42 protein-coding genes and 2 pseudogenes are annotated in these 44,046 nt (G+C 42.8%); 25 read left to right on the top strand and 19 right to left on the bottom strand.

Going from position 1 to position 44,046, the window contains the following annotated elements:
* Positions 1–116: 116 nt before the first annotated feature.
* Positions 117–635, top strand: a pseudogene (locus ACS72_RS01500) (restriction endonuclease); the annotation flags it as partial.
* Here ACS72_RS01500 and ACS72_RS01495 read toward each other — a convergent pair.
* Positions 636–1,886, bottom strand: a complete 1,251-nt coding sequence (locus ACS72_RS01495; protein ID WP_048881004.1) for a diguanylate cyclase — start codon at positions 1,884–1,886, stop codon at positions 636–638.
* A gap of 198 nt (positions 1,887–2,084) precedes the next feature.
* Positions 2,085–3,389: a diguanylate cyclase gene (locus ACS72_RS01490; RefSeq protein WP_048881003.1), complete on the bottom strand. Its 1,305-nt coding sequence runs from the start codon at positions 3,387–3,389 to the stop codon at positions 2,085–2,087.
* Between the two features lie 490 nt (positions 3,390–3,879).
* Here ACS72_RS01490 and ACS72_RS01480 point away from each other — a divergent pair, with 490 nt between their 5' ends.
* The 3 genes from ACS72_RS01480 to ACS72_RS01470 all read left to right on the top strand — a co-directional run bounded on the left by ACS72_RS01480 (position 3,880) and on the right by ACS72_RS01470 (position 6,026).
* Complete coding sequence (locus tag ACS72_RS01480) at positions 3,880–4,827, top strand: pirin family protein (RefSeq protein WP_048881001.1); 948 nt, start codon at positions 3,880–3,882, stop codon at positions 4,825–4,827.
* A 30-nt stretch (positions 4,828–4,857) separates the two neighbouring features.
* Complete coding sequence (locus ACS72_RS01475; protein ID WP_005220317.1) at positions 4,858–5,256, top strand: OsmC family protein; 399 nt, start codon at positions 4,858–4,860, stop codon at positions 5,254–5,256.
* A 122-nt stretch (positions 5,257–5,378) separates the two neighbouring features.
* Positions 5,379–6,026, top strand: a complete 648-nt coding sequence (locus ACS72_RS01470) for a glutathione S-transferase (protein ID WP_004814206.1) — start codon at positions 5,379–5,381, stop codon at positions 6,024–6,026.
* 57 nt (positions 6,027–6,083) lie between these two features.
* On the opposite strand, the gene phoR is transcribed toward ACS72_RS01470, so the two are convergent.
* From phoR to ACS72_RS01455, 3 genes are all read right to left on the bottom strand, one after another.
* Positions 6,084–7,442 carry a phosphate regulon sensor histidine kinase PhoR gene (gene phoR, locus ACS72_RS01465; RefSeq protein WP_048881000.1) on the bottom strand — a complete coding sequence of 453 codons (1,359 nt, stop codon included), beginning with the start codon at positions 7,440–7,442 and terminating at the stop codon, positions 6,084–6,086.
* A 24-nt stretch (positions 7,443–7,466) separates the two neighbouring features.
* Positions 7,467–8,177, bottom strand: a complete 711-nt coding sequence (gene phoB, locus ACS72_RS01460; protein ID WP_005220310.1) for a phosphate regulon transcriptional regulator PhoB — start codon at positions 8,175–8,177, stop codon at positions 7,467–7,469.
* 212 nt (positions 8,178–8,389) lie between these two features.
* Positions 8,390–9,067 carry a TetR/AcrR family transcriptional regulator gene (locus tag ACS72_RS01455; protein WP_048880999.1) on the bottom strand — a complete coding sequence of 226 codons (678 nt, stop codon included), beginning with the start codon at positions 9,065–9,067 and terminating at the stop codon, positions 8,390–8,392.
* A 220-nt stretch (positions 9,068–9,287) separates the two neighbouring features.
* Between ACS72_RS01455 and ACS72_RS01450 the strand changes: the two genes are divergently transcribed.
* Positions 9,288–10,133: an SDR family oxidoreductase gene (locus ACS72_RS01450; RefSeq protein ID WP_048880998.1), complete on the top strand. Its 846-nt coding sequence runs from the start codon at positions 9,288–9,290 to the stop codon at positions 10,131–10,133.
* Positions 10,134–10,272: 139 nt separating this feature from the next.
* Here ACS72_RS01450 and ACS72_RS18580 read toward each other — a convergent pair.
* From ACS72_RS18580 to ACS72_RS01435, 3 genes and pseudogenes are all read right to left on the bottom strand, one after another.
* Positions 10,273–10,980, bottom strand: a pseudogene (locus ACS72_RS18580) (NtaA/DmoA family FMN-dependent monooxygenase).
* A 285-nt stretch (positions 10,981–11,265) separates the two neighbouring features.
* Complete coding sequence (locus tag ACS72_RS01440; RefSeq protein WP_048880996.1) at positions 11,266–12,630, bottom strand: MATE family efflux transporter; 1,365 nt, start codon at positions 12,628–12,630, stop codon at positions 11,266–11,268.
* 121 nt (positions 12,631–12,751) lie between these two features.
* A complete protein-coding gene (locus tag ACS72_RS01435; protein WP_048880995.1) occupies positions 12,752–13,906 on the bottom strand; it encodes a methionine aminotransferase in 1,155 nt (384 codons plus the stop codon).
* Positions 13,907–14,151: 245 nt separating this feature from the next.
* On the opposite strand from ACS72_RS01435, the gene ACS72_RS01430 reads away from it, so the two are divergent.
* The 3 genes from ACS72_RS01430 to ACS72_RS01420 are packed head-to-tail and all read left to right on the top strand — an operon-like array spanning position 14,152 to position 19,101.
* Entirely contained in the window at positions 14,152–17,013 is a 2,862-nt protein-coding gene (locus ACS72_RS01430; protein ID WP_048880994.1) for a type VI secretion system Vgr family protein, read from the top strand.
* Positions 17,013–18,611, top strand: coding sequence for a hypothetical protein (locus ACS72_RS18350; RefSeq protein ID WP_184104273.1), 1,599 nt, complete (start codon positions 17,013–17,015; stop codon positions 18,609–18,611). The genes ACS72_RS01430 and ACS72_RS18350 overlap by 1 nt, the downstream gene beginning before the upstream one ends.
* Positions 18,586–19,101 (top strand): hypothetical protein, encoded by a 516-nt coding sequence (locus ACS72_RS01420; RefSeq protein ID WP_048880993.1) that lies wholly within the window; start codon positions 18,586–18,588, stop codon positions 19,099–19,101. Before ACS72_RS18350 ends, ACS72_RS01420 begins: the two co-directional genes overlap by 26 nt.
* A gap of 44 nt (positions 19,102–19,145) precedes the next feature.
* Here ACS72_RS01420 and ACS72_RS01415 read toward each other — a convergent pair whose 3' ends face one another.
* Complete coding sequence (locus ACS72_RS01415; RefSeq protein WP_048880992.1) at positions 19,146–20,066, bottom strand: Dyp-type peroxidase; 921 nt, start codon at positions 20,064–20,066, stop codon at positions 19,146–19,148.
* Between the two features lie 158 nt (positions 20,067–20,224).
* Here ACS72_RS01415 and ACS72_RS01410 point away from each other — a divergent pair, with 158 nt between their 5' ends.
* Positions 20,225–20,848, top strand: coding sequence for a LysE family transporter (locus ACS72_RS01410; protein ID WP_048880991.1), 624 nt, complete (start codon positions 20,225–20,227; stop codon positions 20,846–20,848).
* 89 nt (positions 20,849–20,937) lie between these two features.
* Positions 20,938–21,258: a pyrimidine/purine nucleoside phosphorylase gene (locus ACS72_RS01405; protein ID WP_048880990.1), complete on the top strand. Its 321-nt coding sequence runs from the start codon at positions 20,938–20,940 to the stop codon at positions 21,256–21,258.
* Between the two features lie 10 nt (positions 21,259–21,268).
* Here the strand turns inward: ACS72_RS01405 and ACS72_RS01400 are convergent, their stop codons facing one another.
* Genes ACS72_RS01400 through ACS72_RS01385 form a run of 4 tightly spaced genes read right to left on the bottom strand, consistent with a single transcriptional unit; the run spans position 21,269 to position 23,835 of the window.
* The gene (locus ACS72_RS01400) at positions 21,269–21,751 is read right to left on the bottom strand and encodes a DUF523 domain-containing protein (protein ID WP_048880989.1); all 483 of its coding nucleotides are present in this window, start codon (positions 21,749–21,751) and stop codon (positions 21,269–21,271) included.
* An 18-nt stretch (positions 21,752–21,769) separates the two neighbouring features.
* A complete protein-coding gene (gene znuB, locus ACS72_RS01395) occupies positions 21,770–22,570 on the bottom strand; it encodes a zinc ABC transporter permease subunit ZnuB (protein WP_048880988.1) in 801 nt (266 codons plus the stop codon).
* 3 nt (positions 22,571–22,573) lie between these two features.
* Positions 22,574–23,356 (bottom strand): zinc ABC transporter ATP-binding protein ZnuC, encoded by a 783-nt coding sequence (gene znuC / locus ACS72_RS01390; RefSeq protein ID WP_048880987.1) that lies wholly within the window; start codon positions 23,354–23,356, stop codon positions 22,574–22,576.
* A complete protein-coding gene (locus ACS72_RS01385; protein ID WP_048880986.1) occupies positions 23,338–23,835 on the bottom strand; it encodes a transcriptional repressor in 498 nt (165 codons plus the stop codon). The genes znuC and ACS72_RS01385 overlap by 19 nt, the downstream gene beginning before the upstream one ends.
* Positions 23,836–23,973: 138 nt before the next feature.
* Between ACS72_RS01385 and ACS72_RS01380 the strand changes: the two genes are divergently transcribed.
* The 11 genes from ACS72_RS01380 to ACS72_RS01330 all read left to right on the top strand — a co-directional run bounded on the left by ACS72_RS01380 (position 23,974) and on the right by ACS72_RS01330 (position 33,877).
* Positions 23,974–24,810, top strand: coding sequence for a metal ABC transporter solute-binding protein, Zn/Mn family (locus ACS72_RS01380; protein ID WP_004814245.1), 837 nt, complete (start codon positions 23,974–23,976; stop codon positions 24,808–24,810).
* Positions 24,811–24,983: 173 nt separating this feature from the next.
* The gene (locus ACS72_RS01375; RefSeq protein WP_004814246.1) at positions 24,984–25,382 is read left to right on the top strand and encodes an ATP synthase subunit I; all 399 of its coding nucleotides are present in this window, start codon (positions 24,984–24,986) and stop codon (positions 25,380–25,382) included.
* 103 nt (positions 25,383–25,485) lie between these two features.
* Positions 25,486–26,361: a F0F1 ATP synthase subunit A gene (gene atpB, locus ACS72_RS01370; RefSeq protein ID WP_004814247.1), complete on the top strand. Its 876-nt coding sequence runs from the start codon at positions 25,486–25,488 to the stop codon at positions 26,359–26,361.
* Between the two features lie 83 nt (positions 26,362–26,444).
* Positions 26,445–26,690 (top strand): F0F1 ATP synthase subunit C, encoded by a 246-nt coding sequence (atpE, locus tag ACS72_RS01365; RefSeq protein WP_000424060.1) that lies wholly within the window; start codon positions 26,445–26,447, stop codon positions 26,688–26,690.
* Between the two features lie 39 nt (positions 26,691–26,729).
* Entirely contained in the window at positions 26,730–27,200 is a 471-nt protein-coding gene (locus tag ACS72_RS01360; RefSeq protein ID WP_004814248.1) for a F0F1 ATP synthase subunit B, read from the top strand.
* A 12-nt stretch (positions 27,201–27,212) separates the two neighbouring features.
* Positions 27,213–27,749, top strand: coding sequence for a F0F1 ATP synthase subunit delta (locus ACS72_RS01355; protein ID WP_004814249.1), 537 nt, complete (start codon positions 27,213–27,215; stop codon positions 27,747–27,749).
* A gap of 43 nt (positions 27,750–27,792) precedes the next feature.
* The gene (gene atpA, locus ACS72_RS01350) at positions 27,793–29,337 is read left to right on the top strand and encodes a F0F1 ATP synthase subunit alpha (RefSeq protein ID WP_004814250.1); all 1,545 of its coding nucleotides are present in this window, start codon (positions 27,793–27,795) and stop codon (positions 29,335–29,337) included.
* Positions 29,338–29,424: 87 nt separating this feature from the next.
* Positions 29,425–30,294 carry a F0F1 ATP synthase subunit gamma gene (atpG, locus tag ACS72_RS01345; protein ID WP_004814251.1) on the top strand — a complete coding sequence of 290 codons (870 nt, stop codon included), beginning with the start codon at positions 29,425–29,427 and terminating at the stop codon, positions 30,292–30,294.
* Positions 30,295–30,324: 30 nt separating this feature from the next.
* Complete coding sequence (gene atpD, locus ACS72_RS01340) at positions 30,325–31,719, top strand: F0F1 ATP synthase subunit beta (protein WP_004895294.1); 1,395 nt, start codon at positions 30,325–30,327, stop codon at positions 31,717–31,719.
* A gap of 26 nt (positions 31,720–31,745) precedes the next feature.
* Positions 31,746–32,165: a F0F1 ATP synthase subunit epsilon gene (locus tag ACS72_RS01335; protein WP_004814254.1), complete on the top strand. Its 420-nt coding sequence runs from the start codon at positions 31,746–31,748 to the stop codon at positions 32,163–32,165.
* A gap of 335 nt (positions 32,166–32,500) precedes the next feature.
* Complete coding sequence (locus ACS72_RS01330) at positions 32,501–33,877, top strand: NAD-dependent succinate-semialdehyde dehydrogenase (protein WP_048880985.1); 1,377 nt, start codon at positions 32,501–32,503, stop codon at positions 33,875–33,877.
* Between the two features lie 134 nt (positions 33,878–34,011).
* Here ACS72_RS01330 and ACS72_RS01325 read toward each other — a convergent pair whose 3' ends face one another.
* From ACS72_RS01325 to ACS72_RS01315, 3 genes are all read right to left on the bottom strand, one after another.
* A complete protein-coding gene (locus ACS72_RS01325) occupies positions 34,012–34,620 on the bottom strand; it encodes a hypothetical protein (protein WP_048881005.1) in 609 nt (202 codons plus the stop codon).
* Between the two features lie 160 nt (positions 34,621–34,780).
* Complete coding sequence (locus ACS72_RS01320; RefSeq protein WP_004814264.1) at positions 34,781–35,161, bottom strand: RcnB family protein; 381 nt, start codon at positions 35,159–35,161, stop codon at positions 34,781–34,783.
* 213 nt (positions 35,162–35,374) lie between these two features.
* Positions 35,375–35,920, bottom strand: a complete 546-nt coding sequence (locus tag ACS72_RS01315; protein ID WP_004814265.1) for a glutathione peroxidase — start codon at positions 35,918–35,920, stop codon at positions 35,375–35,377.
* 224 nt (positions 35,921–36,144) lie between these two features.
* On the opposite strand from ACS72_RS01315, the gene ACS72_RS01310 reads away from it, so the two are divergent.
* Positions 36,145–37,056 (top strand): DMT family transporter, encoded by a 912-nt coding sequence (locus ACS72_RS01310; protein WP_048880984.1) that lies wholly within the window; start codon positions 36,145–36,147, stop codon positions 37,054–37,056.
* A 395-nt stretch (positions 37,057–37,451) separates the two neighbouring features.
* On the opposite strand, the gene ACS72_RS01305 is transcribed toward ACS72_RS01310, so the two are convergent.
* From ACS72_RS01305 to ACS72_RS01295, 3 genes are all read right to left on the bottom strand, one after another.
* Complete coding sequence (locus tag ACS72_RS01305; RefSeq protein WP_048880983.1) at positions 37,452–38,027, bottom strand: L-threonylcarbamoyladenylate synthase; 576 nt, start codon at positions 38,025–38,027, stop codon at positions 37,452–37,454.
* Between the two features lie 40 nt (positions 38,028–38,067).
* The gene (gene dprA, locus ACS72_RS01300; protein ID WP_048880982.1) at positions 38,068–39,207 is read right to left on the bottom strand and encodes a DNA-processing protein DprA; all 1,140 of its coding nucleotides are present in this window, start codon (positions 39,205–39,207) and stop codon (positions 38,068–38,070) included.
* Between the two features lie 92 nt (positions 39,208–39,299).
* Positions 39,300–40,454 carry a LysM peptidoglycan-binding domain-containing protein gene (locus ACS72_RS01295; protein WP_008307283.1) on the bottom strand — a complete coding sequence of 385 codons (1,155 nt, stop codon included), beginning with the start codon at positions 40,452–40,454 and terminating at the stop codon, positions 39,300–39,302.
* 120 nt (positions 40,455–40,574) lie between these two features.
* Here ACS72_RS01295 and def point away from each other — a divergent pair, with 120 nt between their 5' ends.
* The 3 genes from def to ACS72_RS01280 all read left to right on the top strand — a co-directional run bounded on the left by def (position 40,575) and on the right by ACS72_RS01280 (position 43,704).
* Entirely contained in the window at positions 40,575–41,105 is a 531-nt protein-coding gene (def, locus tag ACS72_RS01290) for a peptide deformylase (protein ID WP_005220256.1), read from the top strand.
* 92 nt (positions 41,106–41,197) lie between these two features.
* Positions 41,198–41,617, top strand: a complete 420-nt coding sequence (locus tag ACS72_RS01285; RefSeq protein WP_048880981.1) for a DUF2946 family protein — start codon at positions 41,198–41,200, stop codon at positions 41,615–41,617.
* Between the two features lie 71 nt (positions 41,618–41,688).
* Positions 41,689–43,704 carry a TonB-dependent copper receptor gene (locus tag ACS72_RS01280; protein ID WP_048880980.1) on the top strand — a complete coding sequence of 672 codons (2,016 nt, stop codon included), beginning with the start codon at positions 41,689–41,691 and terminating at the stop codon, positions 43,702–43,704.
* Positions 43,705–44,046: the final 342 nt, after the last annotated feature.

Below are 44,046 nucleotides of genomic sequence, written 5' to 3'. Positions count from 1 at the left end.
TCCGAGCGATTGCAACCCGATTTGATAAGCTTGCACGAAATTACCAGTCTATGATTTACATTGCTTGCATGTTTATTTGGTGTAAAGCCAAATGAGGACACGCCCTAGAAGGTAAGCAGACTCCTGAAGAAACTATTCAAAATACAACAGAATTATTGAAGTCAAATATTAGAGCAGAACTTTTACAACTTATTAAAGAGAAAACACCAAAGTTCTTTGAGCAGCTTGTAGTCGATCTTCTTGTGGCAATGGGTTATGGTGGATCACATCAGGACGCGGCTCAAGCAATTGGCAAAACGAATGATGGGGGAGTAGATGGTATTATTAGTGAAGATAGATTAGGTCTAGATAAAATCTATATTCAAGCCAAGCGTTGGGAAAATACAGTTGGTCGTCCTGAGATTCAACAATTCAAAGGTGCTTTGGCAGATCAAGTTGCCAAGAAAGGTGTATTTATTACCACTTCTAATTTCAGTAAAGAAGCTATTGAGTCCGCAAAGAAATCAGGCATTGTTTTGATTGATGGAGACAAGCTCACATCCTTAATGATTGAATTTGGTTTAGGCATACAGATCGAACGGAGCTTTCATATTTATAAAATCGATCAAGACCGTTTCGATGAAGATATCTTTTAACTAGGTTCCTAAGATTTTAATTGCCCGATCCTTATTCCACGAGCCTTGTGACAGCAGTACGACATTAGGACTGGTTAAAGGGTCATACTGCTCTACTCGGTTCCGTCCGTTGGCCTTGGCCTGATACAGCGCAATATCCGCCTGTTTAATTACGGTATACAGGTCCGTTTCACAGGTTTCCAAGATCGCCGCACCCACTGAAATGGTGAATTTTAAGGATTGAACTTGATCAAGAAACACTTCGGTCTGTTCAATGCGCTGCCTTAAACAATCGGCAATTTTTAGAGCATCATCCAGATGCGTATCAGGAAGCAGGGCAATAAACTCTTCCCCGCCGTAGCGCGCCAGAATATCAGTATTTCGCATTTCACTTTGAGCTGTTTTCGCAATGATTTGCAGTACCTGGTCACCAATATCATGACCATAGTTATCATTAATCTTTTTAAAATGATCGACGTCAAACACGATTAATGAACTAGGACTCGGTGTTCCTTCTTCAAGCCTATGTGTTAGATGTTGCTGAGCCAAATATTCAAAAAAGCGGCGATTATTTAATCCTGTTAGGGAATCGGTATGCGCCATATACTCAAAAGCCTGACGGTTATATTCGTTCAAGGTATGTTGTAAAAATACAATCCGAGATTTAAGCGTTGAATTCCAGCTGATATAGATACTAAAACTTAGCACCGGCAAATAAATCAGAGAAAACAGAACCAGCTGTTGCAGATCACCTTTAACATTTAAATACACACCAATATAGATCATGAGGGTAATCAGGACCGAGATGGTCAGGGAAGGTCTGAAACGGATATGTACACTTAAATTTGCCAGAACGATAAAGACCAGAGAGGAATATTGATAGATCAGGTTATAAGCACTTTCTGACTGATTTAAATTAAAAAACCAGACCGCACTGGCACCAATAATCGAAGTGGGTAGCAATAGATCAAAGAGTGGTAAATTCCGGCTATGCTGGTACATCCAGACCGTGATCAGGGTCATGACTGAGGTAAAACCCAGTTTGGTTACAAGCAACAGGGTGTGGATGTCACGCAGTACATAAATATCTGCAAGGGTATAGGAAGCATAAGCAAACTGTGCAAACAGATTCACCTGAAGCAGATATCTCAGATGCAGCTTTTTCTGATGAGAATAATAGGCAGATTTTAATGGCTGAGGAATACACACCAGAGGATCTTTAAGCGCCTGCTGAATCAGAAGGCGTGACTCCTTATGATATTCCTGTGGCATTCAGCCTTCCCCATAAAAAATAAAATTTTTTATATATTAAGTTTTGTATAAATTTTATTCTATTCCTTAAAAATTCACTTTAAAAGTAGTCATCTAGAATAAATATTTTCGGTTACAAAAAAGGGAGAGTGAGTACAAAGCAACAAAGGAGATAGGCTGGATTGACTGTCTATACGTTTAAGTCACCTCTATGACTGTTCATAAGTTAATATATTTTTCAGTATAAAAATTCTGTAAATCAGATTGAAACGGTGAACTCATATCTGGACGATACACTTCAATCCGGTTACGTCCACTCTTCTTGGCAGCATAAAGCGCCACATCCGCTTTTTTAATCAGATCATCCAGGTCCTGAGTATGGGACTCTAACTCAGCAATACCAATCGAAACTGTAAATTTCAGTACCAGCTCAGGCCGGGCATAGAGATACTGCTGCTGAATCGAATTACGAATGCGCTCGGCAATTACCAAAGCATCCTGCAACTGTGTATCGGACAGCAAAATAATAAATTCCTCACCACCAAAGCGTGCCAGTACATCACTATGGCGCATTTCCTTACGCGCTGTATCTGCAATTAATTGTAGTACCCGATCCCCGACATCATGCCCATAACTATCATTGATCTGCTTGAAATGGTCCACATCAAACATCAGCAGACAGGTGCTTGAATATCTTGGCCAGTCATGAATACAGTTTTCTGCCAGATTAACAAAATGCCGGCGGTTATAGAGCTGAGTCAGTTCATCAGTATGGGCGAGATTACGCACCATATGGTAGTTCCATTCATCTAATAAAGTACGGATAAATGCACGACGGGTATGCAAGATATTATTCCAGTTAAAATACAGGCTAAACAGCAACACTGGGCTGAACACGACCATAAAGATAAAAGCTTCCGATAACGTCATTAGCTGCGTTATTGCTATCAGGACCAGCAGGCTGATTAGGATTGAACAATATAGTGCAGCCCTAAATTGAACCTTGATGCAGAGATTGGCAATCAGAATAAAAATGGATGCAGCATATAAGTAATTTTCTACATGTAGGCTGGTAGAAGAGAGCAGGAGCAGGATCCATACTCCAGTACAAAGCGTAGTCCCTATCGGCAGGATCAGATCGAGCAAGCGAATGTTCTGGCTGTATTGAAATAACAGTTCACAGACGATCCAGAAAGCTAAGACCAAAATCACCCGAGTAAACCCAGAAACCATCATCAGGTCGGGGATAATAAAGATATCGGCAAAGAAATATAGCAGGAACACCAACTGTGCCAGTAAGTGGATCTGGCGCAGACTATGGTAGTTATGCCGGTACAGATAGTCATAAAAATGGGGTAGAAATTGGACAGGAATACGGGCGTACCGATCCACAAGTGCATCTTCTAGCACTTGACGGTTCTTCAGGTCATTCTCGGAAGGTTGCAGTTGTTCCGAAGAATGCCGATTAAGACTCTGCAAGGAAGCCTGCATATTTGCATGCATCCTGCCATCGGCAATCGTCATTTTTCAATCCATTAAAAATTCGCACATATTATGAGCAAATTTTGGGGTCAGGAATCTATGGTCAAACGGATAGATTGCGACGCATGGAGAAGGAAAAAGTAACAAAACATTTTTTCTGTGAAAGGAGAAAGCCAAAACTTAGGTATTATTGAATTAATTATTTGATTTAATGTACAAAAAAATAAATATAAGCCTGTTTCACGTGAAACAATCCGAGATAATTGTTTGTTGCAGTATGTGTAAACCTCACCTTATTAAAATGAAAAATGCTAAAAAAGGTTTGGGTGATCTTTACCTAATTGCGACCTCGAATTTTAAGGATAGATTCAAGATTTGGAGTACCCATGAAAACAAGAAATCAGATCAAGTACAGATCAGACCGTTGAAGTTAAAGATTGTTGCAAATATGACAAGCACAATCCTGAAAGTAGCACTCTTTTTACCGATCTGAATTGCTATGATCTTTTGACCCAGCCGAGTGAGCCAGAACATGTCGAATAATAATGATATCGAACTTTTCAATTCAGATGATTGCACGAAATACGTCAATCAGTTTATTGCAGAATTTCCATTACGCCGTGCTGAAATTGGTCAGGGAACAGTGATCAAGCGTGCGTTACCAAGCCGGTATAAACGGATGATCGGGGCATGGTGTTTTCTGGATCATGCCGGACCTGCTCATTTCCCGCAGGGAGACGGCCTAGATGTAGGACCACATCCACATATTGGTCTGCAGACTTTTACCTGGATGATTGAAGGCACCATGATGCATCGTGACAGTCTAGGCAGTGCGCAGTTACTACGTCCGCGTCAGGTCAATCTGATGACGGCTGGTTATGGCATTTCCCATTCTGAAGTTGCACCTGAAACAGAAACCAAGATGCATGCCGCACAGCTCTGGATCGCTTTGCCAGATGATATGGTCAATATGGCACCCGCGTTTGATCATTATCCGGAATTACCTGTGGTTGAAGATCAAGGCATTGAGTTCACGGTACTGGTCGGGGAATATCTTAAGGCTATATCACCAGTAAAGGTACATAGTGAACTGCTCGGGGTGGATCTGTATGCGGCAGACAGTACCCAGGCAGTATTACCGCTTCATCCGAAATTTGAATATGGTTTTCTGGTACTGGAAGGGACGGCCAGTATCAACGGACATGAACTGACTGAAGATAATATGGTGATTCTGGAACCGGGGCTGGATCGGGTACATGTCGAGATTCATGCCGGAAGCCGTGTACTGTTGCTGGGGGGCGAACCTTTTGAAAGCCCGATTTTACTATGGTGGAACTTTGTTGGCCGCACGACTGAAGAATTGAAAATGGCACGTGAGCAATGGATTGCAGAGCATGAACGATTTGGCTCGATTCCTGCCTACGAGGGACCACGACTTGAAGCCCCTGCTTTCCCGGGCCATATGCGTCCTTCAAAATAAATGGATCATCAATAAAATAAGGAAGAAGAAATGGCCATGCTTGCAAGTGCTCGTGTACATAGTCTGGAAACACCATGGCAGGGACAGATCAGTCATGGCAATCACCAATATCTGACAGATAAGCCGGAAGCTTTTGGTGGTCAGGATCGTGGTCCCGCACCTTATGATTTTCTGCTGGCAGGCTTGATTTCCTGCACCATGATTAGCTTGCGTATGTATGCCAGCCATAAAGATCTGGAGCTGGGGGAGTTTCAGGTTGAAGCCGATTTCTTTGCCAATCGGGAAGGGCAGGAATGGATTGAACGACGTTTAAGTTTTCAAAATCCGTTAGATGAAACATTGCGGCTAAAAATTCTGGAAATTTGTCAAAAAACGCCAGTGACCAAAACTTTGCTACGGAGTCTGGAAATTCGAACTACCTTACTTTGATCTCGCTATATGTAAAGAAGGCTGATTGAAATGTAATATAATTCGTAAAGCATTTCACCGAAACCAGACACTTTTTGTTATGCTGAAGCGGCAATAACACGACAATAACAAAAGAGTCTAACATGCGTATCCTACACCATCTTGAGCAGTCCCGATCGTTCCGTATTTTATGGGCATTGGAAGAATTGGGGCTAGATTATGAAATCAAGTTCCATAAACGGCTGCCTAACTTTTCTGCCCCTTCAGAGTTGAAGATGATCCATCCATTGGGGAAGGCGCCAATCCTGATTGATGGTGATCAGGTGCTGGTAGAATCTGCGGTAATCTTACAATATTTGCAGGAAACTTATGATGTGGGTATGGAGTTTCAGCCGCTCAATTCTACTACCAAACAGCAGTACCGGTACTGGATGCATTATGCCGAAGGCTCACTGATGCCGTTGCTGGTTATGCATCTGGTCATGAATTCCGTTGAGAAGCACACACCATTTTTGCTGCGTCCTATGGCGCGACAGATTACCAGTGGAATTAAAAGTAAATTTGTACAGCCGCGTCTTAAAGATCATATTCAATATTTGGAAGACTACCTGAGCGAGCATGAATATTTTGCCGGTCGATTTAGTTTTGCTGATATTCAGATGAGTTTCCCATTAGATGCCATTCAGACCCGTACGGGTAAACGTTATCCGGCGATTGAAGCCTATCTGGAACGCTTATCTCATCGTCCTGCCTATTTCCGGGCCATGTCCAAAGAAGAAGTATTGAGTTAACAAGCCATTAAAAATAAAGGTGCCAAAAGGCACCTTTTTATTGAGATAAGGTTTCAATCAGTCCGGGAAGCTTAAGCGTTCCTTCGGGAAAATCACTTTAAAAGTAGAGCCCTGATTTTCACGAGAATCAATTTTTAGCTGTGCCTGATGCTGCATCAGTACATGTTTTACAATCGCGAGTCCAAGACCTGTACCGCCAGTACGTCGGCTACGGTCAGAATCGACGCGATAGAACCGTTCAGTCAGACGCGGCACGTGTTTCGGGTCAATCCCGATCCCGGTATCTTCCACCACAAAGTAAGCCGATTCACCATCATCATGCCAGCCCATGGTGACCGTACCGCCTTTTGGCGTGTATTTAATCGCATTGGTGATCAGGTTGCTGAAAGCACTGGCAATTTCCATATCGGAACCAATCAGATCACAATGACTGTCAATATCTAGGTTCAGCGTATGACCATAATCCACGTTATAGGCCTGAGCATCATCAAATAGTTGGTTCATCAGATTGGGCATGTCGATAATCTGGTTCTTGGCAATATTTTCGTCATTTTCCAGACGAGACAGTAGTAACAAGTCATTGACCAAGGCATTCATACGCCGGGTCTGGGATTGCATCTGGTCAAAGGCACGTTTCCAGCGTGGACTGATATCTTCCTGATCGGTAAAGGTTTCGATATAGCCGCTGAGCACCGTTAAAGGCGTGCGTAACTCATGCGAGATGTTATCGACAAAGTCTTTGCGCATCTGTTCTAGATTATGCATCCGGGTCACATCATAAGCGACCAAAAGATGGCTTTCACCCCCAAAGCGGGTCATCTTGACCTGTACATAATGGTCTTCAAAGATCGAAGATTGCATCTTGAGACCGTCAGGCGCATCATCAATATGATGATAATAATCAACGAAATTTGGCTGAGAGAGTAAACTCAGAATATTACGGCTTTTATCTTCAGCACTGATGCCGAGCAGACGTTCAGCTGCGGGATTCCACCATTCAATCTGCTGATTTTCATCGATCAGTACCACGGCTTCCTGTAGCGCGCCTAGAGAAGACTGGGCACGATCAATCAGCTCGACCATTTCCGCCTGTACAATGCGTTCCTGACGCTGGGCCTGATAGACATTAAAGAGCAGGGCACCCCAGATGCCATTGATCTTAGGTGGTACGTCATAAGGACGATTGGAAATCCAGTCATTGACCAAATATAGGGAACGGATTTGTGTGACAAAGAATGCTACAAAAGCCAGTACGATACAGACCCAGAAATACCCGATCCCGAAACCAATCAGGCTGCCGATCAACAGGAAGAAGGCCAGAAGGCGTAAATCCTGCTTGGCAAAGTCCCATAAGCTATTGGAGCTTGGCAGTTTATGCCCACGGGCCATTTCAGGAACAGGGTAGGGTCTATACATAAAGCAGGATTTACCTAAGTCAAATTAGCCGAGTGCAACATCAATACGGGTCGAAAAGCGATAGCCGGTTCCGCGTACAGTCTGTACAAAACGGTCGGCGCCATATGGCTCCAGCACTTTGCGCAGGCGTCGGATATGCACGTCAATGGTTCGGTCTTCAATATACACATTGCCACCCCACACCTGATCCAGGAGCTGGGCACGGGTATAGGCACGTTCTGGATGGGTCATGAAGAAGGCCAGCAGGCGGTATTCAGTCGGCCCCATATCCAGAATAGTATCATTAAAGCTGACACGCTGGCTTGCAGGATCGAGTAACAGGCCATTGGCTTCAATACTTTTTTCACCGTTCAGGCTATTGGTACGGCGCAGTACGGCTTTGATACGGGATACCAGTTCACGGGTAGAAAATGGCTTGGTCATGTAGTCATCTGCACCGGCATCCAGACCTTGAACCTTATGATCTTCTTCGCCTCGTGCAGTGAGCATAATGACTGGAATTTCTAACAGGGTTTCATCGCGTTTAAGGCGACGGCATAAGTCTACACCGCTCACTCCACCGGGCATCATCCAGTCCAACAGGATCAAGGCTGGACGCTGATCCACAATCATTTGATGAGCCTGTTTGGCATCTTCTGCTTCTAAACAATTGAAGCCAGCCATATCCAGTGCCGTATGGATCATTTCCCGAATTGGAAGCTCATCATCGACGATTAAAATGTAGTCATCTTTCACAGCGCATTTCCTATAAGTCAACGGTGGACCGTTTTATATTTATGACGAGCCTATTACAAAGATTAATTATGACAGTATCATTGCAGAAAGGGATATTTGCCCTGCTTTCGCAAAGATTTGTGACAATTTAAGTTACTTGATAGAGGAAAAATATCTGTAATAACAATTGATTGAAAAATAGAAAATAAATTAAGAAATAATTGCGCTAAACATTATTTCTTATCTGAAAAAGATTCAAAAAGTGCCAAAAATACAATACTGCACGAGGACAGGACCTCCTCCATGGACTGTTTAAAACCGCTCATGACCCAGCGAATGGCAATCTGGGTGACATAACCATTTAAGCCCGTGGATACCAGAGAAATTTCCTGTTCGGAACGGCTCAGGTTCGGCATCATCAGCATGACAAAGGCCTGAATCATGCGGTCAAAACGGCCCATGGTTTCGTGAATGGTGGCCTGATTATGCAGTTCCTGGACCAGCATGGCATCGATATAAATAATCCGGGCCATACGTGGATTATCACGCAATGTAGTGAGCAGGGCAGTCAGACCAGCTTCGATCATCTTTTTAGGATCAGAGGAAGCCTGCATCATGGCTTGCATGACATTTTGCTGCAATTCATCGATCAGTTTTAGAAAAATAGTTTGAAACAGATGCTCACTTTTCTTAAATGATTCATAGAAATAGCGTTCGGTCAGTTTGGCTTCAGTACAGATATCTTTGACGGTTACAGAAAAAAAGCCATGCGTGCCATACGCTTGAATACCCGCTTCAATCAGCTTTTCCCGGCGTGCCTGCTGGCGTTCAGCCATAGACAGTCCCTTAAACTGACGTTCCTTCGTCATCGTTTTTTGTTGTTTTTCCACAGGAATTGCCGAATTGATCATAGAATGATTAAGCTCATAAGCACCGAAATTTTGAATATCTTACCAATAAATTGCATTTAGACCTATGTTGTTGATCACCAACCTGGATTGTCCTGAACAGATAAGTCATCATGATTGACAATGGGTATTGTCAAAACTATATTGGAGAGAATTGCTGCATGAAGCACGACAGAACAAGAAATGCTGTCTGGGCAGGCAGTTTCATCAATAAGGGAAACTTATGAAAAATTTTAATAATAAAGTTGCAGCGATTACCGGTGCAGGTTCGGGCATTGGTCAGCAGTTAGCTGTACTTTTGGCGAAACAGGGCTGTCATCTGGCATTAAGTGATGTGAATGAACAAGGTTTACTTAAAACACTTGAACTGATTAAAGACATGGGCGTGCGTGCCACCCTCGACAAGGTCAACGTTGCCAATTTGGAAGAAGTCCGTGCATGGGCGGAAAAAGTCCAGCAGGATCATGGCAGTATCAACATGATCTTCAATAATGCTGGGGTCGCTTTGGGGTCAACAGTGGAAGGCGCATCTTATGACGAACTCGAGTGGATCGTGGGGATCAACTTCTGGGGCGTGGTGTATGGCACCAAAGAATTCTTGCCACGCATTAAAAAGACCGGCGATGGTCATGTGGTGAATATTTCGAGTTTATTTGGACTGACTGCGCAGCCAACCCAGTCTGCCTACAATGCCACCAAGTTTGCAGTGCGTGGTTTTACTGAGTCTTTACGTCAAGAACTGGATATTGAAAATTGTGGTGTAAGCGCACTCTGCGTGCATCCGGGGGGAATTCGTACCAATATTGCCAATGCCGCAAAAATGAATGACAGCCTCAGGGCTTTAGGGATGAGCCCTGAAAAGTCTGCGCGTAGCTTCAATAAATTATTGCGTTGTCCGCCTGAAGAAGCAGCGCGTCAGATTTTGGAGGCCGTTCAAAAAGACAAACGCCGTTTATTGATTGGTAATGATGCCAAAGCGATCGATTTAATCCAACGTATTTTACCAACGGGGTATCAGAAGGTCACAGCTTTTGCCACTAAGTTAGGTAAATCTAAGAAATCAGCTTAAATTATTAAAATTTATGAAATTAAAGTCCGCTTCTGCGGACTTTTTATATTTAAATTTAAGAAATGAAAGACTAGCAATAATTTTTCTTTGGCTTCCTGTTCGGTCTTGGCGACAAATACCGATACGTCTGGCATCACTTTTAAGTCACCGCATGACGACCATATTTAGCTAAGCGGCCTTTAACATCACGGTAAAAAGCCTGGGCATCCGTGAAACTTTGTTGGGCTGTGACAATCACTTCGACATATTTCGCTGCCAGTTCACGCCCATCTTCAGACTGACCTGCCTGCACAATCACCGGATAGCCTTGCGGTGGACGAGAGACATTTAGTGCGCCTTGGACATTAAAATATTTTCCTTGATGAAGCGGTTCATGCTGTTTAGCGGCCTCAAAAAAATGACCACTTTCTTTATCGTAGAGGAAGGCATCATCTTCCCAGGAATCTCAGAGTTTCTGCACGACTTCAATAAATTCATCCGCGCGTTCATAATGGACTTTGGCATCTGGATGTGTACTAAAACCAAAGTTACGCGCAGTTTCAGCAGAGATAGTCGTCACAACATTCCATGCAGCATGACCCCTACTAATATGGTCTAAAGAGGCATATTTACGTGCTAATAGATAGGGTTCTTCATAGGTGGTCGATGCAGTGGCAATAAAGCCAATATTTTTGGTGACTGCTGAAATAGCCGCAAATAAGGTCAAGGGTTCAAACCCAACAACTTTGTCACTATAACCTACATTTTTATTATGCTTAGAAGCGCCATGACTCCAATTAACAGCCAAACCATCGGCAAGAAAATAAGCATCAAACAGGCCACGTTCAGCAGTCTTTGCTAGTTCAATTGCATAATCAAGGCTTAAATGATCTTGGGGCCGGGACGCTTGATGCCGCCAACCAGCTGCATGTCGCGACGTCGTTGGAATGAAGGCACCCAGTTTAATTTGTCGTTGAGATATGCTGAAATCCTGTTGTTATCCTGTATTTCACCAGATTTATAACAAGGAATAATCGAGTTTAAAAATACGATAAAATTAAATCCTTATAATGAATATGGAATAGGCATAAGGACGAGATGTATTTACTTTAAAAATAGATAAGTTTTAAATTTATACATACTTAAGCTACTGTTAAATCAGCGCTTCAATGGTTTTCTTTTTCCAGACAAACTGGTAATACAAGCCTTGCATGATGCACAGGCAGACAAAAGCCAAGGCATAACCATACCAGATGCCTTGCAGCCCCCACCAATGGCTGAATAGATAGGCTGCCGGAACTTCAATTGCGATGATGGCGATAATATTGATAATCATCGGTACGGTCACTGTGCCGCTGGCTCGCATAATCGAAGCAAAAATCGCACTGGCACCAAAGAACAGAATTGACCAAAGTACAATAAATAATAGCTGCTGACCCAATACTACAACTTGCGGATCAGTAATAAACAGTGCCATCAGATATTTAGAGAATAGATAGGCCAACACCACCAGACTACCGGTAAACAGGATATTCATACTCAGGGCCGTACGTGTTACTTTATTGAGTAAGTCATTTTTACCCGCACCAATTGCTTGGGCACCAAAAACGGAAGCAGCAATCGCAATGGAAAGTGCAGGGAACTGGATATAATTCAGCACCTGATTTACTGCACCATAAGCTGCTGTAGCTTCCGCACCATAACGGTTGACCAGACCGACAATCACCAAACCTGCAGCTGAAGTAGTAATCATCTGAACACCGGTAGGAATGCCCAAGCGCAGAATAATTTTGCTTAAGCCGGGATGATGACGGATATGCTTTAGTAAAGCCCAATCTAGCTTAAGTGGATGTTGTTTATAATTTAAATATAGGGCTAAAAATAACAGGACTGCTATGTTACCAAGAATAGTTGCAATAGCAGGCGAGATAATCCCCATTTTCGGGAAACCGAAATAACCGGCAATCAGAACAGGTGTCACCACCAGACCGACTCCAATCGTCAGGGCTGAGGCAAATAAGGCCGTCGTGCTGTCACCCACACCACGCAGAATTGAAGTATAAATAATATAAATAAAAATCAGCGGGCTACCAGCAAGCATCCATTGCACATAAGGCAGAGACAGATGCATCACATCGGGATCGGTTCCAAGCAGCAGCAGGATCTTCTCTGCAAAAATCACCCCAAAAAATGCAATCAGGCTACCGCCAATTAGGGTCATAAACAGGGTAGAACCAATAACACAGCGGACTTTTTCCAGATTTTTTGCTCCCCAAGCCTGTCCTACTAAAACGGTTGAACCTGCGGACAAGCCAATTACAAAAGCCATCAAGCAGAACAGAATTGGGAAAAAAACCGCAACTGCAGCAATGGCATGTACGCCCAGCATTTGCCCCACAAAAATCGTATTAATCGTACCGGACAAACTTTGCAGGATATTGGTCACAACCAGCGGCAACAGGAAAATAAAAAATGTTTTCCATAGACTTTGCTGCTGAACCAATGCTTGCTGTGCCATAAGACATCCTGTTCTTGATTATTAGAAAGGGAGAAAAAATAATTATCGGAAATTTGCAGAAAAATAGCCTTAGCTTTTAGGTAACTAAGGCTGAAGCTATGTAAGTCTTTAAATATTTAAATCAAACTTTGGAAAGAATTTCGCCCGCTTGCAGCAAAGTTTGTTCTTTTTTGGCAAAACAGAAACGCAGCAAACGTAAATCTTTTGGCGGCTGTTTATAAAATACTGATACCGGAATCGCCACGATCCCATGTTGATGGGCCAAATACTGACACATAGCAACATCATCTAAATCTGGTCGAATTTTGCTGTAATCCAGATTCTGGAAGTAAGTCCCCTGTGATGGTCTCCACTGAAAACGTGAATTCTGAATGGATGAATTAAACAAATCCCGTTTGGCCTGATAGAAGGCTGAAAGCTGGGGAATATGCTCAGGATGCTGTTGTAAATATTCGGCCAGTGCCACTTGTACAGGTGTTACACCACAAAAGCTGGCAAATTGGTATACCTGACGGAACAATTTCATTAAGGCCGGGGTAGCTACACAGAAGCCGGTTTTCCAGCCGGTGACATGGAAGGTTTTGCCAAAGGAACCAATCACAAAACTGCGTTCACGTAATTCCGGGAAGGAAAGTGCTGAATAATGTTTTACATCATCAAAGACCAGATGTTCATAAACTTCATCAGAGAGCACCACAATATTGCGGTCACGGATCAGTTCAATCAGCTGTTGCCAATCCGCTTTAGACCAGACACTTCCAGTAGGATTATGCGGGGTATTTACAATAATCATGCGGGTGCGATCATTAATCGCATCCTTGACCTGGTTCCAGTTCACTGAAAAATCCGGATGCTGGAGTGCGAGATGAATTGGTTTAGCACCTAAAACCTGTACCGTCGGCGCATAACTGTCATAACTCGGGTCAAAAATAATGACTTCTTCACCTGCACGCACTACAGCCTGAATTGCGCAGAAGATTGCAATCGTTGCGCCCGGTGTAATGGTAATTTCCTGAGCAGGATCTAGTGATAATTGATCACGCTGTAAATATAAATCAGCGACCAAAGAGCGTAATAACGGTAAACCATCTCCAGGTGCATACTGATTAAAACCGGATGTGCTTGCTCGTCCTAAAGCTTCAATCAAATCGGGTGGTGCAGGGAAATCGGGAAAACCCTGTGAAAGATTCAGTGCCCCGAGTTGCTGAGCAAGGGCAGACATGGTACTGAAAATCGTCACGCCCAAGTCGGGCAGTTTGGACTGGAGATCAAGCATGTCACAACGCTCTTTTGATTGATATAAGCATAAAGTGTAGCAGTAACGATTCTGCTCTGTGAGCACAAATAACAGAAATCATTAGTCATTTTGTCAATAAAACATTAAAAGATTAAAACCTCAATAAAAGAGCTGATGAGTAATAAATTAATGGTTAAATCATGTGAAATAAGAAGCATGATGGACGTATAGGGGGCAATTTTCATAAAATCAGCTGCATAATACTCCTTAAAAATAACTATAAGATGCTAAACAATATTCATACCATCCTTGAGAGTCTGGGGCTTAATCTGCAAAAACGAGCCCTACATATCCAGTTTTCTAATCAGGTTTTAAATACACAGGTTTTTATTCAGCGCATTGAAGGTCATCATCAGATTAATGAGGGTTTACAGGCAGAACTGGTCTGCCTTTCAACCAATGCAAATCTCGCTTTAAAACAATTTATTGGCTGTCAGGTTGCAGTTGATCAGGTGACTGACTGTGGAGAATTATTTCGAACGACAGGTCTGATTACAGCGGCAAGCCAGGGACAAAGCGACGGAGCTTTGACGCTGTATAAACTGAACCTGCAGGATGCAACTTCCTTATGGCATAAACGCCGCAATAGCCGAGTGTTTATGAATAAAAGCGTTCGGGATATTAGTGAAATTTTATTTAAAGAATGGCAGGCTCGCAGCTCCTTATTTGCAGCACGATTGAGCCTGGATGTCTCTGCCTTGTCACGAGACTACGATGTTCGACCTTTTGTGATGCAGTCCAATGAAACGGATTATGAGTTTCTGACCCGCTTATGGCGTAGTGAAGGCATGAACTGGCTGATCGATGAAAAGGAAATCATAGTCCCCGTTTCAGCTCAGACCATTCAGCCACAAATTCTACGTTTGATTGATGACCAGCCGCATTTTCAGGCTTTAAAGCGCCGTAGTATCCGTTTTCATCGTAGCCATGCCACCGAACCGTTTGACACGATTACTGGTCTATTGGCAGAGCGCTCTTTAAATCCAACCCTAGTACAAACCCAGCGCTGGCAGGCGGATCAGCTGGCTCAGAGTGAAAGTCAGCTATTACTCAGTAGCCATCAGCATAGCGAAATACAGGATAATCAAAGCCTGAATCTTGAAGATGTCTGGACCATTAGCCCGGCCTGGATCAGCGACCTGAATGGAGAAGATCAAACGACTTCAGCCAGTTCTGCTCAACTGGATCAACTCAGCCAGCAGCTAAACCAGTCCCATGCCTTGCAGTCCAAATATTTTAAGGCCAGTAGTAGTGTGCGTGATGCACAAGTTGGGTACTGGTTTGAATTACATGATCATCCTGAAATAGATCAACATCCAGCTAATGAGCGTGAATTTTTAATTTTGGGCAAACACTTCTATAACCAGAATAATTTACCCAAAGATATTTTGCTGCAGCTGGATCATTTAATACAGTCCAGCCGCTGGAAAGTATTAGATGATGAAAGACAGAGTAATGAATTGTATTTGGTGCGTCGTCATATTCCTGTCGTACCTGAATATCATCCATTACAGCATCGGCCAATGGCCTATCCACAGCGGGCGAAAGTAGTTGGACCTGAGGGTGAAAGTATTTATGTGGATGAATGGGGGCGGGTCAAGGTTCGTTTCCTGTTTACCCGTAGTGATGACCATCAACATGATAGTGGCGCTGGTGCCAATGATAATGATAGCGACTCGGCTTGGGTAGATGTGTTGACACCGTGGGCAGGTGAAGGCTATGGGGCAAGATTCCATCCACGTATCGGGGAAATCGTCGTCATTGATTTCTTTGAGGGAGATGTCGACCGGCCATTTGTGGTGGGTCGTATTCATGAAGCTGAACGGCATCAGACGATGTTTGATGTCAAAGGCAAACTGCCATTAACCAAAAAACTGAGCGGTATCCGCTCTCAGGAGGTAAATGGTGAAGGTTTTAACCAGCTTCGTTTTGATGATACGACCGGACAGATTAGTGTACAGCTACAAAGTAGTCATGGGGCTAGCCAACTAAATTTAGGAAATTTAAGCCACCCTAAAGAAGATGAAGTGAGTGATGGGCGTGGTGAAGGATTTGAGCTTAGGACGGATCAGTGGGGAGCAGTGAGGGCGGGGGCTGGCCTGCTAATTTCAACGCATAAACAGGAAAATGCTAATGCCAACCACTTAAATAGTAGCCCGGCTAAAAGCCAGCTTGAATCAAGTTTTAATAATAGTAAGGCCTTAAGTGACGTTTCTAAAAACCAGCAAACTGATCCTTTAGAGGCACTTGATCATCTGACAAATTTTCTGAACCAAATTGAACAGCAGGATCAAAGTAAGGCTGAAACCTTTAAACAGGCGCTAATGGTACTTTGTGCACCAAATTCGATTGCACTTTCAACGAATGAAGATTTGCATTTATCGGCTGATAAACAGATTAACCACAGTGCCGCGGATAGCATCAATTTTTCAACCCAGAAATCTTTAATTGCCCATGCTCAGGACAAAATTAGCTTATTTGCAGCCCAACAAGGATTAAAAGCCATTGCGGCAAAGGGCAAAGTGGAGTTTCAGGCACAGGATGATGCAATTGAAGCTATTGCACGTAAGCAAGTGAAAATTATTTCGACTGAAGATCAGATTGAAATTATCAGTCCAGAAGAGATTGTGCTGACTGCTGGCGGATCTCAGCTAAAAATTAACGGACAGGGTATTTTTGGAACAACAGGTGGAAAGTTTGAGTGTAAAGCGGGGCAGCATTTATTTGCTAAAGGTCAAAATATTGTTGAACAGAAAATCAGTCTTCCAAAAATGGAAACTTTATTTAGTAATAAAATTAATTACCAATGGGATGACTATTCTGAGGGGGAAAAAGAAATTTTCATTGTTGATAAGAAAAATGGAACATTAATTAAAACTAAGAAATCTTTATTAAATGAAAAAAATCAATTGAGTACTATGAGATTTTATACTTCTCAACAAACAGATTTTTTAGCGTTGGGATTTAATTCTTCACAAACTTTCCTAATTCAAGAGTTAGATAATGAAGGTATTGATGAGTTAATTGATGATATAGAGGAAGGAGAAATCAAAGATGAGATTTATGTAAAAGAGGATATAGAGTAATGAGCAAGTTAGTTACTATTACATCAAAATTTTATGATGCCTCAGGAAAATCTTGTCCAGATTTGCCAGTAAAATCGCGCTATAAGGGTTCAGCTAGAGAAAATCCGCAAAAAACAGATAAAGATGGTTTTTTTATATTTCCTGCTTCTCCACATCGTACCTTGGAAATTTTAGCTAAGCCATTCAATACAAAAGATTATCAGGTTTTTAAAATAATAAATTCTTCTATTAAATCTTCACAAGATAATCCGATAAGAATTAAACTTCCTAAACCTGGTTTGGTCACTACACTTTTTAAAGTTGTAGATAGTCAAGGAAAAGAAATGACTAACTTTCCTGTCAAAACTCGACCTAAAGGAGGGAAAGACTTTGAGCGATTAACAGATGAACAGGGATTTATACAAGTACAATCCTCGCCATACAGAGATATTGAGTTTTTAGTTTTAACTTCTGCTGATAAGTTTATTCTAAAAAAATCTCTAAACTCAGGGAATGGTTCACAAGAAACTATTTTAGTTCAATTAGATGAACCATATAAGATGTTCATAAGTAAATCAAATATCCAAATCATAGATAGTGAAGAGAGTGATTATATTGTTGAAAATACAAAAGTCGAAATATTATATTTAGAAAGTGGTAAAAAAGAGATTTTAAATACCTCTAATGGAAAATTATTAATCCAAAGTATGGTTGGAGAAAAAATAAAAATAACAGTATTTAAGTCAGATGGTGAACCTTTAAAACCAGAAAATTACTCTGCAAGATATATAAATAATCATTCTATTAAATTAAAATTAGATGTTGACATAACATCAAGCTCTACAAAGCCTAATGAGCCTGAAATTGAAAAGAAATTAGATAAAAAAGAATGTGCTTGTAATCGAAGTTTAACTTTAAATGAGTTTTTAGAAATTTTAAAAGGAATGCGAAATTCAGAGAAAATATTAAAAGGTACAACTGCAATCTTAAATCGACAATGTTCAGTAGTTGGTGATAAAAGCCATCAAGCTTTATTAGATGTGCTAAATAGTACTATGAATAAATATAATATTAATACATGTATTCGTAAGATCCATTTTTTAGCTCAAATATATTGGGAATCTGATCGATTTAGGACTACAAGTGAATATGCAAGTGGAAATTATCTTAATCCAGGCAAACATACTGATGCTGAAAAAAATGAAAATACTCAGGTTGGAGACGGGCCTAGATATAAAGGTCGTGGATTTATGCAGTTAACTTGGAGAAAGAATTATAAAAGGTACTATAGTTTTATAATTAAGAATATTTCTGAATATAAAGATGTATTTCCAGAAAAAATAACTTTAAATGAATGTCTGGATCGAAATAAAAAATATCCTGACTTAGTTGCCTCTAATTTGTTTTTAGCTATGGATAGTGCTGGATGGTATTGGAATAATGGAGTTGTTTTACGTAGTGGAAAAACAGCAGATATTAATTTACAAGCAGATAAAGATGATATTAATAAAATAAGTTTATGGGTAAATGGTGGTGGAAATGGGAGAGCAGAAAGAATAGAGTATTGGAAAAAATTAAAAAAGGTAATGAAATATGATTTATGTCAGAATAAAAAATAAGTTAAAATCAAGCTGTTTATATGGTGTTATTTTAATTATTTCATCATGTTCAGTTTATGGAAAAAAAGCCTCTAATTGTATAAAACTAGAGAAAAATAATATTTGTTTAGCTGAGCATGAAAATGATTATGGTGAGACTGTATACTATTTATTATTAAATAGCAAAAAATATCCTGAGATATCCTACTATGAAAATGCTAAAATTAGAAAATTAAATAATATTGATTTTAATGTTATAACTAGTTTTTCTGAGCAAGGAAATACTACTATACAAACAAATCTGTATTTAAAAAATAATAATATTGTTGTTAAGGGAATAAATACCTCTACTACAGTTAATATTTATCCAAAAGGAGTTGTTGAAAATTGCTATGTTGAGTTAAATAAAGAGTTTTCAAAAGACCTAAAGTATTATGTAGATAATTATATATTTAATTTAAATGAAGTTGAAAAGAAAAAAATATGCAAACAAATCTCTAATAAAAAATAAATTTCGAACTATTAAAAAAGGCTGATGATATCAGCCTTTTTATTTTACCCTTCCAAAACATCTTCCAACAACTCTTCACTCGGTGCAAAGTAATAAGCACCATCCATTGGAGTTACGAAGTGTAGTAAGCGGTCATGGATACCATCACCAGACGTACCAAACATACGCTCTAACATAGCATCAATAATATTTAAATCTTTGGTATAGGCAATGAAGAATAAGCCTTGATCACCACGGCCGTCACCATAAGGCAGGGAGTGACGCAAGATTTCCATTTCTTCACCTTCCTCATCCTCAACCACGGTACGAGCAACGTGAGCATTGGCAGGCTTTACATCATCATCCAGTTCAATCGATTCAAGTTTAGTACGACCCATCACTTGCTCTTGAGCGTCGACCTTTAGCTTTTTCCATTTTTCCAGGTTATGCGCATAACGCTGTGCAAAAATAAATGAACCATCTTGGAAAATGTCCGCATCTTCACCGAGTAAAGCCACTTCAGCACGATCATCTGGGAATTGTGGGTTTTCAGTACCGTCAATGAACCCGGTAATATCACGGCCATCAAAATAACGGAAGCAAACACGCTCATCTAATACTTCAACTTGGTCACGGATTCCTTCAAAGAAAGACTGGCTCAAAGCAAAGCAGATATCGGCACGAGCACTGGCAATATGAATCAACACATCTGCAGGAACAACTGGCATTTCAAACGAACCTTGAATTGGTTCTAGCTGTTTAAAGCCCGCAGGAGCTTGATCATAAAGTTTCGCCCACAGTTCAGGACCAAAAGCCACGCCTGTTTTAATTTGCGCATTAGGATGTTGAGTAATCAGACGATCACGTGTCGTAAATAATTGCTCTAATTGTTCTTTAAAGTCTTCAATGCTGAGATCTCTGAGACGTAAAACAATAAAGCGAGCATGATCTGAAGGTAATGGCAAAATTACAGATTGGGCTGTCATTCATGGCTCCTGTAATAAAAATTCCTGTGTTCAATCGAACTATTGTGCCTGAAGCCATACAGGGTGAATAGTATTCAAATTGAATTTCAGCAAGATTTTGATCTGAATATACTGTAAAAGTCATATAATACGCTTCAAGTTTTCTATCGAGTAGATTCATGTCCTATCAAGTTTGGTTTGCCTACATGCTGGCCTGTTGGGTGATTAGCATTTCCCCGGGTGCGGGCGCCATTGCTTCGATGTCGAGTGGCCTGAATTACGGTTTTCGACATGGCTACTGGAATGCTTTAGGCTTGCAGCTGGCTTTACTGGTTCAAATCGCCATTGTCGCTGCCGGGGCAGGGGTACTGTTTGCGACATCACCTTGGGCATTTCTGCTGGTGAAATGGTTCGGTGTGGGCTATCTGCTCTATCTAGCATATTTACAGTGGACTGCGCCGATGCAGTCGATTAAGATTCAACATGAGTTAACCCGTAAGTCAGCGGGGAAATTGGTGCTGTATGGTTTTCTTGTGAATATGAGTAATCCAAAGGCAATTGTGTTCCTGCTTGCGGTATTGCCACAGTTTCTGGATCTGTCCAAACCTCAGTGGATTCAGTATGTGATTATGGCAGCAACCATGGTCACCATTGATCTGATTGTGATGGCGGGTTATACCGGATTGGCAGCGAAAGTTTTAAGATTATTGACATCAGCAAAGCAACAAAAAATATTAAATCGCAGCTTTGCCGTACTGTTTGCCTGCGCTGCAACCTTGCTCAGTTTGGTGCATCAGGCTTAAACATAAAGGCGCATCACGCAAAAATAAAAACAATGTGATGTCGCTAGCTTTTGAATACAAAACATAAAAATAATAAAAGAGGTATTCCTATGTCTGGTCAATTCGACTGCGTGTCTATTATTAAAAAACCAACCATCCACGAATATGGCTGTTGTATCAGTCATTGCATTCAGTTGCCGGATGGCACTCAAAAAACTTTAGGTGTGTTCCTGCCGACAGAACAGCCGATCGTGTTTGAAACTGCTGTGGCAGAACGTCTGGAAATTATTTCCGGTGAATGTCTGGTGCAGATCGGTGAGGATACGCATTATCAGCGTTATGTACCAGGACAATCTTTCTATGTACCTAAACATAGTCGGTTTAAACTGTTATGCCGGGAAGTTGTGGATTATGTTTGCCATTTTGAATAGGGGGGTGAGCTTACTCAGGTCGAACTTTTAGCTGTTTCAAAAAATCTTGTTCGGTCATCACAATGATGCCGTGTTGTTGCAACAGGGCATCAGTGACGCCTTGGCCTTGAATTTTTGTTCCAGTAAATGATCCATCATAAATCAAGTCACTGCCACAAGATGGGCTATTGCCTTTGAGGATGGCATGTGTCACTTGAAATCTTCGGGCAAGATCTAAAGCAGCATAGGCGCCTTGAATAAAAGTCTCTGAAATATCTGTACCATTTATATCGACAACATGAGCGTGGCGTAGCAGTATATCGTGACCATTCCCAGATTGAATCTCGGCAGGGGGGCGGGGGATGGCTAAGCCACCACTGACTTCAGGGCAGAGACTGACATATTGGTCAGGTAGCAGATGTTGCAACAGTTCCTTGAGCAGACAATCCTGTCCATTGTAACGGACTTTATGACCGAGCAAACAGGCACTAATCAAATAGCGTTTACTCTGCATGACTTAACTCAGCATGACTTAACTCAGTTTCTTAAACTTCTGTATACAGAAGATCAGGGCGAAAAGCACTGACATGGTCAGGACAATGGTTAGACCTGTCGAAGTGTTGAGGCCTGCACTTGACCAGAGACCAACCGTTACCCCAATCTGAGCAATCACGAAGGCCCAGATCACCATTTGTCTTGGTGAGTTTGCCAGTAAGCGAGCCGTTAGTGCCGGAATAACCAGTAGGGCTCCCATTAGAAGTGAACCTACTGCTCGAAGTGCCAATACGGTGAATAGGGCCAGTAACAACATAAAGATCAGGCGTTGTAATTTGGCATTCACACCTTCGCTGATCGCTATATCAGGATCAATGGCAATTTGGATCTGTGCCTGCCAGCTTTTATAAATCACAGCCAGTGCAACAATAATCACCACAGCAAAAGTGGGTAAATCATTCCAGGAAATCGTCAGCAAATCACCGAACAGATAACTCAGCAGTTCTGGTCTTAAACTCGGTAAATACTGAATGAACAATAAGCCTGAGCAGAGCAGGGTGGCTGAGCAGAGGGCAAGCAAAGCATCGTTCGGTAAGCGAGGATCATACAGCACCCATAAAATAGCCACCAGCAACAGGGCAATAAAGGTCACACCGATCCACAGCGGTAGACTCATGGCACCAGCAATGGCAACACCCAATAAAGTGCCATGTGCCATGGTATCAGCAAAGAAAGACATACGACGCCACAGCATCAGACAGCCCAGCGGAGCAGTCAGGAACACCAAGAGTGTTCCCATGATCCATGCAGGTAAAAGGAGTTGTAACCAGTCCATCATGGCTTAAGCTTCCGGCTCGGGGTGAATATGCGGTCGTGTATCGTGCTGACAGGGTGCTGCAGAGTCGCCATGGGCACAGTGATCATGATGATGCTGGTAGAACACCCGATTGGTGCCAAAGATCGCCTGATATTCTGGATGCTGCTGCACACTTTCCGGTAATCCGCTACAGCAAATATGTTTATTCAGACAAACCACACGATGCGTGCCTTGCATCACCCATTGCAGGTCATGCGAGACCATTAAAATGGCACAGCCATATTTTTCTGGCAGGCTACGCACATATTCATACAGCTCGGCTTCAGATTGGATATCCAGACCTTGCATGGGTTCATCTAGAACCAGGATATCCGGCTGGCGTAGTAAAGCGCGTGCTAATAATACACGTTGACGCTCACCCCCAGAAAGCTGTTGAACTTTGGAGTTTTCCAGCTTGGCAATACCGGTATCACGGATGATTTCAGCTTTAATAGCTGAAGGGCATTTCTCGAGAGCCAGCAGATCTTTGACACGTAGCGGCAGACTATGTGACGGATTGAATTTCTGTGGCACATAAGAGAATTTCAGCTTGCGCGCCGTTTTGATTTCACCGGATTTCGGTTTGACGATCCCAAGCATGACCTTTATTAAGGTCGACTTACCGGCACCATTTGGACCAATGAGTGTGACAATCTCTTTCTCCTGCAAAGAGAAATCAATGGCTTTTAAGATGTCCCGCTGATCGATATTGACCCAAATTTTAGAAAGTTGAATCAGCGGTACGGGAGTTAGGCTTTGTTGCGACACTGCTGACAGATTCCTGAAATTTCGATAATGCTGTGGTGTGCACTAAAATCGTCTGAAGCCGCCAAGGCATCCAGTTGTTCTAATAAACCTTGTGCAGATGCTTCTTTGACTGCTTTACATTCAGTACAAATCAAGAACGCTGCCTGATGGCCTTCACGCGGATGGCAGCAGGGAATATAGGCATTAATAGACGTCAGGCGGTGAATAAAGCCTTTTTCTAATAAAAAGTCGAGCGTGCGATATACTGTGGGTGGTGCCGCAGGACGATCACTATTATTTTTAATCTTGGCCAGCAGGTCATAGGCGCCCATGGGACCTGAAGCATTTAAAATCAGTTCGAGGACTTCCTTACGCAAAGGCGTAAGTCGCGCACCAGTTGCTGCACACAGGCTTTCCGCTTCAGCCAGGCGTTGTTCCACGTTCGGATGATCGTGTACGCCGTGCAATGCGTTGTGGTGTTCGTGCGAACAGGAACCCATAGTTCACCTCAAGTGCGAAACTGAAATTAAAAGAATTTTAAATCTTATCATGAAGCGTTGTCAGTTTCGATTAGGCATAGGTATTTTTGCAAATTTGTTATATTATAACACTTAGTGTTTTTACCGCGATTTTCTCCCATGTCCCGTTTCTTTGCGTTCTGTGCCCTGGCTTTATTGAGTACCTTAAGTTGGTCACAAAGTCTGGTGGTATCTACGCATCCGATTTACCTGATTGCCAAAAAAATTACCCAAGGGGTAGAACAGCCAACCTTATTATTGGCCAATCAGACTGGACATGATGTCAGCCTGACCCCGGCACACCGTAAAACCATTCAGGATGCGGGGCTGGTGATCTGGCTGGGACAGGCCCATGAAGCGCCTTTAGCAAAAGTACTCGAAGAAAGTAATAAAAGTATCGCAATTCTGGATTCCAGCATTATTAATCCTTTGCCAATGCGTAATCCGCGTGGTGAAGCCTTAAAAAATACGGTTGATACACATGTCTGGCTGGACCCAAATAATGCAGTTCGCATCGGTTTCTTTATTGCTGCGCTGCGTTCACAGCAAATGCCACAGTACCGTGAAACTTACTGGAAAAATGCACGTGCTTTTGCACAAAATATGCTAACGACAGCACAACGTTATAGTTCAACTTCTAAGCCACGCCCCTATTGGTCATATCATGATGCCTATCAATATCTAGAGCGTCCGCTAAACCTGAAGTTTATGGGTGCACTCACCGATGATCCGCATGTGTCACCAACGGTTGCACAGATCAAGTACCTGCAGGATACCCGCGCACAGACCAAAATGTGTCTGCTGGCTGAGGGACATGCCAATGCCAATCAGTACAGAAAACTGAACCCGGTAGTTTTCCAGCATGTAGACGAAAGCATGAATGGGGCAGGGGACTTTATCCAAGGCTGGCAACAATTAGCTGATCAAACGAACAAATGTGTGCTAAATTCTCGATAATGATTAAAAAGTGATCGAGTTTTGCTTAGTTTAGAAACGATTGAACCATCGAATTTTTCGAAGCTAAGCTCGGGAAAAGATTGCATGTTAAGGGGTGTAACTCTATAATGCCTGCGATTAAAAATAATCATCAGCTAAACTTGTCAAGCATGATTGCTGTGAGTGAATAAATAATGAGCCGAACTAGTCGCTTGATTGACCGACGATTAGCGAAAGCTTTGGTCATCTTGCAAGCAGTAATGATACCCGTTTCAGCGTTGTTAGGTTGGGTTCTGAAGGACACAACCGCAGCCTTGAGTGCAGCCTTGGGTGCATTCGTATGTTGGCTGGCGACCTGCTACTTTAGCTGGCAGTCGTTTCGTGCTGCGGGCGCGCGAGCTTCCAAACAAGTTCTATCGAACATGTATAGGGGCATGCTCGGTAAGTTTGCAATTGTGATTGTTGGATTCATTTTGATTTTAAGCAATGTCAAGCCGTTATCCCCGGTTGCATTGTTTTGTGGTTTTATACTCGTTCAAGCCATGTCGTGGGTCGCTCCGTTTTGGGTGTCACGTCTACAAAGACGAGTTTAAGCGCAGCAAAAATTGAAAAGTTTTTTCAGAAATAAGCGAGATATCAAGCAGCACGCGATATTCGTAAGTTTCATTAGTTTTTGACATTGACCAGGTGTGATTTATGGCTGCTGAAGAACATGCCCTTACTTCGACCGAGTACATCAAGCACCACTTGACCAACATGACCTATGGCAAAATGCCGGACGGTACATGGAAATTGGCCGAGAATGGTGCTGAAGCTCAACAGATGGGGTTCACTGCTATTCACTTGGATTCAATGGGTTGGTCAATCGGCCTTGGTATTCTTTTCTGTTTCATGTTCTGGATCGTAGCGAAAGCTGCAAACTCTGGTGTTCCTACCAAGTTCCAGTCTGCAATCGAAATGATTATCGAGTTTGTTGACTCAAGTGTACGCGATACTTTCCACGGAAAATCGCGTTTGATCGCTCCACTAGCGCTAACCATCTTCGTGTGGATTTTCCTCATGAACTTGATGGACTTGATCCCTGTTGACTGGATTCCTTATATCGCTCAACACGTGATTGGTAGCCTTCTTGGTATTGATCCGCACCACGTTTACTTCAAGATCGTTCCATCTACTGACCCTAACATTACCCTTGGTATGTCATTGTCTGTATTTGCGCTTATCTTGTTTTACAGTATTCGTGAGAAAGGCATTGGCGGTTTCGTTGGTGAGCTTGCACTTAACCCATTTAACCCAAGTAACCCAGTTGCAAAAGCGTTACTCATTCCAGTGAACTTGATTCTTGAATTGGTAACCTTCCTTGCACGTCCAGTTTCATTGGCTCTACGACTGTTCGGTAACATGTATGCGGGTGAGTTAATCTTCATTCTTATCGCGTTATTACCGTTCTGGATCCAGTGGGCGTTATCTGTGCCTTGGGCGATCTTCCACATTCTTGTTATTACGCTACAGGCATTCATTTTCATGATGCTGACTATCGTATACTTGAGCATGGCAAGCGAAAAGCATTAATGGTATTGCCTAACTGTCACAGGATGGTTGGGCACAATTTTTTAACTTAATTTGGTATAAAACCTAACCTCTGAGGAATTATCATGGAACTCACTTTAGGTCTAGTTGCAATTGCATCTGCTATCTTGATCGCTTTCGGTGCTTTAGGTACTGCGATTGGTTTTGGTCTTTTAGGCGGCCGTTTCCTTGAAGCTGTAGCTCGTCAACCAGAATTGGCTCCACAACTTCAAACTCGTATGTTCTTAATCGCGGGTCTTCTTGATGCTGTGCCTATGATCGGTGTTGGTATTGGCTTGTTCTTCATCTTCGCTAATCCATTTGTAGGTTAATCAGCTTAATTCCGAAATTCACTATTTGAGGAATTTGCAATGAATATCAACCTCACATTGTTTGGCCAAGCGATTGCATTTGCGATTTTTGTCGCATTCTGCATGAAGTTTGTATGGCCACCACTAATCAATGCGATTAGTGAACGTCAGCGTAAAATCGCTGATGGCTTAAATGCTGCTGAAAAAGCGAAGGCTGACCTTGCAGATGCGCAAGCACAAGTGAAAGCTGAACTGGACGCGGCAAAAGCACAAGCGGCTCAATTGATCGAACAAGCGAACCGTCGTGCAGCGCAATTGGTAGAAGAAGCTCGTACTCAAGCGTCAGCTGAAGGTGAGCGTATTCGTCAACAGGCTAAAGAAGCTGTTGATACTGAAATCAATTCTGCTCGCGAAGAATTACGTCAACAAGTGGCTGCTCTTGCAGTTGCTGGCGCTGAGAAAATTCTTAGCCAGCAAGTTGACGCAGAAGCTCACAATGCCATGCTGACTCAGCTGGCTGCTAAACTTTAAGAGAGGCGGATTATGGCTGAACTCTTGACGTTGGCACGCCCTTACGCTAAAGCAGCATTTGCTTACGCTTCTGAGCAAGGTACAGCTGACTCTTGGTCAACTGCACTTGAATTGCTCAGTGCTGCGGTGCAAGACGAAGCATTTTCAGCTTATCTAAATCGCCCTGAGTTGACACCTGCTGAGCAGGTGACACTTTTTGCTAAAGTTTTAGGCGAAGACCAAACGCCTGCAGTGTCAAACTTTTTGACAATGCTTGCTGAAAACGCACGTTTGGCTTTGCTTCCTGAAATTGCTGCAGAATATGAACAGCTCAAATCACAGAATAACAATACTGTGGATGTTGTGATTGAATCGGCATTCCCATTGACTTCTGTACAGGAACAACTCCTTACTCACGCATTAGAGAAAAAATTCGAAGCGGCGGTAAATGTTTCTGTAGAAGTTAAACCAGAGCTTATTGCTGGTGTGGTTATTCGTGCAGGCGACCAAGTGATAGATGATTCTGCGCTTAATAAGCTTGAAAAAATGCGTACTCGTCTTCTTGCTTAAGAAATAAGAAGACTGAACTTTAAAAAGATTGAGGTATAGCGCAATGCAACAACTGAATCCATCCGAGATCAGTGCGCTCATTAAACAGCGTATCGGCGATCTGGACACCAGCGCGACCGCTAAAAACGAAGGTACCATTGTTATGGTATCCGACGGTATTGTGCGTATTCACGGCCTTGCTGATGCAATGTACGGTGAAATGATCGAATTCGACGGCGGCTTATACGGTATGGCACTGAACCTAGAACAGGATTCAGTGGGCGTCGTTGTTTTAGGTAACTACTTAAACCTTCAAGAAGGTCAAAAAGCGCGTTGCACAGGTCGTGTATTAGAAGTTCCGGTTGGTCCAGAACTTTTAGGCCGTGTAGTAGATGCTTTGGGTAACCCGATTGATGGTAAAGGCCCTATTGATGCAAAATTGACTGATGCTGTTGAGAAAGTAGCACCAGGCGTAATTTGGCGTCAATCAGTGGATCAACCTGTACAAACTGGTTATAAATCAGTAGATACAATGATCCCAGTAGGCCGTGGTCAGCGTGAGTTGATCATTGGTGACCGTCAGACTGGTAAAACAGCTATGGCGATCGATGCGATCATCGCTCAGAAAAACTCTGGCATTAAATGTGTATACGTAGCAATTGGTCAAAAACAATCGACTATCGCTAACGTTGTGCGCAAGCTGGAAGAAACTGGCGCTATGGCGTATACAACTGTTGTAGCAGCAGCGGCAGCGGATCCAGCAGCAATGCTTTTCCTTGCTCCGTACTCAGGCTGTACAATGGGCGAATACTTCCGTGACCGCGGTGAAGATGCTCTGATCATCTATGATGACTTGTCTAAACAAGCTGTAGCATATCGTCAAATTTCATTGCTTCTTCGTCGTCCACCAGGTCGTGAAGCTTACCCAGGTGACGTGTTCTATCTACATTCACGTCTACTTGAACGTGCTTCTCGTGTATCTGCTGACTACGTTGAGAAATTCACTAACGGTGAAGTGAAAGGCCAAACTGGTTCATTAACTGCATTGCCGATTATTGAAACTCAAGCGGGTGACGTATCTGCATTCGTACCAACCAACGTAATTTCGATTACTGACGGTCAGATCTTCCTTGAAACATCATTGTTCAATGCGGGTATTCGTCCTGCTGTGAACGCGGGTATCTCTGTATCTCGTGTTGGTGGTTCTGCGCAGACTAAAGTCATCAAGAAATTGTCTGGTGGTATCCGTACTGCACTTGCACAGTACCGTGAATTGGCAGCGTTTGCTCAGTTCGCTTCTGACCTTGACGAAGCAACTCGTAAACAGCTTGAACACGGTCAACGCGTAACTGAGCTTATGAAGCAAAAACAATATGCTCCATACTCAATCGCTGACCAAGCTGTATCAGTTTATGCATCTAACGAAGGCTATATGGCTGACGTAGAAGTGAAGAAAATCGTAGACTTTGATGCTGCGTTAATTTCTTACTTCCGTTCAGAACATGCTGCAGTTATGCAAAAAGTTGACGAGACTGGTGCTTGGGACAAAGATATCGAAGCTGAATTCAAAGCTGGTATTGAAAAGTTCAAAGCGACTCAAACTTACTAATTTAGCAACTTGCTAATTAGTGTTGGTTTGGTTCACGGAATCAACCTTCGAGGGCTCGAAAGGGCCTTCGAATACTAGGTTAAGCGTATGGCAAATTTAAAAGAAATTCGCGCCAAAGTAGCTAGTATCAAAAGCACGCAGAAAATTACTCGCGCGATGCAGATGGTAGCAGCTTCTAAGATGCGTCGTGCGCAAGAGCGCATGGCTCAAGGCCGTCCGTATGCCGAAAATATGCACCGTGTAATTGCTCACTTGGTTCAAGCGAATCCTGAATACAAACACCGTTATATGGTTGAACGTCCTGTAAAGCGCGTTGGCTATATCATCGTGTCATCAGATCGCGGCCTTGCTGGTGGTTTGAACATTAACCTGTTCAAGAAAGTGGTAAAACACGTTCAACAGCAACAAGAGCAGTCAATTGAAGTTCAATTTGCTTTGATTGGTCAAAAAGCGGTTTCGTTTTTTAAAAACTACGGCGGTAAAGTACTTGGTGCGACCACTCAAGTGGGCGACACTCCAAGTCTTGAACAGTTATCTGGTTCTGTACAGGTGATGTTAGACGCTTACGATAAAGGCGAGTTAGATCGTATTTATCTAGTATCTAACGGCTTTGTCAACGCCATGACTCAAAACCAAAAGATCGAACAGCTTGTTCCTTTAGCAGCTGCTGAAGAAGACAAGACGCTTAACCGTCAATACGGTTGGGACTATATCTACGAGCCTGAAGCTGAAGAGCTTTTAAATGGCTTGTTGGTTCGTTACATCGAGTCTGTGGTGTATCAAGGTGTGATCGAAAACATCGCGTGTGAGCAGTCTGCTCGTATGGTTGCAATGAAAGCTGCAACAGATAACGCGGGTGATTTGATCAAGAACCTGCAACTTATTTATAACAAGCTGCGTCAAGCCGCGATTACTCAGGAAATTTCTGAGATCGTTGGTGGTGCCGCTGCCGTTTAACATATATTAGTTTGAATTGAGGAGACAGCAATGAGTAGCGGTCGTATCATTCAGATCATCGGCGCGGTTATCGACGTCGAGTTTGAACGTAACAGCGTTCCTAAGATCTATGACGCTCTCCAAGTTGACGGTACTGAAACTACATTAGAAGTTCAGCAACAACTTGGTGATGGCGTAGTTCGTACTATTGCAATGGGTTCTACTGAAGGCCTTAAGCGTGGTTTGAACGTAACTAACACTAACGCGCCAATCTCTGTACCAGTAGGTACAGCGACTTTAGGTCGTATCATGGACGTTCTTGGTCGCCCAATCGACGAAGCTGGTCCAGTTGCAACTGAAGAGCGTTTACCAATTCACCGTCAAGCGCCTTCTTATGCAGAACAAGCGGCTTCTACTGACCTTCTAGAAACTGGTATTAAAGTCATTGACTTACTATGCCCGTTCGCGAAAGGTGGTAAAGTTGGTCTGTTCGGTGGTGCCGGTGTTGGTAAAACTGTAAACATGATGGAGTTGATCAACAACATCGCGAAAGCGCACTCAGGTTTATCTGTGTTCGCTGGTGTTGGTGAGCGTACTCGTGAAGGTAACGACTTCTATCACGAGATGAAAGACTCTAACGTTCTAGACAAAGTAGCAATGGTCTACGGTCAGATGAACGAGCCACCAGGTAACCGTCTACGTGTAGCGTTGACTGGTCTGACTATGGCTGAGTACTTCCGTGATCAAAAAGACGAAAACGGTAAAGGCCGTGACGTACTATTGTTCGTTGACAACATCTACCGTTATACACTAGCAGGTACTGAAGTATCAGCACTTCTAGGTCGTATGCCATCTGCAGTAGGTTACCAGCCTACACTTGCAGAAGAGATGGGTGTTCTTCAAGAACGTATTACATCTACTAAGTCTGGTTCTATTACGTCAATTCAAGCGGTATACGTACCTGCCGATGACTTAACAGATCCATCGCCTGCAACTACGTTCGCTCACTTGGACGCAACTGTTGTATTGAGCCGTGACATCGCTTCTCAAGGTATTTACCCTGCGATCGATCCACTTGACTCTACTTCACGTCAGTTAGATCCACTTGTAGTTGGCCAAGAACACTACGAAATCGCTCGTTCAGTTCAAAACGTTCTTCAACGTTATAAAGAATTGAAAGACATTATCGCAATTCTTGGTATGGACGAATTGTCAGAAGAAGACAAACTTATCGTGTATCGCGCACGTAAGATCCAACGTTTCTTCTCTCAACCGTTCCACGTAGCTGAAGTGTTTACTGGTGCTCCTGGTAAACTTGTACCGCTTAAAGAAACGATTCGTGGCTTTAAAGGTCTTCTAGCTGGTGAATACGATCACATCCCAGAACAAGCGTTCTATATGGTTGGTGGTATTGACGAAGTGATTGCTAAAGCTGAGAAACTTTAATTAGTTCCCTAATTTAGGAGATTCTCATGGCGACTATGCAATGTGACGTTGTAAGTGTTCAAGAGTCTTTGTACTCAGGCACTGTAACTATGCTAATTGCTAAAGGTGCTGGCGGCGAGTTAGGTATTATGCCTGGTCACGCTCCGCTGGTAACTTTGCTCCAACCTGGCGCGATCCGCGTTATTTTGGAAAACGGTACAGAAGAATTAATCTATGTATCTGGTGGTGTTCTAGAAGTTCAACCGCATGTTGTTACGGTTCTTGCTGATACAGCAGTCCGTGCAGAAAACTTGGATGAAGCGGCAATTATTGAAGCGCGTAAACACGCTGAACAATTGCTAGCAAATCAAAAGGGCGATTTGGACGCTGCTGCTGCTTTGGCTGCTCTTGCAGAGACTGCTGCTCAGCTGGAAACGATCCGCAAAATCAAAAACCGCGCAATGTAATTGCCGGTTTGAGATTGAAGAAACCACCCGAAAGGGTGGTTTTTTTATTGTAAAAATTCAGTTTGAATCTACTTATCTTATAAGTCTAGTAAAAAAAGTAGCCGCTTGTTAGATCTGTTAAATAGCTTTTTAACCAACCCGTATAATTATATTTTGTACCACACGATATAATTTTTACCCTTTCTCAGTAATGTTTTGAACCAATCTGTAAATATTCCCTGAATATAAAAAAATCAATGCTAAGTTAAGTGACTACCCCAGATGCAAGCTTGTTTAAGTTGAATTGACGAGTTCAAAAACAAGCAAAACTTATAATTTAAAGAAAAGGGAAAGTCATGGCATATCAATCTATTAACCCATTTACCAATCAAAAATTGAAAGACTATCCGCCACATACAGATGAGCATATACAAAATGCGCTGGATCAGGCAGAACAGATACTCAAGTCAGACTGGCCACAACAGATTGATCAACGTATTAAAGTGCTGAGAAATGTCGCGCAAAAATTACGTGAACAAAAAACCGAACTGGCGAAGCTCATGACGCTGGATATGGGTAAACTGATTAAACAGAGTGAAGGTGAAATTGAATCTTGCGCCAAAATTGCCGAATACTTTGCTGATCAAGCCAAAGAGTTTCTAGCTCCGGTGTCTTATGAAACGGAACTCGGCGAAGCATGGGTAGAGCATCATCCTCTGGGTATTGTGATGGCCGTTGAACCATGGAACTTCCCATTCTATCAATTGATGCGTGTCTTTGCCCCAAACTGCGCAATTGGCAATCCGGTCCTGGCCAAACATGCTGGTATTGTGCCGCAATGTGCCGAAGCCTTTGAAAAGCTGGTGCTGGAAGCAGGTGCACCAAGAGGTGTCTGGATTAACCTGTTTATCAGTTCTGATCAGGTTCAAGAGATTATTGCTGATCCGCGTGTACAGGGTGTAGCCTTGACGGGTTCAGAAGGTGCCGGAAGTGCCGTAGCAGAACAGGCCGGTAAATACATTAAAAAATCCACCTTGGAACTTGGTGGTAATGATGTTTTTATTGTGCTAGATGATGCTGATCTGGAAAAAGCCATTAAAATTGGCTGTCAGGCCCGGGTAAATAACTCAGGCCAAGTCTGTACTGCGGCCAAACGTTTTATTTTGCATGAAAAAATCGCTGATGAATTTAAAGCAGGTATGCTGAAAGCTTTTCAGGAACTGAAAATTGGTGACCCACTCGACCCTGAAACGACACTGGCACCCTTATCATCAGCTGACGCTCTGGAAAAACTGACCAAACAGGTCGATAAGGCGGTAGCGCATGGTGCTACTGTGCTGACAGGTGGTAAGCCTATCGAGCATGCAGGTAACTTTTATGAGCCGACAATTCTGGAAAATATCAGCCGTGATAATCCGGCCTGGTATGAAGAATTCTTTGGGCCGGTTGCCCAGATTTATGTCGCGAAGGATGAAGATGAAATCGTTTCGATTGCCAACGATTCGCATTATGGTTTGGGCGGTGTGATTCATTCTCAAGATATCGAGCGTGCCAAAAAACTGGCTTCACGAGTTGAAACCGGCATGATCTGGATTAATTGGTTTACCGATACCGCACCAGAGCTGCCATTTGGCGGTATTAAAAATTCTGGTTATGGGCATGAATTATCGATCGACGGTTTCAGAGAATTCACCCAAAAACGTTTAGTCGTCGTGAAAAGTCCTAAAGAATAATGACTTTTCTGCCTTATCCTTCCAGTAAAGAAGCGGCTTTCTAGACCGCTTCTTCTATTAATCTATATTTAATAGTAATAAACCAGTCTGGTGACTGGTTTATCAGGGAGCCTAGGTCATCTATAAAACTGAGATCAACTTTCCTGTTCTGCTGCCTGGGATTGTTTCTCAGGAATCATCATTGCGGCCAGCTTGATCATTTCAGACTGGATATTTCCCATCTGTTTTTCCAGCTTCTGGAAATCCACCTGACTGAAATCCATCTGGCCATTCAGGAAAGGAGATGCCAATGCTTGCTGGTTGGCATTCATCAGGTTGCTACGTACCTGATCAACTTCCTGACTTTTCAAGTTTAAGCCACTTAGAGTCTGGTTAAAGCTTTTTAATTGCTGTTGCAATTGCATTGCGGTGATTTGCAATTGAGAAGTATCTTTTTCACTGACCGCAGTTTCCAGTTCAGTCTGGGTTTGCTTCAGCTGAGTCACGTAATCACCAGCCTTTAACTGTAAATCGGCCACATCACGTACGATGTAGAACATATTGCCACTTTTAAGGTCTGCAGAAGATTGCTGCACTTCAGTATTTTCTGATACTACTGTCTGTTCTTCTGCTACATCCTGTTGCTCCGGTTTTTCAGTATATGAAGCAGGGGCAGAAACCTGATCACAGCCCAGCAAACTCAATGCACCTGCAAAAAGGGCAAAAGGTAGTACGCTATTTTGGAGAATTTGCTTAAATTTCATTGGGGTGCTCATCATTTACTGCTTACAGGCATTAATATAGGGATGAAATTTGTAGAAAATGCGGAGAGTTGCAAATGAATAACAAAAAAGGCCTCGCTATAGATATTCAAGCATAAAAAAGAGCGTCAAAGCGCTCTTTTTTCACCGAGGAGAGCAGGGTTTAAGCTGCGATAATTTTAATGACCTTATCGTTAACGACATTCATCAGAATATAGTCGCCATTCACTTTAATCCATTGCTGATTTCTACCAGGCTTGTTGAGTCGTTTATATTTGCTGTGATCCACTTTATAGATTTTACTTTGGTATTGGTTTGGGACTTTTTGACCTACTCGCCAATCACGTGATGGATCAACTTTTTTATAACCCTGTTTATGCTGTTGAGCTGGGTGTTTGTTTAGCTGATGGTGCTGAGGAGCATGATGCTGTTGTTGAGCATGCGACTTGCTATATTGATGATGATCCTGAGGCGCAGCCATGGCTGGAATAGCAACCAGTGCAGTTGAGATCGATAAAACAATTGCTTTCACCAGCGTTTTCATACTTCACCTTTCATTATGGCGGTTTGTTTGTGTATGAGCTCATCATAGGCTGGCAGAGGTGTTTGAAATTGAAGAGAGTGTAGTGTAAATATTAAAATCTGGAAGGAAAATAGAAGAAGTAAATTGAATGATTTTATTAATATACATATCTTTTTTTAATTAAAAAATATAAGCATCTCTAACCATGAGAGATGCTTATATTACTATTGCAAATTATTTAGCCAATTCGGCATTAATTGCATCGATGATACGTGGATCATCTGCAGTAATATCCGGTGCAAAGCGAGCCACTACTTCACCATTTTTATTGACCAGGAATTTTTCAAAATTCCATAGCACTTCAGGTGGCTGGTTTGGAGTCAGGCCGTAATCAACTAGATCTTTCCACCATGGGCCTTCACCGGTACGTTCAGGAATCGCTTGGGTTAAAGCAGCATATAAAGGATGTTTTGCTTCTCCAACGACCGGGATCTTGGCAAATAGCGGGAAATCGACCTGATAATTTACTGAACAGAATTCCTGGATTTCCTTCTCGCTGCCTGGCTCCTGTGCCAGGAAATCATTTGATGGGAAACCTAGAATCTCCAGACCTTCGGCTTTTTTCTCGTTATACAGCTTTTGCAAGCCTTCATATTGTGGAGTCAGGCCACATTTAGATGCCACATTGACGATGAGCAAAACTTTGCCCTGATACTGATTGAGAGTGAATTCTGCACCCTGAATGCTTAATACTGGAATGTCGTAGACTGAAGTGCTCATATGAAGTCCTGTTTTTGATGTGTTTATCCTGTCGAATGTTGTAACGGGTATTCCGGCTGAGTACAAGTAAAAACATGTAGGGCAGTCGGGTAAATTTAAGACCATGCATTAATTTTGCGTGAAAAATCAATTATGCTTGTGCTACACAACAACGGCGTTGAATTGAAACTTGCTAGGCTCTAACTTGCAGACAATGCTGAACCCGATACTTTATGGATGAATATATGACACAGCAACACAAGGCAGTGTGGTGGGCATTTTTACTGCCATTGGCAGCGGTACTGATCTGGTCACTGAATATTGTCGTGACCCGCTATGTGACCGACTTTATCTCGCCGGTGAGCATCAGTTTTTATCGCTGGTTTTTTGCCTTTCTGATTCTAACCCCGTTTATTTTGCCGCGGGTGATTCGTGAGCGTGCCCTGATTGTGCCGCATCTGAAACAGCTGGCAGTGCTGAGTGCCTTTGGTCTGGTGCTGTATCAGGGACTGGCTTATACCGCTGCACATTACACCACCGCCACCAATATGGGCATTATTAATGCCTTTATTCCGATTTTTACCATTTTTGTGTCGATGCTGATTCTGCGCGATATTCCGAATCGCTACGCCATTATTGGCAGTCTGTTGTCCTTTGCCGGGCTGATCTATGTGATGGGGCAGGGCAATCCTTGGGGCCTGCTGCATGCCGGCGGCCAATGGGGCGATCTGCTGATGATTATCGCCGTGTTTTTCTATGCCTTTTATGGGGTTTTTCTGAAAAAATGGCAGCTGCAGATTCCGTTAATGCTGAGCCTGTATGTGCAGATTCTGTTTGCGCTGCTGTATCACCTGCCGTTTGTGGCCTGGTTGGGTCTTGATGCCATCAATATGACCAATGCCGGCAGCGTTATCTACGCCAGTATTTTCCCTTCATTAATTGCCCCTTTGGTGTGGATGATGGCGATTCAGCGTCTGGGACCGACCCGCACCAGTATCTTTATGAACCTGATGCCGGTGTTTACCGCTTTAATTGCCTTTGTCTGGTTAAAAGAGGCCTGGACCATTTATCACAGTATTGGTGGGGCGATTATTCTGTTCGGAATTGTGCTGGCCCAGAAAAAAACTGTGGCGCCAGTGCTCCTGAAAGCCAAATAGTTGCCCAAAAAACGAACAAACAAACTTAATTTTTTGCTTGAATGATCTCGTGAATAAAGGCAAATAGACTTTAGTCGAGAAGAGTAGCTTTTAGCTTCTTTAAAAAGCACTTTAAAAAGAGCAAGATAATTTGAATTTTTTTCAAATAATGATTGATTAATCATAGGTTTAAGCTGTTTTTTAAGAGCTAAAATATATTTGTTTTTTTTAAACTGTTCGCCCATAATACGCTCCATCGCAGATCAGCGACTGTTGCTGAAATGCCCAGAGATTTCGATACCCTCTGGATGTGATAATACACATCCTTTTTTATGCTCAACCATCCCTATATGGTTGAGCTTTTTTTTGTCTTAAAACTTTAGTCGGCTTGAAAAGAAAAATGACTGAGCAAAGGCTCAGTCACGAATAATTTCACCTGTTACAGCATCAATAATTTTGCTGGGTTCCTGACTCAGTCCTAAATCGCCATTTAAGTAGTTCAGGCTCTCAGATTCTTTAAAGTACTGTTTTGCATCCTGAAGTGAAAGTGCGGGATTTAGACCTGCTGGATTGGCACTGGTCGAAACGATATAGCCTCCAAAAGCCTGACATAAAGCCATACATAAAGGGTGGGTGGTAACACGTACCGCAACTTTAGGATGATTGCCTTTAATCCAGGCCGGAATATCTTCACTGGCAGGTAATAGCCAGGTGGTGGCACGTTCGGATACGCTGCGGTTGGTCCATGAAGCAATAATACGTTCGCGGATTTCTGGTGTCAGTGCTTCTAGTAAATGTTCTACTTGGGAAATATGTCCAGCAAGAAGAATCACACCTTTTTCAATTGGACGCTGTTTCAGTTGCAGAATCTGGTGAAATGCCTGTTCGTTGTGAGGGTCACAGCCCAAACCCCAGACAGCCTCTGTAGGGTATGCCAAGACTTGTCCTTGTTTCAGGAATGTCGCTGCTTCGGCAACAGAGGTGGTGATCATGTATATACCTTTTAAAAACAACAAAGGGCTATTGTGAACCTTATTTGCCTGTACGACAACGTAGAAACATACCGGCTTGTTGTGTACTGAAACCGAGTAATTCAAGTTCCATCAACTGTGCTGTGATTGTGGAAACATCCTGGCTGAGTTGAATGCTGATCTGATCTAGGCCTTGTCCGATCCAGTCGAGCTGGTTGTAGAGCGGAATCAGGTGTGCTGGAATCTCGATCAATTCGGGTTCACTATTTTCTGCTTTGTAAATTTGTTCAGCTGCCTGCCATTGGGTGGCTAATGCCAGATCTTCAACCACCTGGTGTGGATGATCAATCAGAATTGCACCTTCGCGGATGAGCTGGTGACAGCCTTTGTGATTTTCACTGTAGATATGTCCGGGAATCGCAAACACGGTTTTTCCTTGTTCGGCAGCCAGTTTGGCAGTGATGAGTGAGCCACTTTTAAGGGCAGCTTCAGCCACAATAACACCCAGACTCAGTCCACTTACAATACGGTTACGCCGTGGAAAATGATGTTGCAGAGGCGGAGTACCGGGCAAAAATTCTGTAATCACCGTGCCGCCTTGGGCAATGATCTGTTCTTTTAATGGCTGACTTGTCGCCGGATAGGTTTGATCCAGACCCGTGCCCATCACTGCAATCGTACGATGCTGCTGCAGCGCTGCCCGATGTGCCGCTTCATCAATGCCTTGCGCCAGTCCACTATTGATATAAAAACCTTGTTCACTTAAGTAGTAAGCAAAATCATAAGCCATCTGACGACCGTGATTGCTCGGTTTGCGGCTGCCCACAATTGCCACCTGTGCCTGTAATAAACTGTCGGCTTTACCCTGACCAAATACAATCGGCGGTTTATCGGCGTAATGACTCAGTTGCTGAGGATAATCCGCTTCAGTATGTAATAAAATAAAGTCGCAAGTTTTCTGGATCTGCTCCAGACAATGCTGAAACTCGCGCTGGGCATCTTTGCAATTGAAATCCTGAAGCCGCTGGAGATGATTTTTATGAACGCCTAGTTTTAGCCAGGTCTCAACTTGATCCGGCTGAACAGCATCAGCAAGATTTTCATAATATTCAGATAAGCGATAGAAACTGGTGAGGGAATGCTGGACTACATACCATAAGCGAATGTTGTCCAGTTGAGTCGTAGATAACGAATTCAACATATTGAGACCTATCTTGCGTCTTCTTATTTTTATAATGAGTAATGAGGTTAAGATGATGCTGAATCACAGCATCATCTTAAAGTTCTTGTAAATTATTCGTCCAGCAGCGGTGGCTGAATGGTAGCGCCCACTTTGATCGGCAATTCACTGTCTAGGACATAGGCATAGCTGAACTGATCAAACGTTTTGAAGACCATGACATTACCAATACGTTCGCCCGGAAGCTGCACACGCTCTTTGGTTTTTGGATCAGTCACGACTTCACCTTGCTGATTCACACTAAACACATGACCAGACTGAACGCCATGTGCTATGCCACGGTCAATGGTGACAACACTATGACGTGCAGCTGTACCAATTGAACCCAATACACGAATGATCTGACCACCTGAAATGTTGTTTTCCGCATTTACTGGATAGAACAGGGTAGGCAGCATTGGATCATATTCTGGTAGTACCCGGTCACCACGGCGGACTTCAGCATTATAGCTGTCGGTCAGTTCCAGTGTGGTGATATCACCTTCACCACGGATTGCAATACCAGAAGCGACCTGCTGTAGTTCTATAGCAGCAGTGTATTTTTTACCATTAGCATCAGTCAGTATATAAGGTTCAGCTTCGCGGTATACTGCATAGCGTTGACCCACTTCCAGGCCATTGCCACGTGCATAAACTTTCTGGCCTTTACCAGCCAGTACACGTTGATCAGCTGTACCCAGAATATAAGGAGTGCCTTCAATAGAGTCTGCTGCCATAATTGTATAGCGCTCTAGCCATTGCTGGATATGGGCTAAAGGAATAACAGGAATAGTATTGTTGAGCGATTCGATACGCACCTGAGGCTGTAACTTATTCGTGCCAAGGTAGCGGTTGATGATACCGGTACAGCCATCACCTTCATCTTTACCAATGATTGGGCGGCCCTGGTAATCACACATCAGCAGACGGTCACCCGGGAAAATCCAGTGTGGATTTTTCACATGCTTATTACCTGCCCAGATTTCTGGCCAGCGTACCGGATTTTTAAGAAAACGCTTGGAAATATCCCATAATGTGTCACCTTTTTTTACCACATAGACATTCGGTGCTGATGCTTTCAGGCTTGGTGGATTGACATTACGAGCTGGTGCTGCATGTGTAGTTGAAATTGTCCCCATCCCAACACCGACACAAACTGCAAGTGCGAGCATTTGATTTTTAATCCCCAAGGCACTAAAAGATGGCATGCCCTTCAAAACCTTTTTCATTATCATAATTCCTAAAATTATGTATGTAAGTTGCGTTATAATAACGATCTTACACACAATTTTTTAATGAAGCATTCCTTCATTTGGTTTTTTGATCAATGGCATAATTGAGGACGCAGTATGGCCTTATTACCTATTTTAAGTTTCCCGGATCCCCGTCTTCGTACCATTGCACAACCAGTCGAAGAGGTTACTGATGAAATTCGTCAGCTCGCTGCAGATATGTTTGAAACCATGTATGAAGCGCCCGGCATCGGTTTAGCCGCGACACAAGTCGATCGTCATATTCAGCTGATTGTGATGGACCTGTCTGAAGATAAAGATCAACCCATGGTGTTCATTAACCCCAAAATTACACCATTGACTGAAGAAACACAGCCATACGAAGAGGGCTGTCTATCAGTACCTCAAATATACGATAAAGTTGAGCGTCCGTCACGTGTAAAAATTCAAGCAATTAATCTTGAAGGTCAAGCATTTGAGGTTGAGGCGGATGGCCTGTTGGCTGTGTGTATCCAGCATGAAATGGACCACTTAAATGGTAAACTTTTCGTGGATTATTTATCACCTTTGAAGCGCCAGCGTGCCCGTGAAAAAATTGAAAAAGCAGCACGTCAGCGTGATAAAGCCAAAGTTGCAGTGAAACGCTAAGTATTTTGTCGTATTGATGCATTGATTATTGCCCAGTTTTTACTGGGCTTTGTTATAATTAACGGTGACAAATTTTTATTTGCCCTTCTCCTATGGTGACACGTGGCGGGTTGCTACTTTCTCTGGCAGCCGTATTTTTACAGATCGCTGTATTCCTGCAGCCTTTGCTACCGAAGCAATATCAGGTTGCTCCGGTCTGTGAAACCATCACGCGTGCACTTTTGTTGCCTTTATCACATGAGCATCACGCTGCTCATTCTCATCATGCTGACCACAGTATTCAGACTGCGTCTGTAGAAGTTGTCCATGACCATCATGATGCCAATCATCAATGTCAATACTGTACTGTCTACGGCAATCTGGTTCTGCCACCTGAACTGGATCTAAAAGAAGTACTGGATCGAATCCAGGTTCGACTGATTGCATTTAAACAAGCATTCAGTCATGTCTGGTTTGTTCTGCAACAACTCTTTCTGCTACCCCAGGGCAGGGCACCACCACTGTTTGCATAAATCCACGTTGTTTTTGTCTGGGTCTTAATTGACTTAGGCCGTGTTCAATTTATGTATTCAGTGAGATAGAAATGGCTCAGCCTAAATTTTCTTTACAGCCTCTTGCGGCTGCGATTTGTGTTGCTTGTTATTCTTCAATGGTGTTGGCAAATGAAGTTATGCCAGTACAGACCATGGCTCCAATTGTGGTGACTTCAACTGCCGGTAATGATGCCAATGGTCTGATTGTTCGTGCTGATCCAAAACAGCCGATTCAGCCAGTGCCAGCAACTGATGGCGCAGATTATCTGCAAAGTATTGTAGGTTTTAGTTCGGTCAATAGCGGAGCAGGTACCAATGGCGATGTGACCTTTCGTGGCATGTTTGGTTCACGCATTAAAATCCTGACTGATGGCACTGAAAACCTCGGTGCCTGCCCAAGCCGGATGGATTCGCCCACTTCATATATTTCTCCAGAAAGTTATGATCGTATTTCAGTGATTAAAGGCCCGCAAACGGTTCAATATGCCAATACCGGTTCGGCAGCAACCGTCATTTTTGAACGTACACCTGAACAGTTTGGGGAAGATCAACATTATCGCGGTCAGGCCAGTGTTTTGATGGGTTCCTTCGGGCGTTTCGATCATAATGTCGAAGTTGCAGCAGGTGATGAACAGAAATATATTCGCCTCAATACCAACCGCTCGGTAGCCAACAGCTATCAGGATGGTAATGGCAATACTGTGCCATCAGACTGGGAACGCTGGAATGCTGATCTGGCTTTAGGCTGGACACCCGATGAAAACACCTGGGTAGAACTGACCGGTGGTAAGGCCGATGGTGAAGCAGTGTATGCTGGCCGTATGATGGATGGTTCCAAGTTTGCCCGTGAAAGTTTAGGTTTGCGTGTTGAAAAGAGAAATATCAGCGATGTGATTCAGAAGGTAGAAGGGCAGATCAACTATAACTATAACGACCATGTGATGGATAACTATAGTTTACGTGCTAAACCTATGATGGAAATGGCAACTAACGTTGCACGTAAAACTTTAAATGCGCGTGTCGCGATGACCAGTGAATGGGATAAGGTTAAACTGATCTCGGGTCTTGATACGCAAAACAATGAGCACTCGATTCGTAAGACAACAGATGGTGTTTCATATCAGAATCTACCTCGTATGACCGACATGGAATTTCAATCCATCGGCGCGTTTGGTGAACTGACTTATGATCTGGGCAACGACAATCAATTTGTCACAGGTCTGCGTTTAGATCAGGTGGATGTCGATGCAGTTCAAAGTAATCAGTCTCGTCAGCAACTTTTACCAAGTGGCTTCCTGCGTTTTGAGAATATTCATCCTGAACATGAAGATGGCAAAACCTATATTGGACTAGGTTATGTTGAACGCATGCCAGACTATTGGGAGCTGTTTAGTCCTAAATCAGGCAATGGAAATGCCAATACCTTTAAAAATATCGATACTGAAAAAACTTTACAGCTTGATGTGGGTTATCAGCACTCGCATGGTAAGTTCAACTCATGGGCGTCAGCATACGCAGGTTTGATTAATGATTATGTGTTAACGACATACAGACCTACTGGCATGATGGGAAGGTTGGAAGCTCATAGCCGGAATGTTGATGCCACCATCGCTGGTGCAGAAGCCGGAATTGGTTATCAATTGACTGATGCGATTCAAGCCGATGTGAGCGCAATGTATGCTTGGGGTGAAAACACCACCAATAATACGCCGTTGCCACAAATTGCACCTTTAGAGGCACGAGTTAACTTGCGCTATATTCAAGACAAATACAATGTTGGATTGTTGTGGCGTGTAGTGGACAGTCAAAACCGTATTAGTAAGAATGAAGGTAATATTGTTGGATACGATCTACAGCCAAGTGCAGGCTTTAGCACATTATCGCTAAATGGAACCTATAATTTAGCAGAAGACATCGATTTGTCGGTGGGTATTGATAATGTGTTAGATAAAACCTATACGGAGCATTTGAATAAGATGGGAAATGCAGGTGTCGGTCTGGCGGCTAATGAACAATTTAATAATATGGGACGAAATTACTGGGCAAGAATCAGTATGAGGTTCTAATCTGATTAGATTAAGTACAAAAAGCAGGACGAAAGTTCTGCTTTTTGCTTTTTTAATTTAATAAAATTTATAAAAATCAAGTGTTTAATTGGTATGGCCATTTCCAAATAAAATAACGAATATTTTTATTAAAATAAATTTTATATATAAAACAGTTATTTATAGATATTGTGGTTTATAAAATAAACACACGTTTCAAATGTTTTAAAAAAGGTGTTGCAAGCCTCCTGAAATGCTGTAGAATGCACATCCATCGGCGGTGATGAAGATTAAAACTTCTGATAAAACAGTAACTTAGTTAAGATTGGTTGAGTTGGGTTTTATTTAGTAAGTTTAAAAATA

Origin of the sequence: Acinetobacter sp. VT 511, assembly GCF_001077515.1 — a bacterium.
Lineage (GTDB): Bacteria > Pseudomonadota > Gammaproteobacteria > Pseudomonadales > Moraxellaceae > Acinetobacter > Acinetobacter schindleri.
Note: the sequence above shows the minus strand (reverse complement) of the source record. Positions and strands in the feature narration are given on the sequence as shown.

Coding starts and splice junctions, on each gene's coding strand:
- ACS72_RS01470 (WP_004814206.1), top strand. CDS start 5,379: ATGCGTATCCTACACCATCTTGAGCAGTCCCGATCGTTCCGTATTTTA.
- ACS72_RS01320 (WP_004814264.1), bottom strand. CDS start 35,161: ATGAAAACGCTGGTGAAAGCAATTGTTTTATCGATCTCAACTGCACTG.
- ACS72_RS01435 (WP_048880995.1), bottom strand. CDS start 13,906: ATGCTTGATCTCCAGTCCAAACTGCCCGACTTGGGCGTGACGATTTTC.
- ACS72_RS01280 (WP_048880980.1), top strand. CDS start 41,689: ATGGCTCAGCCTAAATTTTCTTTACAGCCTCTTGCGGCTGCGATTTGT.
- ACS72_RS01450 (WP_048880998.1), top strand. CDS start 9,288: ATGAAAAATTTTAATAATAAAGTTGCAGCGATTACCGGTGCAGGTTCG.
- atpE (WP_000424060.1), top strand. CDS start 26,445: ATGGAACTCACTTTAGGTCTAGTTGCAATTGCATCTGCTATCTTGATC.
- ACS72_RS01335 (WP_004814254.1), top strand. CDS start 31,746: ATGGCGACTATGCAATGTGACGTTGTAAGTGTTCAAGAGTCTTTGTAC.
- ACS72_RS01420 (WP_048880993.1), top strand. CDS start 18,586: ATGATTTATGTCAGAATAAAAAATAAGTTAAAATCAAGCTGTTTATAT.
- ACS72_RS18350 (WP_184104273.1), top strand. CDS start 17,013: ATGAGCAAGTTAGTTACTATTACATCAAAATTTTATGATGCCTCAGGA.
- ACS72_RS01415 (WP_048880992.1), bottom strand. CDS start 20,066: ATGACAGCCCAATCTGTAATTTTGCCATTACCTTCAGATCATGCTCGC.
- ACS72_RS01430 (WP_048880994.1), top strand. CDS start 14,152: ATGCTAAACAATATTCATACCATCCTTGAGAGTCTGGGGCTTAATCTG.
- ACS72_RS01405 (WP_048880990.1), top strand. CDS start 20,938: ATGTCTGGTCAATTCGACTGCGTGTCTATTATTAAAAAACCAACCATC.
- phoR (WP_048881000.1), bottom strand. CDS start 7,442: ATGTATAGACCCTACCCTGTTCCTGAAATGGCCCGTGGGCATAAACTG.
- ACS72_RS01305 (WP_048880983.1), bottom strand. CDS start 38,027: ATGATCACCACCTCTGTTGCCGAAGCAGCGACATTCCTGAAACAAGGA.
- dprA (WP_048880982.1), bottom strand. CDS start 39,207: ATGTTGAATTCGTTATCTACGACTCAACTGGACAACATTCGCTTATGG.
- ACS72_RS01495 (WP_048881004.1), bottom strand. CDS start 1,886: ATGCCACAGGAATATCATAAGGAGTCACGCCTTCTGATTCAGCAGGCG.
- ACS72_RS01325 (WP_048881005.1), bottom strand. CDS start 34,620: ATGAAATTTAAGCAAATTCTCCAAAATAGCGTACTACCTTTTGCCCTT.
- ACS72_RS01410 (WP_048880991.1), top strand. CDS start 20,225: ATGTCCTATCAAGTTTGGTTTGCCTACATGCTGGCCTGTTGGGTGATT.
- atpB (WP_004814247.1), top strand. CDS start 25,486: ATGGCTGCTGAAGAACATGCCCTTACTTCGACCGAGTACATCAAGCAC.
- atpD (WP_004895294.1), top strand. CDS start 30,325: ATGAGTAGCGGTCGTATCATTCAGATCATCGGCGCGGTTATCGACGTC.
- ACS72_RS01355 (WP_004814249.1), top strand. CDS start 27,213: ATGGCTGAACTCTTGACGTTGGCACGCCCTTACGCTAAAGCAGCATTT.
- ACS72_RS01480 (WP_048881001.1), top strand. CDS start 3,880: ATGTCGAATAATAATGATATCGAACTTTTCAATTCAGATGATTGCACG.
- ACS72_RS01375 (WP_004814246.1), top strand. CDS start 24,984: ATGAGCCGAACTAGTCGCTTGATTGACCGACGATTAGCGAAAGCTTTG.
- ACS72_RS01315 (WP_004814265.1), bottom strand. CDS start 35,920: ATGAGCACTTCAGTCTACGACATTCCAGTATTAAGCATTCAGGGTGCA.
- atpG (WP_004814251.1), top strand. CDS start 29,425: ATGGCAAATTTAAAAGAAATTCGCGCCAAAGTAGCTAGTATCAAAAGC.
- ACS72_RS01385 (WP_048880986.1), bottom strand. CDS start 23,835: ATGGGTTCCTGTTCGCACGAACACCACAACGCATTGCACGGCGTACAC.
- ACS72_RS01490 (WP_048881003.1), bottom strand. CDS start 3,389: ATGACGATTGCCGATGGCAGGATGCATGCAAATATGCAGGCTTCCTTG.
- znuB (WP_048880988.1), bottom strand. CDS start 22,570: ATGATGGACTGGTTACAACTCCTTTTACCTGCATGGATCATGGGAACA.
- ACS72_RS01475 (WP_005220317.1), top strand. CDS start 4,858: ATGGCCATGCTTGCAAGTGCTCGTGTACATAGTCTGGAAACACCATGG.
- ACS72_RS01285 (WP_048880981.1), top strand. CDS start 41,198: ATGGTGACACGTGGCGGGTTGCTACTTTCTCTGGCAGCCGTATTTTTA.
- ACS72_RS01380 (WP_004814245.1), top strand. CDS start 23,974: ATGTCCCGTTTCTTTGCGTTCTGTGCCCTGGCTTTATTGAGTACCTTA.
- ACS72_RS01440 (WP_048880996.1), bottom strand. CDS start 12,630: ATGGCACAGCAAGCATTGGTTCAGCAGCAAAGTCTATGGAAAACATTT.
- ACS72_RS01330 (WP_048880985.1), top strand. CDS start 32,501: ATGGCATATCAATCTATTAACCCATTTACCAATCAAAAATTGAAAGAC.
- ACS72_RS01295 (WP_008307283.1), bottom strand. CDS start 40,454: ATGAAAAAGGTTTTGAAGGGCATGCCATCTTTTAGTGCCTTGGGGATT.
- ACS72_RS01455 (WP_048880999.1), bottom strand. CDS start 9,067: ATGATCAATTCGGCAATTCCTGTGGAAAAACAACAAAAAACGATGACG.
- atpA (WP_004814250.1), top strand. CDS start 27,793: ATGCAACAACTGAATCCATCCGAGATCAGTGCGCTCATTAAACAGCGT.
- def (WP_005220256.1), top strand. CDS start 40,575: ATGGCCTTATTACCTATTTTAAGTTTCCCGGATCCCCGTCTTCGTACC.
- ACS72_RS01310 (WP_048880984.1), top strand. CDS start 36,145: ATGACACAGCAACACAAGGCAGTGTGGTGGGCATTTTTACTGCCATTG.
- ACS72_RS01360 (WP_004814248.1), top strand. CDS start 26,730: ATGAATATCAACCTCACATTGTTTGGCCAAGCGATTGCATTTGCGATT.
- ACS72_RS01400 (WP_048880989.1), bottom strand. CDS start 21,751: ATGCAGAGTAAACGCTATTTGATTAGTGCCTGTTTGCTCGGTCATAAA.